At 50.0% G+C, this 57,671-nt stretch carries 46 protein-coding genes and 2 pseudogenes; 18 read left to right on the forward strand and 30 right to left on the reverse strand.

Going from position 1 to position 57,671, the window contains the following annotated elements:
* The 5 genes and pseudogenes from DW096_RS17120 to DW096_RS17140 form a co-directional block, all read left to right on the forward strand.
* Positions 1-322 (forward strand): annotated as a pseudogene (locus DW096_RS17120) (TonB-dependent receptor); the annotation flags it as partial.
* A 24-nt stretch (positions 323-346) separates the two neighbouring features.
* On the forward strand, positions 347-2,026 hold the full coding sequence (locus tag DW096_RS17125; protein WP_008662437.1) for a RagB/SusD family nutrient uptake outer membrane protein: 1,680 nt from the start codon (positions 347-349) through the stop codon (positions 2,024-2,026).
* A gap of 202 nt (positions 2,027-2,228) precedes the next feature.
* The gene (locus tag DW096_RS17130; protein WP_005830990.1) at positions 2,229-3,473 is read left to right on the forward strand and encodes an AGE family epimerase/isomerase; all 1,245 of its coding nucleotides are present in this window, start codon (positions 2,229-2,231) and stop codon (positions 3,471-3,473) included.
* A 5-nt stretch (positions 3,474-3,478) separates the two neighbouring features.
* Positions 3,479-6,007: a glycoside hydrolase family 9 protein gene (locus DW096_RS17135; protein ID WP_120028799.1), complete on the forward strand. Its 2,529-nt coding sequence runs from the start codon at positions 3,479-3,481 to the stop codon at positions 6,005-6,007.
* On the forward strand, positions 5,997-7,886 hold the full coding sequence (locus DW096_RS17140; RefSeq protein ID WP_172679951.1) for a hypothetical protein: 1,890 nt from the start codon (positions 5,997-5,999) through the stop codon (positions 7,884-7,886). Before DW096_RS17135 ends, DW096_RS17140 begins: the two co-directional genes overlap by 11 nt.
* Before the next feature lie 82 nt (positions 7,887-7,968).
* On the opposite strand, the gene DW096_RS17145 is transcribed toward DW096_RS17140, so the two are convergent.
* From DW096_RS17145 to epsC, 9 genes are all read right to left on the reverse strand, one after another.
* Entirely contained in the window at positions 7,969-8,778 is an 810-nt protein-coding gene (locus DW096_RS17145) for a metal ABC transporter ATP-binding protein (RefSeq protein ID WP_005830985.1), read from the reverse strand.
* A gap of 34 nt (positions 8,779-8,812) precedes the next feature.
* Entirely contained in the window at positions 8,813-9,715 is a 903-nt protein-coding gene (locus DW096_RS17150; protein ID WP_117991571.1) for a metal ABC transporter solute-binding protein, Zn/Mn family, read from the reverse strand.
* A 70-nt stretch (positions 9,716-9,785) separates the two neighbouring features.
* Positions 9,786-10,472: a tRNA (5-methylaminomethyl-2-thiouridine)(34)-methyltransferase MnmD gene (gene mnmD / locus DW096_RS17155; protein WP_118931119.1), complete on the reverse strand. Its 687-nt coding sequence runs from the start codon at positions 10,470-10,472 to the stop codon at positions 9,786-9,788.
* A gap of 162 nt (positions 10,473-10,634) precedes the next feature.
* Complete coding sequence (locus DW096_RS17160; RefSeq protein ID WP_005830979.1) at positions 10,635-11,114, reverse strand: YqaA family protein; 480 nt, start codon at positions 11,112-11,114, stop codon at positions 10,635-10,637.
* The gene (locus DW096_RS17165) at positions 11,099-12,094 is read right to left on the reverse strand and encodes a hypothetical protein (protein ID WP_005830973.1); all 996 of its coding nucleotides are present in this window, start codon (positions 12,092-12,094) and stop codon (positions 11,099-11,101) included. The genes DW096_RS17160 and DW096_RS17165 overlap by 16 nt, the downstream gene beginning before the upstream one ends.
* Positions 12,095-13,369, reverse strand: a complete 1,275-nt coding sequence (gene purD / locus DW096_RS17170; protein ID WP_005830971.1) for a phosphoribosylamine--glycine ligase — start codon at positions 13,367-13,369, stop codon at positions 12,095-12,097. It abuts the gene before it with no gap.
* A gap of 174 nt (positions 13,370-13,543) precedes the next feature.
* A complete protein-coding gene (locus tag DW096_RS17175) occupies positions 13,544-15,769 on the reverse strand; it encodes a DPP IV N-terminal domain-containing protein (protein ID WP_005830969.1) in 2,226 nt (741 codons plus the stop codon).
* A 20-nt stretch (positions 15,770-15,789) separates the two neighbouring features.
* Positions 15,790-17,289, reverse strand: a complete 1,500-nt coding sequence (locus DW096_RS17180; RefSeq protein ID WP_005830967.1) for a THUMP domain-containing protein — start codon at positions 17,287-17,289, stop codon at positions 15,790-15,792.
* 139 nt (positions 17,290-17,428) lie between these two features.
* A complete protein-coding gene (gene epsC, locus DW096_RS17185; protein WP_005830965.1) occupies positions 17,429-18,328 on the reverse strand; it encodes a serine O-acetyltransferase EpsC in 900 nt (299 codons plus the stop codon).
* A 219-nt stretch (positions 18,329-18,547) separates the two neighbouring features.
* Between epsC and cysK the strand changes: the two genes are divergently transcribed.
* Complete coding sequence (cysK, locus tag DW096_RS17190) at positions 18,548-19,495, forward strand: cysteine synthase A (protein ID WP_005830963.1); 948 nt, start codon at positions 18,548-18,550, stop codon at positions 19,493-19,495.
* 63 nt (positions 19,496-19,558) lie between these two features.
* Here the strand turns inward: cysK and DW096_RS17195 are convergent, their stop codons facing one another.
* A complete protein-coding gene (locus tag DW096_RS17195; RefSeq protein WP_005830961.1) occupies positions 19,559-20,035 on the reverse strand; it encodes a pyridoxamine 5'-phosphate oxidase family protein in 477 nt (158 codons plus the stop codon).
* A gap of 165 nt (positions 20,036-20,200) precedes the next feature.
* Positions 20,201-22,345 (reverse strand): ribonuclease R, encoded by a 2,145-nt coding sequence (rnr, locus tag DW096_RS17200; protein WP_005830959.1) that lies wholly within the window; start codon positions 22,343-22,345, stop codon positions 20,201-20,203.
* A 226-nt stretch (positions 22,346-22,571) separates the two neighbouring features.
* On the opposite strand from rnr, the gene DW096_RS17205 reads away from it, so the two are divergent.
* The 3 genes from DW096_RS17205 to DW096_RS17215 all read left to right on the forward strand — a co-directional run bounded on the left by DW096_RS17205 (position 22,572) and on the right by DW096_RS17215 (position 25,535).
* Positions 22,572-23,510, forward strand: a complete 939-nt coding sequence (locus DW096_RS17205; protein ID WP_009037571.1) for a cation diffusion facilitator family transporter — start codon at positions 22,572-22,574, stop codon at positions 23,508-23,510.
* Positions 23,511-23,571: 61 nt separating this feature from the next.
* Positions 23,572-24,579, forward strand: coding sequence for an NAD(P)-dependent oxidoreductase (locus DW096_RS17210; protein WP_009037572.1), 1,008 nt, complete (start codon positions 23,572-23,574; stop codon positions 24,577-24,579).
* Complete coding sequence (locus tag DW096_RS17215) at positions 24,570-25,535, forward strand: phosphatase PAP2 family protein (RefSeq protein WP_005830954.1); 966 nt, start codon at positions 24,570-24,572, stop codon at positions 25,533-25,535. Before DW096_RS17210 ends, DW096_RS17215 begins: the two co-directional genes overlap by 10 nt.
* Here DW096_RS17215 and DW096_RS19675 read toward each other — a convergent pair.
* The 3 genes from DW096_RS19675 to dusB form a co-directional block, all read right to left on the reverse strand.
* Positions 25,532-25,657: a hypothetical protein gene (locus tag DW096_RS19675; RefSeq protein ID WP_005834280.1), complete on the reverse strand. Its 126-nt coding sequence runs from the start codon at positions 25,655-25,657 to the stop codon at positions 25,532-25,534. The two genes, DW096_RS17215 and DW096_RS19675, sit on opposite strands and share 4 nt — an antisense overlap.
* Before the next feature lie 10 nt (positions 25,658-25,667).
* Positions 25,668-25,913, reverse strand: a complete 246-nt coding sequence (locus tag DW096_RS17220) for a hypothetical protein (RefSeq protein WP_153880885.1) — start codon at positions 25,911-25,913, stop codon at positions 25,668-25,670.
* 102 nt (positions 25,914-26,015) lie between these two features.
* Positions 26,016-26,996, reverse strand: a complete 981-nt coding sequence (gene dusB, locus DW096_RS17225) for a tRNA dihydrouridine synthase DusB (RefSeq protein ID WP_005830947.1) — start codon at positions 26,994-26,996, stop codon at positions 26,016-26,018.
* A 69-nt stretch (positions 26,997-27,065) separates the two neighbouring features.
* Here dusB and DW096_RS17230 point away from each other — a divergent pair, with 69 nt between their 5' ends.
* From DW096_RS17230 to dprA, 3 genes are read left to right on the forward strand one after another with little or no spacing between them, the layout of a single operon-like run.
* Complete coding sequence (locus tag DW096_RS17230; protein ID WP_005830944.1) at positions 27,066-28,358, forward strand: peptidase U32 family protein; 1,293 nt, start codon at positions 27,066-27,068, stop codon at positions 28,356-28,358.
* Between the two features lie 31 nt (positions 28,359-28,389).
* Complete coding sequence (locus DW096_RS17235) at positions 28,390-28,806, forward strand: thioesterase family protein (protein WP_005834284.1); 417 nt, start codon at positions 28,390-28,392, stop codon at positions 28,804-28,806.
* Between the two features lie 11 nt (positions 28,807-28,817).
* Positions 28,818-29,936 carry a DNA-processing protein DprA gene (gene dprA / locus DW096_RS17240; protein WP_005834286.1) on the forward strand — a complete coding sequence of 373 codons (1,119 nt, stop codon included), beginning with the start codon at positions 28,818-28,820 and terminating at the stop codon, positions 29,934-29,936.
* 19 nt (positions 29,937-29,955) lie between these two features.
* Here dprA and DW096_RS17245 read toward each other — a convergent pair whose 3' ends face one another.
* Positions 29,956-30,756, reverse strand: coding sequence for a glycerophosphodiester phosphodiesterase family protein (locus DW096_RS17245; protein ID WP_005834289.1), 801 nt, complete (start codon positions 30,754-30,756; stop codon positions 29,956-29,958).
* A 512-nt stretch (positions 30,757-31,268) separates the two neighbouring features.
* Here DW096_RS17245 and DW096_RS17250 point away from each other — a divergent pair.
* The 4 genes and pseudogenes from DW096_RS17250 to DW096_RS17265 all read left to right on the forward strand — a co-directional run.
* Positions 31,269-31,808: pseudogene (locus tag DW096_RS17250) on the forward strand (DUF3575 domain-containing protein); the annotation flags it as partial.
* Entirely contained in the window at positions 31,784-32,788 is a 1,005-nt protein-coding gene (locus tag DW096_RS17255) for a DUF5119 domain-containing protein (protein WP_016272286.1), read from the forward strand. The pseudogene DW096_RS17250 and the gene DW096_RS17255, both read left to right, overlap by 25 nt.
* 45 nt (positions 32,789-32,833) lie before the next feature.
* On the forward strand, positions 32,834-33,802 hold the full coding sequence (locus DW096_RS17260) for a fimbrillin family protein (protein WP_022400961.1): 969 nt from the start codon (positions 32,834-32,836) through the stop codon (positions 33,800-33,802).
* Between the two features lie 144 nt (positions 33,803-33,946).
* Positions 33,947-34,810, forward strand: coding sequence for an AraC family transcriptional regulator (locus DW096_RS17265; protein WP_117703902.1), 864 nt, complete (start codon positions 33,947-33,949; stop codon positions 34,808-34,810).
* Positions 34,811-34,948: 138 nt separating this feature from the next.
* On the opposite strand, the gene DW096_RS17270 is transcribed toward DW096_RS17265, so the two are convergent.
* The 4 genes from DW096_RS17270 to DW096_RS17285 all read right to left on the reverse strand — a co-directional run bounded on the left by DW096_RS17270 (position 34,949) and on the right by DW096_RS17285 (position 39,484).
* Entirely contained in the window at positions 34,949-35,704 is a 756-nt protein-coding gene (locus tag DW096_RS17270; protein ID WP_005830925.1) for a succinate dehydrogenase/fumarate reductase iron-sulfur subunit, read from the reverse strand.
* A 33-nt stretch (positions 35,705-35,737) separates the two neighbouring features.
* Entirely contained in the window at positions 35,738-37,684 is a 1,947-nt protein-coding gene (locus DW096_RS17275) for a fumarate reductase/succinate dehydrogenase flavoprotein subunit (protein WP_005830924.1), read from the reverse strand.
* Positions 37,685-37,720: 36 nt separating this feature from the next.
* Entirely contained in the window at positions 37,721-38,419 is a 699-nt protein-coding gene (locus DW096_RS17280) for a succinate dehydrogenase/fumarate reductase cytochrome b subunit (protein WP_005830923.1), read from the reverse strand.
* A gap of 162 nt (positions 38,420-38,581) precedes the next feature.
* The gene (locus DW096_RS17285; protein WP_022400963.1) at positions 38,582-39,484 is read right to left on the reverse strand and encodes an AraC family transcriptional regulator; all 903 of its coding nucleotides are present in this window, start codon (positions 39,482-39,484) and stop codon (positions 38,582-38,584) included.
* 105 nt (positions 39,485-39,589) lie between these two features.
* On the opposite strand from DW096_RS17285, the gene DW096_RS17290 reads away from it, so the two are divergent.
* Positions 39,590-40,192 carry a phosphatase PAP2 family protein gene (locus tag DW096_RS17290; protein WP_118274672.1) on the forward strand — a complete coding sequence of 201 codons (603 nt, stop codon included), beginning with the start codon at positions 39,590-39,592 and terminating at the stop codon, positions 40,190-40,192.
* Between the two features lie 82 nt (positions 40,193-40,274).
* On the opposite strand, the gene DW096_RS17295 is transcribed toward DW096_RS17290, so the two are convergent.
* From DW096_RS17295 to DW096_RS17315, 5 genes are all read right to left on the reverse strand, one after another.
* Entirely contained in the window at positions 40,275-41,888 is a 1,614-nt protein-coding gene (locus DW096_RS17295) for a S41 family peptidase (protein ID WP_034529349.1), read from the reverse strand.
* A gap of 31 nt (positions 41,889-41,919) precedes the next feature.
* Positions 41,920-42,378, reverse strand: coding sequence for a pantetheine-phosphate adenylyltransferase (gene coaD, locus DW096_RS17300; protein WP_005830918.1), 459 nt, complete (start codon positions 42,376-42,378; stop codon positions 41,920-41,922).
* Positions 42,375-44,309, reverse strand: a complete 1,935-nt coding sequence (locus tag DW096_RS17305; RefSeq protein WP_005830915.1) for a DNA topoisomerase IV subunit B — start codon at positions 44,307-44,309, stop codon at positions 42,375-42,377. Before DW096_RS17305 ends, coaD begins: the two co-directional genes overlap by 4 nt.
* A gap of 117 nt (positions 44,310-44,426) precedes the next feature.
* Complete coding sequence (locus DW096_RS17310) at positions 44,427-45,563, reverse strand: hypothetical protein (protein ID WP_005830912.1); 1,137 nt, start codon at positions 45,561-45,563, stop codon at positions 44,427-44,429.
* Positions 45,564-45,713: 150 nt separating this feature from the next.
* The gene (locus DW096_RS17315) at positions 45,714-46,694 is read right to left on the reverse strand and encodes a calcium/sodium antiporter (protein WP_117887742.1); all 981 of its coding nucleotides are present in this window, start codon (positions 46,692-46,694) and stop codon (positions 45,714-45,716) included.
* A gap of 168 nt (positions 46,695-46,862) precedes the next feature.
* Here DW096_RS17315 and DW096_RS17320 point away from each other — a divergent pair, with 168 nt between their 5' ends.
* On the forward strand, positions 46,863-48,668 hold the full coding sequence (locus tag DW096_RS17320) for a mechanosensitive ion channel family protein (protein WP_005830910.1): 1,806 nt from the start codon (positions 46,863-46,865) through the stop codon (positions 48,666-48,668).
* Positions 48,669-48,677: 9 nt separating this feature from the next.
* Here the strand turns inward: DW096_RS17320 and DW096_RS17325 are convergent, their stop codons facing one another.
* The 6 genes from DW096_RS17325 to DW096_RS17355 all read right to left on the reverse strand — a co-directional run bounded on the left by DW096_RS17325 (position 48,678) and on the right by DW096_RS17355 (position 57,545).
* On the reverse strand, positions 48,678-49,970 hold the full coding sequence (locus DW096_RS17325; RefSeq protein WP_005830909.1) for a WD40-like domain containing protein: 1,293 nt from the start codon (positions 49,968-49,970) through the stop codon (positions 48,678-48,680).
* Positions 49,971-50,149: 179 nt separating this feature from the next.
* Positions 50,150-51,082 carry a metallophosphoesterase gene (locus DW096_RS17330; RefSeq protein ID WP_165853729.1) on the reverse strand — a complete coding sequence of 311 codons (933 nt, stop codon included), beginning with the start codon at positions 51,080-51,082 and terminating at the stop codon, positions 50,150-50,152.
* Between the two features lie 60 nt (positions 51,083-51,142).
* Positions 51,143-53,911, reverse strand: a complete 2,769-nt coding sequence (locus DW096_RS17335; protein ID WP_005834321.1) for a TonB-dependent receptor — start codon at positions 53,909-53,911, stop codon at positions 51,143-51,145.
* Between the two features lie 273 nt (positions 53,912-54,184).
* Entirely contained in the window at positions 54,185-55,432 is a 1,248-nt protein-coding gene (locus DW096_RS17340) for an SAM-dependent methyltransferase (RefSeq protein WP_022400967.1), read from the reverse strand.
* A gap of 192 nt (positions 55,433-55,624) precedes the next feature.
* Positions 55,625-56,392: a M15 family metallopeptidase gene (locus DW096_RS17350; RefSeq protein WP_022400968.1), complete on the reverse strand. Its 768-nt coding sequence runs from the start codon at positions 56,390-56,392 to the stop codon at positions 55,625-55,627.
* Position 56,393: 1 nt separating this feature from the next.
* On the reverse strand, positions 56,394-57,545 hold the full coding sequence (locus DW096_RS17355; protein ID WP_034526008.1) for a hypothetical protein: 1,152 nt from the start codon (positions 57,543-57,545) through the stop codon (positions 56,394-56,396).
* Positions 57,546-57,671: the final 126 nt, after the last annotated feature.

Consider the following 57,671-nt stretch of genomic DNA (forward strand, 5'->3'; position numbering starts at 1 on the left):
AAGAAGGACGCTGAAGAGCTTAGTTGCGGATTTGAGGTATAATAAGAACATGCGTGTGTCCGACGCCTACATCCAGAAGGGGGATTATCTGAAGATTTCAAATATTCAGATAGGATATACATTCCCGAAGAATGTGCTGAAACCGGTGAAAATGGAAAATGCACGCGTATTTGCCAGTGTCGACAATGTATGTACCATCTCTTCGTACAATAAGTTCGGCGATCCGGAAGTTGGTGACTCCAATGTATTGTATTCGGGATTTGACGGAGGACGTTATCCGTTCCCGATGTCGGTTACTTTCGGTCTGAGTGTACAGTTCTAATACTAACGGATAAAAAATATGATTATGAAAAACTTATATAAACTGTTGATCGGTGTGCTGGCCTTAAGCACCGTAACGTCTTGTGACGATTATTTGGAAGTGGATCATTACGATATTCTTCCGGCAGATTTCATGTTTAAAACGGAGGAGAATGTCCTTTCCGGATTGAACGGACTTTATGATACCTTTTATACGGACCAGCACGGTTCCGGTGATGACGAAACATGGGGATTCAAGCCTCAGGTATTTGCTGCCAACCATTCTACGATGGACTGTCAGGCTTCCGGTTGGGATGCGGAATGGCAGCGTCATGCCTGGAAACCCGATAAGGGTTCCCTGGAGACTGCATGGCGGATGAGTTATCGTGCAGTGGACCGTGCAAACCGTTTCCTGGCTGGCCTGGAGACGGCGGATGCCTCTATATTTGCGGACAGCAATTCCAAGACCGTTTATGAAGCGCAAGCACGTGCCATCCGCGGTTATAACTACCTTTACCTGACGAAACTTTTCGGAAGGGTACCGATGTTGCTTACCGGTGAAACCTATACTACTTCGGTAGGAAAGGCACGTCCGGAATCCGTGGATGAGACTTATGCGGCTATCGAGGAAGATTTGTCTTTTGGACGCGACCATCTGGACTGGTTACCCATGAATGGTGAATACGGACGTATAACCAAGGGGTTCTGCAAAGCTTATTTGGCCGAGCTGTATATGTTGAAGAAAGACTTTACGAAAGCCAAGACGGAACTAAAGGATATAGTGGACAGTGGAACCTATTCATTGGAGCCCTGCTTCGGTAACCTGCATGCCTGGGATACACATTGGACCAAAGAATCTGTATTTGAGGTGATGTATCATGAACAAGGATATATGGGCTGGGGAGCCGATTCGTCTTCAGATGCCATGATGTGGTACGGATATATGTGTGCGGCACCCGAATGGGGAGGCTGGGGGTCTCTCTGTCTTTCTTGGGAGTTTGTACGTTCCTTTGAACCGGGTGACAAACGCCGCCAATACTCTGCTGTTGCCAAAGGGGATACGCATCCCATTACCGGGCAGACTGTAGGGGTGACAAGTGGTTTTGACGGTCTTTTCCAAGGTTCCGAAAATATGCCTACTGTTTATTCCTTGAAATACTGGAGATGCAAGCCAGGTGAGAACAACAAAGTATTCAATCCTATTTCGTTGACTTTGAAGCGTTATGCAGGCATCATGCTCGACTATGCAGAATGTTGTTTCGAGACAGGTGACAACGCTACCGGATGGAACATGATACGTCAGATACGTAACCGTGCTTGGGGTAATTTGGAGATGGGAGCGACGATGATTGACCTACCCGCCGACATGTTGAATACCCAGACGGTGGAAGTGCCGGATGCAGAGACCTATTATACAAGCTATAAAGCAGCCAAAGGCTATACTTCTCCGGTATGGAAGGTGGCGCTGATTATAGAGCGTCGCCATGAATTCAATGCCGAGTTCTCGCTTTACCATGATTTGTGCCGTATGGGTATGTGCAAAGAATGGTTTGCCGCCGAATATCCGAAGACAGCAGCCAACTCTTCACAAGAGGCTTGTCTGCAGACTGGTGACTCATTCCGTTTCTTTGAGCACGAGGCTTATCAGGAAATCTTCCCGATTCCGACGAATGAGATTCTGACCAACCCGCTCATCAATCAGGCTGACCAGAATCCGGGATATTGATAAATTATAAATAAACACTTAATAATAAAATATTTGTGAGTGAAATGTCAGGCACCAGTAGTTGTTGTGATAGACGTCAGCGTCTGTCGTGATGAAAGCCGGTGTCTGACATGACAAACACCAGTACTTGAGACGACGAACACCAGTCTCTGATAAACGGGGAATTAAACAAGGAAAAGTTTGATGGTTTTAGAGAATAATTATGGAAAGGAAGATGTTTTATTGGATAGCACTGCTGGTTGCGTCTTGTCTGGCAGGCTGCCGGTCGCATTCAGGGGAGACAGATATGCAGACACGCATGCGTACAGAGATTGTCACGAATGTCAGGGACAGCGTGTTGCCGTTTTGGATGGATTATGCAGTGGCTCCCGACAGCGGTTTTTATGGAACTGTATTGCGGAATGGTACTCCGGTAGTGGATGCTCCGAGAGGAGGGGTTCTGAATGCCCGGATTCTGTGGAGTTTTTCTGCCGCATACCGTACGTTTAAGGATGAGGCTTATCTGAAGCTTGCGGATAAATCGCAACGCTACTTCATTGATACATTTATAGACAAGGAACATGGTGGGGTATATTGGCTGGTCAATCCTGACGGTGAGGTGCTGAATGCTTCCAAATATACGTATGCCATGACCTACGCCATCTATGGGCTGGCTGAACACTATCTGGCAACAGGTAACAGCGAGAGTCTGGATATGGCTGTCGGTTTATATCATACCTTGGAGGAGAAAGGCCGCGAACCGCAATATGACGGTTATGTGGAATCTTTTACTGAAGATTGGAAACAACTGGATAATTATGATAACAATGCATCCAAGACTATGAATGCGCATTTGCACGTGCTGGAAGCTTATACCCTTTTATATCAATGCTGGAAAGACGACGGACTGAGGAAAAGACTCAAGTTCTGCGCCGAGTTGTTTATGGACCGTATTTATGACTCTTCAAGGAGGCATTTTAATTTGTTCTTTGATAATGCATGGAACAGTCTGGTTGAGATGGACTCTTATGGACATGATGTAGAGGCGGGATGGCTGCTTTGTGAGGCTGCCCGTGTGTTAGAAGACCGTCAACTGATGGATAGGGCGAATCGGCTTGCGCTGGATGTGACGGATGCTTGCTTGGTGGAAGGACTGAGTGACAAAGGGTATATGATGTATGAAAAGAAGGGCGGAAGAACAACCGGGCATGCCTCATGGTGGGGCCAGATTGAAACGATGATAGCTTGTGTCAATGCCTGGCAAATCAGCGGGAATGACGTTTATCTGCAATCGGCCGATACGGTTTGGACTTTCGTAAAGGACTGTATGATAGACCGGGAATACGGTGAATGGTACAGTGATTGTTTTGATGGAGAACCCAAGAAGGATACTCCCAAAGTGAGTATGTGGCGTTGCCCGTATCATACGGTACGCTTGGGAGTAGAAATACATAATCGTTTAAAATAGTATTTATGAAGAAATTTATAGCAGGTGCAGCATCACTGATGCTTTGTATGGGGCTGCACGCCCAGGATTTCAGAATCAATCCATCGGGATATTTTGAGAATGGCGGGGCCAATGTGATGGTGTTCAGTGACGTCTACCCTGAAGGACACCAGGGAGGACTGACCCTTGTTTTGAATGGAGACCGCAGGGCTGCCAATGGAGATGTGCGCTTTGAAATCTCGCAAGGGCAGTGGCAGGGATTGCCCAAGATGAGAAGCAGGGTGGTGGATGAGGCTGACAATGAAATCCGTGTCACATTGAGTTATCCGGATTCGGCCAAACATATGGCAGGCTTTAATCCGATGATTTATCCGGATTTTGTTTTTGGCTATACCATTAAGGTCAAAGGCGAGAAGGATTATCTGGTATTGACCGTTGATTTGGACCAACCGGTGCCCGAGCGGTTTGCCGGCAAGTTGGGCTTTAATCTGGAATTGGTACCTTCCACTTTGCTGGGCAAGCCGTGGATTATGGACAACCGGACGGGAGTCTTTCCCCACCAGGCGATGGGGCCCACCATGAAACAGTCTTCCAACATGGAGCATATCGGAGATTTCAACCCTGGCGGGAAAGCTGATTTGGACCAGTTGCTGTTGGATAGAAAGACTTATAACCCGATGATTGCCGATGATATCGTCTCTGCTCCTTTGGCCGCAGGGAAAAAGTTTGTACTCAATCCTCAGGATGATTTGGCAAAGATTACGATTGAAAGTGAGAAAGGAGACTTGTTGCTGTATGATGGAAGGATAAATCATAACAACGGTTGGTTTGTGCTCCGTTCGGAGTTCCCGGCAGGTACAAAGGAAGGTGCGGTGAAATGGATAATCCGTCCGACAGTCACTAAAGACTGGCGTTATGCACCGGTGGTGCAAGCCTCTCAAGTAGGTTACCATCCTGGACAGAAGAAAGTGGCTGTCATAGAGTTGGATAAACGGGATACAGACTTCAAGCAACCTGCCCTTTATCGCATTGCTGCCGATGGCAGGAAACTGGTAAAGCAGCAGGCTGCCAAGGATTGGGGAGATTTCCAACGCTACCACTATCTGCAGTTCGATTTCACGGAAGTGACGGAAGAAGGGCTCTATCAGGTAATGTACGGCGATGCTGCTTCTCCGGTGTTCCGCATTGCCAAAGATGTGTGGGACAAGGGTATCTGGCAGGCAGAGGTGGAATACTTCTTGCCGGTACAGATGTGCCACATGCGTGTGAACGAAAAATACCGTGTATGGCATGACTTCTGTCATCATGACGATGCACGTATGGCCAAAACCGATATCAACCATATAGACGGATATACTCAGGGAACCTCTACTCTTTGTAAGTACCAGCCGGGTGATTTGGTTCCAGGGCTGAATGTGGGTGGATGGCACGATGCGGGGGACTATGACCTGCGTGTGGAATCCCAGGCAGGCGAGGCCTATATACTTGCCATGGCTTGTGAGAACTTTGGTGCCTATTGGGACGAGACTTCCATAGATTTTGAAAAGAAGATAGTCGAGATTCACCAGCCGGATGGAAAGAATGACTTGTTGCAGCAGGTGGAAAACGGTGCTTTGACGATAGTGGCGGGTTGGAAGGCTCTGGGGCGTCTCTACAGAGGGATTCTGTGTCCTACCGTACGCCAGTATGCACACTTGGGTGATGCGTCGGCCCATACAGACCATGTCAGTGGGACTGCCGACGACCGCTGGGTGTTTACGGAGGACAACCCTGGTAGGGAACTTCAGGTGGCTGCCTGGCTGGCAGGTATTTCACGTGTCTTGAAGGGACATAACGATGCATTGGGAGCGGATTGTCTGGAGATAGCCCGTGAATTGTTCAGGATTACCCGCTGCGACAACAACTGGGTGCTGACAGCCAAGGTACATGCTGCCGTAGAACTTTATCTGGCGACAAAGGAAGTGGAGTACCGTGATTTCGTTTTGCAGCAGCAGGATTTCATCTGCAAGAATATCCGTCAGACGGGTTGGTTCATCGGACGTTTCGACAAAGCTGTGAGAAATGCACGTTTCAGCAAGGCTGTTCGCAAAGCACTGCCGGAGTTGCAGGCTATGTATCAGGAGTATAGCAGTAAAACTCCGTATGGAGTGCCGCATGACAGAGGTAACCGTTCTTCCGGTTCATGGGAACCCCAGCATCTGGGCTACAATTACTGTTACCTGCATGCTGCCTATCCTGTCTTGTTTGCACCGGACTATATTTTCAATGCTGTCCAATACCTGCTCGGTATGCATCCGGGACGTAATCAGGCAGCGTTTGTAACGGGAGTCGGTGCCGAAACGATGAAAGCCGCCTATGGTGTCAACCGTGCCGACTGGTCTTATATTCCGGGTGGAGTGTCTCCGGGTACAAATCTGATTCGTCCCGACTTGCCCGAATTACTTCATTTCCCGTTCTTATGGCAGGAAGGTGAGTACTGTTTGGGCGGACATGCTACGTGGTTTATGTATATGGTATTGGCATCTCAGAAAATATTGAATGGTAATGAACAGTAAAATAAAGGTAGATAAGTTTGTAATTGTAGCTTTTCTGCTCTGCATGGTCTGCACTATGGCCATGCAGGCAAAAGCTTATGACAATTTTAAGGTATCGGTCTATGTACGTGCCTACGAGGTAGACAAGATGAAGGACATCCATTGGCTGGATTCGACTTGGAATGTGATTTCACAACAGTTGGAAGTGGACAAGATTTATTTGGAAACACATCGTGATTTACTGATTGTGGATGACGCCACCCTGGAGCAAGCTAAGAAATTTTTCCATGACCGGGGAATAGAGACTGCCGGAGGAATTACCTACACCATCAACGAGGCGAACAGTTTCGAGACGTTCTGCTATTCCAATCCCGAGCATCGTGAGATGGTGCGAAAGATTGCAGAACATACGGCAAAGCACTTTGACGAGTTTATTCTGGATGACTTTTTCTTCACCAGTTGCAAGTCGGACATAGAGATAAAAGCCAAAGGTACGCAGAGCTGGACGGAATACCGTTTGAAGCTGATGACTGAAGCCGGGCGCGACCTTGTGCTGAAACCTGCCAAGAAGGTGAATCCTCGTGTAAAGGTAATCATCAAGTATCCCAACTGGTACGACCATTTCCAAGGTTTGGGCTTTAATCTGGAGGAAGGTCCCCAACTCTTTGACGGTGTCTGGACGGGTACCGAAACAAGGGACCCTGCCGGCAACCAGCATCTGCAGAATTATCTAAGCTATAATATTATCCGTTATTTTGATAATCTGCGTCCGGGCTACAATGGTGGAGGATGGGTGGACTCCGGTGGACTGAATCTGGGTATGGACCGCTATGCTGAGCAGCTGCATCTGACCATGCTTGCCAAGGCTCCCGAAATCATTCTCTTTGCCTATAACCAGCTTCTGGGCGTGAAGTTGTCTCCCAGGTTCCGTACCCCTTGGCAGGGCATGGGCACCAGCTTTAATTATGATGAGATGACTGCCCCTATCCGGCAGAAGAACGGAACTTCCATAGAGCCTACCACCATGGCACGCATTGCGGATGTTGTATTGAAACAGACTGATAAACTGGTAGGTAAGTTGGGTAACCCCATTGGCATCAAGTCCTACAAGCCTTTTCATGTGGCGGGTGATGATTTCTTGCAGAATTATCTGGGCATGATAGGTTTGCCGATGGATATACGTCCCGTTTTTCCGAAAGACCAACAAGTGGTGCTGCTGACTGCCCAGGCGGCTCAAGCTCCGGAGCTCATGACCGACATTAGGAAGCAATTGCAAAGCGGACGGGATGTGGTGATTACAAGCGGCTTGCTGAAAGCCATTCCTGAAAAAATTGCCGAAATAGTAGAGTTGCGTTGTACCGATTTGAAAGCTCTTGTCAATGATTTTGGCCGATATGGACAAGCCGGACGCGATTTATTGATACCGCAGGTTCAGTATTATACGAATGATGCTTGGGAAGTAGTCAGTGCGGGCCGTCCGTTGACGGGAGGAGTATCGGGGTATCCTATTTTGTTGAGAGCTCCCTATGCCGCCGGCAATCTATATGTATTGACCATTCCCGATGATATGGGAAATTTATATGATTTTCCGGCAAAAGCCTTGAATGAGATTCGCCGCATTATGAGTAGGGATATGGATATCTATCTGGAGGCTCCCTCCAAAGTCGGATTGTTTGTGTATGACAATAAAACACTGGTGGTGGAGAACTTCAATGATGAACCGGTGGAAGTGCGTATTGTTACCGATGATGAGGTGACGAGGTTGGAAAATCTGGAGAATGGAGATATTCTGGCTCCCCTTCCTGCCGAACCCGTACAGAGCAGGCGTCCGGTGACACCAAAGAACTCTTTCCGTTTGTCATTACTACCCCATTCGTATAAGGCTTTCCAATATAAATGACGGGTAAGAAGATTGTCGGATAGTTATTCGGAAGGGTAACGGGAGGTCGGTTCTACAATGGGTCGGCCTCCTTTGCTTCCAGTCATCCGTGAGAATGCTTGTGTTCTTTCAATATCCTGTGCGGCAGTGTCCCGTGCCCCAGCAACTCTATCGGGCAGTTGAAGTTGCGTTCCAGCCATTCTTCCGTAACGCCGGTATCGGGATGGTAGTCCAGGGTTTCGTTGACGCAGGCAATGGACTTGACTTGCTGCAACACCGTGCCGATGTCGTGGCTGACGAGAATAATGGCGCAATCCTTGTTTATCTCTGCCAGCAGTTCGTAGAGGCGGGCTTCGAAACGCTTGTCGATGTATGTGCTGGGTTCGTCGAGAATCACCACCTGCGGGTCGGAGATGATGGCACGGCCCAGGAGGGCACGTTGCAACTGTCCGCCGCTCAAAGCGCCGATGGCACGCTGCTCCATGCCTTCCAGCCCCATGCGGGCTATCACGGCAGAGGCTTTCTCGCGGTGTCGGGCGGTGAAGCGTGAAGCCAGCGGCTTCTTGCTGCTGAGTCCTGAAAGGATGACCTCCTCTACGGTGATGGGAAATTTCCGGTCGATGCTGCTGTACTGGGGCAAGTAACCCATGGATAATTGACAATTGACAGTTGATAATTGACAATTGGCAATTTCGGAGGGGGATGGAGGGCAGGAGTGATATAGAATCTCCCCGGTAGTGGGTTTCAGCAGTCCCAGTATACATTTGATAAGGGTAGTCTTTCCACCACCGTTGGGACCGATGATACCCAGAAAATCACGTTCGTAGATAGTCAGGTTTATATCATGCAGTACGGTCCGGTTATCGTATCCGGCGCTGAGGTTCTTTATCTCTATAATGGGGGATGCAGGCATAGCTTCTTCTTCGTTAAATGGACAGAATCATCGTTTACTCTTTTACAAGCGCTCTGGCCGTATTCATCATCTCCTCCTCCCAGTCGTATGAGAGGGGATTGATAGCCACCACCCGGGTTCCGGTCTGCTGGGCGATAAGGTCGGCATTGCGGCGGTCGAATTCCGGCTGTACAAAGATGATGCGTACCTTCTCCTTCTTGCAGGAGTTTATCAGGCTCTTCAGATGGGCGGGGGAGGGCTCCTTTCCACCTGCCTCGATAGGAATCTGGTGCAGGTTGTAGTCGCGGGCAAAGTAGGAAAGTGCCGGATGATAAATCATGAAGGCACGGTCGGCATTCGGGCTGGAAAGCATCTGGCAGATGAGGCTGTCTGTATGCTCTATCTGCCGGATGAGTACGTTGTAACGTTCCATGTAGACGCTTTCATTGGCTTTGTCTATGGCGCAGAGTGCATTCAGAATGTTTCCGGCAATGATTTGGGCGTTGATGGTGGAATTCCAGATGTGGGGTTCCACACCACCGGCGTGCGTATGGCCTTCGTGTACATGCCCGTCTTTATGATGATGTGCATGGGTATCGTCCAGAATGAGTTCCACATTCTCGGACATATCGAAGAATTGCAGGTGGGGAGCATTGTCCGTCAGTTTTTCCGTCCATGTCTGCTCGAAACCGATGTAGCCGATGCGGAAATAGGCCTTGCTTTGGGCAAGGTCGACAAGCTGCTGGGGCGTGGGGTCGTAGGTTTCCGGACTTGAACCTTTGGGCACCATGCTGACGACGGTGAATTCATCGCCGGCAATGGCTTCGGTGAAATACCGCAGCGGCTCGATGGTGACGGTAATCACGGGTTTATCGTCATTCTTCTTGTTCTGTTGGCCTCCTTGCTTGCACGAGAAGAGCAAGGTGGCTATGAGGAGTAAAAAACAAAACTTTTTCATTTACAATTTACTATTTACAATTTACAATTTGGCTGCGCTGTGGCAGGGGGCATCAACTATCCATTATCAACTATTCCTTATCCATTATCACTTCCTCTTTCCTTCCCCTCAGTATCTCCCGTTTCCCTCCGGGGGGACCTGGGAGACGCTCTACCTTGAATCCTACGGCTTGCAGCATGCGGCGTATTACTCCTTTGGCGCAGTAGGTGGTCAGCACGCCATCGGTGCTCATGGCGGCATGGATATTCCGGAAGACTTTTTCCTCCCACATTCCCGGTTGCTTTTCGGGTGCAAAGGCATCGAAGTAGACAACATCGAACGGAGATTTATTAATCATTAACAAACTGTCAATGCTTATTGTTTCGACATCTGCCCGCACTTTTCTCAGTGTGAAATAAGGAGTTATGGCAACTTCTTCTTCCCACGCAGCCCGATGCAGTTCCTCGAACAGAGGATTGTCGCTATATTTTAGCGCATCCACCTCCGGCCATGCAAGCGGATAGAGTTCGATACCGGTATAGTGCACTGGTCTCTTTTCCTTTTCGGCAGTTTCCAGTGTAAGCAGGGCATTCAGCCCGGTGCCGAAACCGATTTCAAGGATATGCGGGCGGGCAGTAGCGGATACTTTCAGTCCCATGTCGATGAAGATGTGCTGTGATTCTGTACGTGCCCCCTTTACCGAATGATAATGTTCATTCAGTTCCGGTACAAACAGTGTCGCACTTCCGTCTTCCGTCTTCTCTATGATTCGTTGCATCACTTCTGCTTTTGTTGAATGTTTTTATTTAGTTTAATTCTCTGTGATTCAGCGTGTTGTTGCGCCTATATATCCAGCGTGCTGCATCTATACATCCAGCACGTTGCATCTATACATCCAACGCGTTGTATCTATACATCTATTGCTCAAACTCACTACATGTCAATAATTCATCATCGAAATGGCTCCTTGCAGTGCCCACAGCATAGCTATGTAGCGCACCAGTTTCCCTGCAAACATGGACGTGGTGGTCAGCATCAGATTACTGCGCATGAAGCCCAGTGCAATGGCTATGGCTTCTCCCACAAAAGGCAGAAAGGCGAAGAAAGCCATCAGTGCCCCTTTCCCTTGGAGGAAATGCTGCATCCGTTCTATCTTTTCCCTTTTTACCTTGAAATATTTCTCAATCCAGTCTATACGTCCCAGACGTCCCATGTAGTAGCACGTCATGCCTCCCAGCGTATTTCCCAAGGTGGCGGAGAGTACGCACAGTGCCGGGCTCAGACCGACCTTGACCAGTGCTACCATCACTATCTCGGAACTGAACGGAATGATGCTTCCTGCCAATAGGGCAGAGATGAACAGACCGACATATCCCCAGTCAATTAGCAGCTGTACGAGTGTATCTACAAAAGCGTCCATATGTTGAATCCTAATAGAATGAATAATCCGATAAATGCACAAATGAAGAATATATTGGAACTGCGGCTATTTGTCAGTACAAACAAGTGTCCCGCCAGGATGCTGACACCGATGAGCAGGAAGGACATCAGGTGGACACTCAATACCGGTTGCAGTCCGATATAGACAAAGATGCAGAAATTCAGCAGGATGAGGAAGTGTAGATAGCTTCGGGTGCGTATCTTGTCTTCATAGCCGGCAATGAGACAGTGTGCCGCGCTGACGATGAACAGAACAAGGAGATACCCGAGGGTGGCGAGTTCCCACGGCTGATAGTCGAACCGGGTGGGAGCGAAGGTCACCAGCTCGCGGAAGGGCTGGCAGAAGAGTTCCATTTGCCCGTAGTAGAGGGCGTGTCCCAGCAACAGCCAGTAGGGTACGCTCCATCCTACCAAGGAAGCGAAGAAACTTTTGGGTTGGAGAGACTGGAAGTTGTAGGCACCTATCCAGAAGATGGGGGCAAACAGCATGAGCTGCGGAAAAAGCAGGCTGCCCAGTCCGATGAAGACAAAGGCGTGGAAGAGACTGCCTGTGGGCCGTGCCTGCTGGTAGCTCTTGAAGAGGAAAAACAGTGCCACCAGGAAGGAGGCGGCTGCCAAGTCTCCCGCATACAGCATGTGCAGGCTGGGGCAGACGGATATCAGCAGGAAGTAGACAGAAGTCTGTACCGATGCCCGCATCCGGATGATGGCGAACGTATTGTTGAGCTGTATTAGGAAGTACCCGATGACGGCATACAGAATAAAGCTGAAGAGACGGTTTGCCCAGGTGGGGATGCAGAAGTCGCAGAATGTTTCCCAAAGGGAATATCCGCTTTGCTGTGTCTCCGTCTCGGGCAACAGAACAGCGGTCAGTATCCAGCAGGATACTGAAATCAGGATAGCGGTGGGTAGTGTGAACCGCCCTGCCGTTATCCGGTTCTGGAATCTCTTCGTTCTCATTTATAAGTCAAATCCGATGTCGCGACGGAAATATTTCTTCTCGAAGTTTATCATGTCGGCCACGCGGTAGCTCTTCTGCAAGGCTTCTTCCTTTGTTTCACCATAGGAGCAGACGGCGATGACACGGCCACCGGCAGTTACGGTCTGTCCGTCTTTGGTGGCTGTTCCGGCATGGAAGAGGATGCTGTCCGTTTCGGCAGCCTTCTCGAATCCGGTCATCACCTTGCCCTTTTCGTAGGCTTCCGGATATCCTCCGCTTACCAGCATGACGCAAGCGGCTGTGCGTGAGTCGAATTCCAGTGTACGCTGGTCGAGGTCGCCCTGGGCAACGCCTTCGAGTAGGTCTACCAGGTCGCTCTTGATACGCAGCATTACACTTTCGGTTTCGGGGTCGCCCATGCGGACGTTGTATTCAATTACCATCGGTTCGCCCTTCACGTTGATAAGTCCCAGGAAGATGAAGCCTTGGTAGCCGATTTCTTCTTCCAGCAGACCGTTTACGGTAGGTTCGATGATGCGGGTGCGTACTTTTTCCATAAATGTTTCGTCGGCAAAAGGTACGGGAGTAACGCTGCCCATACCGCCGGTGTTGAGGCCTTTGTCGCCTTCGCCGATACGCTTGTAATCTTTGGCTACGGGCAATACCTTATAGTGGCGGCCGTCTGTCATCACGAATACGGAACATTCGATGCCGCTGAGGAACTCTTCAATGACTACCGTGGCGCTGGCATCGCCGAACATGCCGTCCAGCATTTCCTTCAGCTCTTTCTGAGCTTCTTCCAGTGTGGGGAGAATCAGCACGCCCTTGCCTGCACACAGTCCGTCGGCCTTCAGTACGTAAGGCGCTTCGAGGGAAGCGAGGAAGTCGAGTCCCTCCTGCAAGTTGTCGGCGGTGATGCTCTTGTAGCGGGCAGTGGGGATGTTGTGGCGCATCATGAAGCCTTTGGCAAATTCCTTGCTACCTTCCAGTGTGGCACCTTTGGCGGTGGGGCCGATGATGTCGATATGGCAGGTGGCAGGGTCTTCCTTGAAGCTGTCGAAGATGCCTTGTACCAACGGGTCTTCGGGACCCACAACAATCATGTCGATTTCTTTCTCAAGGGCAAAGGCCTTGAGTGCGGGAAAGTCTGTCGCCTTCAGGTTCACATTCTCGCCTGCTTCGCTTGTACCTGCATTGCCGGGCGCAATATATAGTTTCTCTACTTTCGGGCTTTGGGCAATCTTCCATGCCAGAGCGTGTTCACGGCCACCGGAGCCTAATAATAATACTTTCATGGGTTCATTTACAATTTACAATGTACAATTTGTCTGTGCTGTGGGGCATCAGGTAAGTTGTACAGATTGTTATACTTAATGATTTATTCTCTCTTTTATTCTCTTCTTTCTTCTACCATCTACTCCCTATTTGCACGCCCGCACTGCATAGCAAATTGTACGGTACATTGTACATTAAAGATATTCTTCAAAATATCTTGTTATCTTCTCGTGCAGATGCACACGGTCGCGTCCCAGGACGTTGTGCTTGTGCGTGGGATAGATAAACAAATCGGGATAGGTACGGGCATCCACGCACGCCTTCATGAATGAAAGGGTGTGCTGCGGCACGCAGGTGTCGTCGTGGTCGTCGTGTATGATGAGCAGATGTCCTTTCAAGTTACCGGCAAGGTTTTTCAGATTTGTCTGCTTGTAGCCTTCCGGGTTCGCTTGCGGAGTGTCCATATAGCGCTCACCGTACATTATCTCGTAGTATCCCCAGTCGATAACCGGTCCGCCGGCAACGCCTACCTTGAAAATTTCGGGATAGCGCAGCATCAGCGCCGTAGTCATGTGTCCTCCGAAGCTCCAGCCGTGCACGCCGATACGCTCTCCGTCCACATAAGGCTGGCTTTTCAGGAATTCTACGCCCTTCACCTGGTCTTTGCCCTCTTCGATGCCCAGCTGGCGGAAGGTGGCGTTTTCAAACTCCAGTCCACGGTTGCTGCTGCCACGGTTGTCGAGGCTGAACATGATGTAGCCTTTGTTTGCCATGTAGATGTCCCAGCCGCGGGCATCGTTCATCCAGCCGTTCGTTATCATCTGGGCGTGCGGGCCGCCGTATACGTAGACGATGGCGGGATACTTCTTTGCCGGGTCGAAGTCGGTAGGCTTTATCAGGCGGTAGTATAAGTCTGTCTTGCCGTCGGCGGCTTTGATGGTGCCTACTTCTATGCTGGGCATTTCAAAGCCTTCGTAGGGGTTCTTGGCTGTCAGCAGTGTGTGTTCCCGTTGTTTTTTCGGGTTGGTGGACATCAGTTTTATGATACGGGGGCAAGTGGGCGAAGAGGCATTGTCGATGAGGTAAGTTCCCATGAAACCGGAGATTTGTGCCGAGTGCATGCCGGTTGGGTCTCCTATCAAGCTGCGTTTGCCATTCTTCAGGTTGACAGCGTAAAGGTTGCTCTGCAAAGGAGAGATTTCCGTACTCTTGATGATGAGCTCTTTCGTGTTCCGGTTAAAACCTACGATGTCTTGTACAAGCCAGGGGCCGGAGGTGAGTTGCTTCAGCAGTTCCCCTTCCGTATTGTATAGGTATAGATGGTTGAAGCCGTCACGCTGGCTTTGATAGATGAACTTGTGGCTGTCCCATGGCAGGAATAGAATGGGAGATTGCGGCTCCACATATTTGGGATGTCTCTCTTCGATGAGCACTTGTTGCAGCTTTCCGCTTTCCGCATCGTACCGGCACAGTTTGGAGTGGTTTTGGTCTCGGTTTAGCTCTATCAGATAGAGGCTTTTACCATCCGGTGCCCAGGTGATGTTGGTGAAGTAGCGGTCTTTTGGGTCGCCCATGTCCAGGTAGATGGTCTTTTGAGTAGCCGGATTGTAGATACCTACCTTTACCTGATGGCTGAGCATGCCGGCCATGGGGTAGCGTATTTTATCCACCAGTGCTATTCTTGTCGTGATGTCAACCAATGGATAGGGGGTGACCATGCTTTCGTTCATTCGATAAAAGGCCAGCAGGTCCCCGGCAGGATTCCAGAAAGTGCCTTTTGAAATGCCGAATTCATTGCGGTGCACACTTTGTCCGCAGACGATACCTTCCGGTTCGTTGGTGACTTTCAGGGTTTGCCCGTCACCGGTCATCACATAGAGATTATTGCCGATAGTATAAGCCAAATGGCGGCTTACCTCGTTCCAATCCTCATTTGCGGCTTGGGCGGGGCAAGGCTGGCTCCAGATGACTTTTTTCTTCTTCCAGTCGACGAGGGCACGGTACTTGCCGGTGTTCAGCAGCAGGAGTGGGTCTATTTGGACTTGAATACCCAGATTGACGCCTCGGGGTACGTTGACAGCCTTTGCAGCATGAAAGTGACGCAGTTTTCCAAGTCCTTTTTCTTCCAGCAGCGCGTTGGCTTCTTCCAATGTGATGGCAGTGAATTTCTCTCCGGGCTTGGCACCTAATCCTTTGACAGCCCATGTACCTTCTATATTGTCGATGCCAAGTTCCAGACAAGCGGCATCGCCCCACCACTGGTACGATTTGTTTTCCGGTTTGTGGTAGGTCTCACCTCCGGGAATCAGATCTTCCAGGGTCGGCTTTTTTAGTTCTTGTGCCATAGCGTTTGTTGCAAGCAGAGCAGGTACTGTTATCAGCAGTGCAAGAATGCTCTTACTTATTTTCTTTGCATTCATTCTCCTTGTCATTGTTCGTGTTATTCTTCTTCCTTCTTTCCCGCCTCTCTTCTTTTGCTTTCCGGGTAAGACTCACCCGACCTTGTTCTGCGTTCTCCACCGAATTCACGTCTTTCCCTCGGTCTGAACTCCCGTTTTTCCCCGTCTTTGAACTCTCTTCTTTCACGCGGACGGAATTCGCGCTTTTCGCTGTCCTTGAATTCTCTTGGTCTGCGTTCACCGTTGAATTCGCGTCTTTCGCCACCGAATTCACGTCTCTCTCCGCTGAATCGGGGACGGAATTCGCGTCTTTCTCCGGGTTTGAACTCTTTCCGTTCCCCAGAAGCCGGACGAAATTCTTTGCGCTCCTTGCTCAACTCCTCGCCTTCGGCACGAAATTCCTTGTACTTTCCATCGAAGATTTCGTACTGGCGGAATTCGCATTCCAGCGCACCATTGAATAAAGGTATCTTGGAGGTGGCTTTTAGCCCGATTTGGTCGAAGCACTCTTCCCGGTAAGAAAGAATCCATGCGGTGTTGCCCGTAAAGGCATGTTTCAGACGCTCGCCAATCATGGAGTAAAGGCCCAGCAGGTCGTTGGTAGAGATACGCTCACCGTAGGGAGGATTGGTGATGATGATGGATTTCTCCGCAGGTTGCTCGAATTGCTGGAAAGGTTGCAGCTTCAATACCACGTCCTTGCTTACGCCGGCAGCCTTTATATTGTGTGTGGCAATTTCGTTTGCCTTCGGGCTGTTGTCGTAACCGTATATCTTATGCGTAAATTCACGTTCCTGGCTGTCGTCATTGTATATCGTGTCGAACAGCTCCTGGTCAAAATCCACCCACTTCTCGAAAGCGAACTCCTTGCGGAATACGCCCGGAGCGATGTTGCGTGCAATCAGCGCCGCTTCGATGGGAATGGTTCCCGAACCACACATCGGGTCTATCAGGTCGCATTCGCCACGCCAGCCGGTCATCAATATCATGCCGGCGGCCAGCACCTCATTCAGCGGGGCCTCTACTGCTTCCTGGCGATAACCGCGGCGGTGCAGCGATTCGCCGCTGGAGTCGAGAGACAGCGTACATTTGGTTTCGGCAATGTGTATGTTCAGCAGCACGTCCGGTTTGTTGACACGCACGCCGGGACGTTCGCCGGTCTTCTCGCGGAAATAGTCCACGATGGCATCCTTCACCTTGTAGGAAACGAACTTGGAATGACGGAACTCTTCACTGAATACAACCGCGTCCACGGCAAAGGTCTTGTCCGTATCCAGATAGTCTTCCCATCGGATGGCTTTAATCTGTTCGTAAACCTCGTCGGCATCCTTGGCTGTGAAGTGTTTGATGGGTTTCAGTATCCGGATGGCTGTACGCAGGCAGAAGTTTGCCTTGTACATCATTTCCTTATCACCACTGAAAGATACCATGCGGCGGCCTATTTCTATTTCGTTGGCGCCCAGTGCAGTCAGCTCTTGTGCCAGTACCTCTTCCAGTCCTTGGAAGGTTTTGGCAATCATTTCAAAAGATTGTTCGCTCATCTATGCATTTACTTTATGTGAATCGGCAATCTGGGTAGTTGTCACTCGTTTCTCTCATTAGTGGCTGATAACCATTTAACTACTTGAACTGCTGATTTGAGTTATTTACGATTTTAATTGTTTATTGGTTGTTTGTGACTTACTTCTTGGCCTTTGTCTGTACAATCCTTGCTCCTGCGGGAACATCTTCTGTCACCCAGATATTGCCGCCTACGGTGGCTCCTTGTCCGATGGTGATGCGTCCCAATATGGTGGCGTTGGAATAGACTATCACATTGTCTTCCAGAATGGGATGGCGGGGAATACCCTTGATGGGCTTGCCGTCTTCGTCTAGCGGGAAGCTCTTGGCACCGAGGGTCACACCCTGGTACAGCTTCACGTTGTTGCCGATGATGCAGGTCTCGCCGATTACCACACCCGTACCGTGGTCGATGGTAAAATAACCACCTATTTCCGCTCCTGGATGGATATCGATTCCCGTTTCACTGTGCGCCATCTCGGTGATGATGCGGGGAATGAGGGGAACACCCAACTTGAGCAACTCGTGTGCGATGCGGTAGTTGCTGATGGCGCGGATGGCCGGATAGCAGCTGATGACTTCGCCGAACGACTGTGCGGCGGGGTCACCGTTGTAGGCGGCTTCCACATCTGTGGCGAGTGTACGTCTCATTGCCGGCAGGTTGCTGATGAACTTGGCAGCCAATAAGGCGGCTTCTTCCCGTTGGAGCTCGGTACAACAGTTGCATTCGCCGTCGCCTGCAAAGCAGAGGCCGGCAAGGATTTGCTCGGTCAGCAGGTCGAACAAGCGTTCGACATTGACACCGATATGGTAAGTCACCGTACGGCTGTTGACCGTAGAATTTCCGAAATATCCGGGGAAGATGATGGCTCGCGCCAGTTCGATGATGTCGCGCAGCACTTTTGCCGAAGGCAGCGGGTTGCCGTCCGTATGCTGGTGAAACAGTCCTTTGTATGATTCGCTTTCCGATAGCTCATCGACTGCTTGTGTCAAAATGTGGGTAAAGTTGAGTGGACTCATTATGATATCCTTAAGTTTAAAAGTGGCAACAAAGATAGGAAATACTCGTCAAATATCCTACATATCCCTCATTTATAGTACGTATTTACCATATTTGTGGTATTTTCTACGAACCAATTTTGCGCTACTTTTGTCTTGTAAGAAATAACATACCTCGTTCCACTCCGGATTGTTAGTCTTTTCCCTTAGGGGAATGAGGAATTTAAAAACAGTTGGATTATGAAGAAGATAGCAGAACGCCTTACCGACCTGGTAGGCAACACTCCCTTGCTGGAGTTGAATAATTATAACAAGAATAAGGGTCTGAAAGCCCGTGTTATTGCCAAATTGGAATATTTTAACCCTGCCGGCAGTGTGAAGGACCGCGTGGCGCTTGCCATGATAGAAGATGCCGAGGCAAAAGGGCTGTTGAAGCCTGGTGCCACCATCATCGAACCTACCAGTGGGAATACGGGCGTAGGGCTGGCTTTTGTGGCCGCCGCCAAAGGTTACAAGCTGATACTGACGATGCCCGACACGATGAGTTTGGAACGCCGCAACCTCTTGAAAGCCCTTGGTGCGGAACTGGTACTGACTTCGGGTGCCGACGGTATGAAAGGCGCAATAGCCCGTGCCGAAGAACTGAAAGCCGCCAACCCCGGCTCGCTGATTCTACAGCAATTTGACAATCCTGCCAATCCGGCAATGCACGAGCGTACTACCGGACAAGAAATCTGGCGTGATACAGACGGCCGGGTGGATATTTTCGTGGCCGGTGTAGGGACGGGAGGCACAGTGAGTGGTGTGGGTGCAGCCTTGAAAGCCAATAACCCGAAGGTAAAGATTGTGGCTGTGGAGCCCGAAGATTCTCCCGTACTTTCCGGTGGGAAGCCCGGTCCCCATAAAATACAAGGTATCGGTGCCGGATTTGTGCCAAAGAACTATAACAGTGCCGTAATAGACGAAGTTCTGCAGGTATCCAATGATGACGCCATACGTACGGGCCGCGAACTGGCGAAGTATGAGGGATTGTTGGTCGGCATCTCTTCGGGAGCTGCCGTTGCTGCAGCTACCCGCTTGGCACGGTTGCCCGAGAATGAAGGAAAGACGATTGTAGCGCTGCTGCCCGATACGGGAGAACGGTATCTTTCGACGCTGTTGTATGCATTTGAGGAATATCCGTTGTAAAAGTAAATATTTCTGCCGGTTATCCGCTCCATCAATGTGGAGCAGGTGACCGGCAGATGGTATTTATAGTTCGCTTGGTCTTAACCCGAATGACCGGCAGCTTATTTTCTCTACTTTCACTTCCCATATCTTGACATTGCGTACGGCGGGTTCGGCATATTTGCATTCATTTTCCGTATATTGCTTCATCAGCATGTCGAGTACGCGTCGCTTCTCTTCCATGTCTTCCACGAAGTGTACTTTCCCACGACAGATAACACTGCGCGACTTCATGCTGTAGCTGCATGCCACTTGCCGGTGCATATAAACCAGCTCGTGTCCTTCGCAGAAGGTGATGCAAACTTGCGGGTGCTTTGTTACCATCTCCACTTTACTGCCTTCCGGGCCGGAATGCAAGTATATTACCCCGTCTTGATAGGCAAAGTTCATGGGAACCGCATATGGGTTTCCTTCAAGGTCTGTGATGCCCACTATGCAGTATGGGCATTTACGGATAATTTCCTCAATCTGTGTAGGGTCTGTAATAGTAATTGTCTTCATGTGCAAAGCCTCACCCCCGGCCCCTCTCCGAAAGAGAGGGGAGTGGGGAAGTGGGGATATTTAATATTGTAGGGTTATTCTTTATTTCACTTCACTCAAGTTTCGCAAGTTTTCAATTCATTGCTCTCCTCTCCCCTCTCTTTCGGAGAGGGGTCGGGGGTGAGGTTACACCAGTGCAAAGTCCAGCTGCTTCTTTTCCAAGTTAGCGCGTGCCACCTTAATGGTAATGGCATCTCCCAGACTATAAATTTTATTTTTGCGGCGTCCGCGCAGGCAGTAGTTCTTTTCATCGAATTCGTAATAGTCATCGTCGAGGTCGCGGATGGGAATCATGCCTTCGCACTTGTTCTCATTCAGCTCCACGTAGAGTCCCCATTCCGTTACGCCGGAGATGACGCCGTCGAAGGTCTGTCCCAGGCGTTCGGTCATGAATTCTACTTGCTTGTACTTGATGGAGGCGCGTTCCGCGTTGGAGGCTATCTGCTCCATGCTGCTGCTGTGTTCGCAGAGGGCTTCGTATTTCTGTTCGGACACGGTGCGGCCTCCCTGGTCCAAGTACTTGGTGAGCAGACGGTGTACCATCATATCCGGATAGCGGCGGATGGGCGAGGTGAAATGGGTATAGTAATCGAAAGCCAAACCATAGTGCCCCACGTTATGCACGGAGTAGCGTGCCTTCTGCATGGCGCGGATGGAGACGGTTTCAATCAAGTTCTCCTCCTTCTTGCCCTGGATGTCGTCCAGCAGGTGGTTGATGGACTTGGAGATGTCGGTCTTTGTACCGCTGGTACGCAGCTTGTAGCCGAAACGGGCGATGAACTGTGCCAGGTTGTCCAGCTTCTCCGGGTCGGGGAGGTCGTGAATACGGTATGGCAACACTTTGGCTTTCTTGCCTTTGGGCACGCGGCCTATCTTTTCGGCTACGGTGCGGTTGGCAAGCAGCATGAACTCCTCTATCAGCTTGTTGGCATCTTTCGACTCCTTGAAGTAGACGCTGACGGGTTTGCCCTTCTCGTCAATTTCGAACTTCACTTCGTAGCGGTCGAAGTTGATGGCTCCTGCCTTAAAGCGGTTCTCACGCAGTATTTTGGCAAGCTTATCCAGTTGGAGCACCTCTTCCTGGAAGTCTCCTTTGCCGGTTTCTATAATCTCCTGGGCTTCTTCGTAGGTGAAGCGGCGGTCGCTCTTGATGACGGTATGTACCACGCGTGAGTTCTTCACTTCGCCTTTTTCCGTCATTTCAAAGATGACGGAGTAGGCAAGCTTCTCTTCGTCGGGGCGGAGTGAACAGATGAAATTACACAACCGTTCGGGGAGCATTGGGATGGTGCGGTCTACGAGGTAGACGGATGTGGCACGCTTCTCGGCTTCCTTGTCTATGATGCCGCCCTCTTTCACGTAGTGGGTCACGTCGGCAATGTGTACGCCTACTTCCCAAAGTCCCCCTTTCAGTTTGCGGATGGAGAGGGCGTCGTCGAAGTCCTTGGCATCCTTGGGGTCGATGGTGAAGGTGGTCACACCCCGGAAGTCCTCACGTCGGGCTATTTCCTCGGCGGAGATTTCGGCGGGTATCTTGTCGGCAGCTTTCTCTACGGCAGCGGGGTAGACATAGGGCAGGCCGAATTCCGCCAGGATGGCGTGCATCTCGGTGGTATTGTCTCCTGCGCGCCCCAGGATGTCGATTACCTGGCCGATGGGGTTCTTGGCTTTGTCGGGCCATTCCACCACCTTTACGATGGCTTTGTCGCCCGTCTTGCCGCCTTTCAACTTTTCTTTGGGGATGAAGATGTCGTTGGCAAGCGTACGGTTTTCCGTTACAAGGAAAGCGTATGACTTGGCAACTTCCAGGGTACCCACGAAGGTGTCGTTGGCACGTTCCAGTATCTCGATGACTTCTCCTTCGGCTTCGCGTCCGCGACGCTTGGCATAGAAGGCGATACGCACTTTATCATTGTTCATGGCGTGTGCCGAGTTGCGTTCGGCCACGAATATCGGTTCGCCTCCACCTTCCGGTATAAAGGAATTCTTGCCGTTGCTCTTGCGCTGGAAGGTTCCGGTCATTTCCACGCCGTGGTTGTTCAGCTTGTATTTGTGCTTGTCCACTTCTGTGATGTAGTCGTCCATCGACAGTTCGGACAAGATGTCCATGCACAGCATCTTCAGCGGATGTGTGGTGAGGTGGAGTTGTTCAAAGATGTATTTCAGGGATAATACTTCGTCTTGCTTTGTGTGGAAGAATTCCAGCAGTACTTTGACGAGCTCTTTCTTCTTCATGCGTTTGCCGGCTTTCTTTTCTTTCTTTTTGGCCATAATGTTATGATGTATTTTATGTATAAATAGAGATTCTGTGTCAATCTGTGTAATCTGTGGTGATTACCTCTTGCAAAGTAAACAAATAAATACGTTCCTTCGTTCACTCAGACTTCAAAATATTATCATTCTATTGAAAATAATGAAGGAACGACAGATTGTAATGGATTTATGTACTATATTTGCACACAAAGTGAAGATAGGCTGTACCTTAGACGAAAAGCAGATGGAAATGCAAACTCTGAACAAAAAAGCAGATGCCACACGGGAAAAAGACATTTACCGGGTGACGGTTGTGGGAAGTGTGGTAAACTTTCTCTTGCTTGTCTTCAAATTCTTTGCAGGTATTGTAGGTCACAGTGCCGCCATGCTGGCGGATGCGGTACATTCTTTGTCGGATTTCATTACAGATATTATTGTCATTGTTTTTGTGCGCATTTCGGCAAAGCCCGAAGATGAAGGACACGATTACGGTCATGGCAAGTACGAGACGCTGGCAACTGCCATTATCGGTATTTTTCTGTTGTTTGTGGGATTCGGCATTTTCTGGAACGGGGCTTCCTCCATTTACCGCTTCCTGCAAGGCGGCTCTCTGCAGGAACCCGGTATACTGGCACTGGTGGCTGCATTGGTATCCATCGTTTTCAAGGAAGTGCTTTATCAATATACCGTATTCAAGGGCAGGAAGTTGAATTCGCAGGCGGTTGTTGCCAATGCCTGGCATCACCGGAGTGACGCGTTTTCGTCCATAGGCACGGCAGCGGGTATAGGTGGCGCCATTCTTTTGGGTGACCATTGGCGGGTGCTGGACCCGGTGGCAGCGGTTATTGTCAGCTTTTTCATTATGAAGGTGGCTGTGCAGTTGTTGATACCGTGTGTGGACGAACTGTTGGAGAAATCATTGCCCGTCGAGGTGGAGGATGAGATACTGAAGACGATTCTTTCTTTTCCCGGTATCAGCTCGCCGCATCACCTTCGTACGCGCCGCATCGGCAGTTATTGTGCCATCGAGGTGCATGTGCGTATGGATGGTAGCATCTCGCTGGAGGAAGCTCACGAGACGGCAACGGCGGTGGAGAACAAGTTGAAAAGGCAGTTCGGCAAAGGAACACTGGTCAGCATCCATGTGGAGCCGGTGAAGAAGAGTAACGAGGCGACAGAGTAACACAAGGAGCGTCAAGGTGACGGACCGGATGAAAAGTAATTAGTAATTTGTAACAGAAGAAGTGGAATCGATTTTAATTACAGGAGCAAGCGGATTTATCGGAAGTTTCATCGTGGAGGAGGCGTTGAAGCGCAAGTTCGGTGTGTGGGCGGGTGTACGTTCGTCCAGCAGCCGCGAGTATCTGCGTGACCGCAAGATACATTTCCTCGAACTGGACTTTGCGCACCCCAATGAACTGAGGGCACAACTCTCGGGACATAAAGGGACCTACAATAAGTTTGATTATATTGTCCATTGTGCCGGTGTGACGAAGTGTGTGGACAAGAACGAATTCGATTTGGTGAATTATCTGCAGACCAAATACTTCATCGATACGCTGAGGGAGCTGAACATGATTCCCAAGCAGTTTATCTTCATCAGTACGCTGAGTGTGTTCGGCCCGGTACGCGAGAGGACCTACGACCCGATTATGGAGAGTGACCCCCCTTCACCCAATACCGCCTACGGACTCAGTAAACTGAAAACAGAACTTTATTTGCAGAGTATTCCGGGTTTCCCCTACGTCATCTACCGGCCGACGGGTGTATACGGGCCGCGTGAGAAGGATTATTATCTTATGGCAAAGTCCATCCGGCAGCATACGGACTTTTCTGTAGGCTTCTGCCGCCAGGACTTGACGTTTGTATATGTAAAGGATATCGTGCAGGCCATCTTCCTCGGGATAGAGAAGCAGGTGTCCCGCCGCGCCTATTTCCTGGCTGACGGGAAGGTGTATAGCAGCCGTGCTTTTTCCGATTTGATAAGGAAAGAATTGGGCAATCCGTTTGTTATTCGCCTGAGATGTCCGTTAATTGTATTGAAAGTCGTATCTTTGCTCGCTGAATTTTGGGCGAAGCGGCAGAACAAGACCAGTACGCTCAATTCGGACAAGTATAGAATAATGAAACAACGCAACTGGCAGTGTGACATCACACCGGCCGTCGAGGAACTGGGCTTCAGTCCTGAGTACGACCTGGAACGGGGTGTAAAGGAAACCATTGCCTGGTATAAGGATAAGGGATGGCTTTAGATTTATTTAAAAGGGTAGAAACCCGTAAGGGGCTTTTTGCGGTAGAGAAGATTACGCTGATATACAATTTGCTGACTTCCATTCTCATTCTGTTTCTTTTTCAGGAAATGGATCATCCGGTGCAGATGCTTGCAGACCGTGTTGTCATTGCGGGTATGACGTTCCTGCTGATGTATCTTTACCGGCTGGCACCCTGCAAGTTCTCTGCCTTTGTGCGCATAGCCATCCAGATGTCACTGCTTTCCTATTGGTATCCCGACACCTTTGAGTTCAACCGGATATTCCCCAATCTCGACCACGTGTTCGCGTCGGTGGAGCAGTGGATGTTTGGCGGACAGCCTGCTGTGTGGTTCTGTGAAAGGTTTCCGCAGATGTGGGTGAGCGAGCCGTTCAATATGGGGTACTTCTTCTATTATCCGATGATTCTGCTGGTGGTGGTGTGGTATTTCCTTTATCGTTTCGACCTTTTCGAGAAGGTTTCGTTCGTCATCGTCACCGCTTTCTTCATCTATTACCTTATTTATATTTTCGTCCCCGTTGCCGGGCCGCAGTTCTACTTCCCCGCCATTGGAAGCGACCATGTGGCGCAAGGTATCTTTCCGTCCATCGGTGACTATTTCCATCACCATCAGGAACTTCTTCCCGGTCCGGGCTATGAGCACGGCTTCTTCTACAACCTGGTGGAGAGTTCCCAGCAGGTGGGTGAGCGCCCCACGGCTGCTTTTCCCAGTTCGCACGTCGGAATGTCTACGGTACTGATGATTATGGCATGGCGTGGCAGCAAGCGTCTGTTTGCCTGCTTGTTTCCTTTCTATCTGCTGTTGTGCGGGGCTACGGTCTATATCCAGGCACATTACCTGATAGACTCTATCGTGGGTTTCGTATCGGCTTTCGGCATTTATATCCTGGCCACGTGGATGTTCAAGCGATGGTTTGCGCAGCCGATGTTCCGCTAGTCGGGCACGGTGATTATCTTTCCACTGTCTGTGGGCAATACCAATGTACGCGGATAAACTTCTGCCGGAAGTGAATGCTGGAAGTTTACGATGAGCTGTTTGAGCAGTTTTTTCTTTTTCATAAAGACATATTTATGGGATTCTTTCTTTCTTGGGAAGACGAATATAGGGACTTGTTTCTTTCTGCCAAAGAAACAATGTTTTTTTTCTTGCCTCCTTGTTGGTAAGGTTTTGCCTTCCCATTGGCAAGGCTTTGCCACCGCGTTGGCAAAACTTTGCCATAGGCATGGCAAAAGTTTGCCAAGGGCAAGGCAAGTGGTTGGCAAAATTTCTTGCTGACAGACAGTGAGTTATGCGGATGGCAACAAAGCGTGTCATCTGCGTCTGAATAGCCCCCCTCTCAGAAGCTATTCAAGAAGGAGCGTGAGGATGATTGCTCAAGTATCGGACTCGATGGTAAAAATCGTATGCGGTTTTCTCCTATGGCAGCAACGGTTCTATCTCTTCGAAGATGCGGTACAGTTCCTCCTTCGTCTCTGCCCGCAGCATGGCTATCCGGGTGTCGCGGAAATTGGGAATCCCTTTGAAGAGCGGGCTTGCTGCCAGGTGGCGGCGCACGTGCAGTATGCCCCGTCGTTCATCCAGCAGGTTGACGCTGTCTTCCACTTCCTGGCGGAGTACGTTCAGCCGCCATTCGGAACTCGGCGGAGGGAGTTCTTCGCCCGTCTCCAAATAATGCTTCACTTCCTTAAAGAACCACGGGCGGCCGAAGCTGGCACGGCCTATCATGATGGCGTCCACACCGTAGAGGTCGAAGCATTCTTTGGCCCGTTGGGGAGTGGTGATATCACCGTTGCCGATGATGGGAATGTGCATGCGTGGGTTCTTTTTCACCTCGCCGATAAGTGTCCAGTCCGCCTCGCCGGTATACATCTGGGCGCGGGTACGGCCGTGGATGGTGAGGGCGGCAATGCCGCAGTCCTGCAACTGCTCGGCAAGGTCTACGATGATTTTACTGTTGGCATCCCAGCCCAGGCGGGTCTTCACGGTGACGGGAATCTTCACGGCATCTACCACGGCACGAGTGATTTCCAGCATCAGCGGAATGTTCTGTAGCATACCGGCACCGGCACCCTTGCCGGCAACGCGCTTCACGGGGCAGCCGAAGTTGATGTCCAGCGTGTCCGGATGTGCCTGCTCCACAATGCGGGCGGCTTCTACCATGGTGGCGGTGTCCCGTCCGTATATCTGTATGGCTACGGGCCGCTCTTCATCGCTGATGTTCAGTTTCTGCTGGGTCTTGCCTACGGAGCGTATCAAGGCATCGGCAGAAACGAACTCGGTATATACCATGTCTGCTCCGAAGTGCTTGCACATCAGGCGGAAAGCAGGGTCGGTGACGTCCTCCATCGGGGCGAGGAATACGGGGCGTGGGCCCAGGTCTATATCTTTAATCTTCATAATCTAAGCGGATTTGTCCGCAAAAGTACAGAAAAAAGCCTACCTTTGCATACTCTAATTCAAAAAGAAATGATGAAACACTCAATCAGTGACTTCGAAATCATGGCACCGGTAGGCTCGCGCGAATCTCTCGCAGCAGCCATACAAGCAGGTGCCGACTCCATCTATTTCGGTATCGAGAACCTGAACATGCGTGCCCGTTCGGCAAATACCTTCACTATCGACGATTTGCGGGAAATAGCCCGGACGTGCGACGAACATGGCATGAAGAGCTACCTCACCGTCAATACCATTATATACGACCATGACATTCCGCTGATGCGTACCATTGTAGATGCGGCAAAGGCGGCAGGCATCTCGGCAGTCATTGCCGCTGATGTGGCAGTGATGAGCTATGCCCGGCAGATAGGGCAGGAGGTACACCTCAGCACACAGCTCAACATCAGCAACGTGGAAGCCCTGCGCTTCTATGCGCAGTTTGCCGATGTGGTGGTGCTGGCGCGTGAGTTGAATCTGGAGCAAGTGGCAGAAATCTACCGCCATATCCGTGAGGAGAATATCTGTGGACCCAGCGGAGAGCAGATACGTATAGAGATGTTCTGCCACGGTGCCCTTTGCATGGCAGTCAGCGGAAAGTGTTATCTCTCATTGCATGAGATGAACCACTCCGCCAACCGCGGTGCCTGCATGCAGGTATGCCGCCGTAGTTATACGGTGCGCGACAAGGAGACGGATGTGGAATTGGAGGTGGACAACCAATACATCATGTCCCCCAAAGACTTAAAAACTATCCACTTCATGAACAAGATGCTGGATGCAGGTGTTCGTGTTTTCAAAATAGAAGGACGTGCCCGCGGACCCGAGTACGTGCGCACGGTAGTGGAGTGTTACAAAGAAGCCATCCGTTCCTATCTGGACGATACATTCACCGATGAGAAAATTGCTCGGTGGGACGAACGCTTGAAGACGGTCTTCAATCGTGGTTTCTGGGACGGCTACTACCTGGGACAACGCTTGGGCGAATGGACCAAGAACTACGGCTCTGCCGCTACGGAACGTAAAATCTATGTGGGTAAGGGTATCCGCTACTTCTCAAACATCGGTGTGGCGGAGTTCCTGGTAGAAGCAGCCGAAGTGAGCGTAGGCGACAAGTTGCTGATTACGGGTCCCACAACGGGTGCCGAATTCGTCACTTTGGACGAGGCACGCGTCGATTTGAAACCCGTGCAGACTGTAAAGAAAGGCCAGCATTTCTCGATGAAATCGGTGAAAATACGTCCCAGTGACAAACTCTACAAGCTGGTCAGCGTAGAGGAACTGAAGAAGTTCAAAGGCTTGGATGTGGAGAAACAACGTGGCTAAGTATCAAATAGTAAATAGTCCAATAGTAAATATGAATTATATCTATGAACTTCCCATGAAGGTGCGCGACTATGAATGCGACCTGCAAGGCATCGTCAATAATGCCAATTATCAGCATTATCTGGAGCATACGCGCCATGAGTTTCTGTTGAGTGCCGGCGTCAGCTTTGCCGGACTGCACGAGCAGGGGGTAGACCCGGTAGTGGCACGTATCAATATGGCTTTCAAGACTCCCCTGAGGAGTGGTGACGAGTTTGTCTCCAAACTCTACATGAAGAAGGAGGGTATCAAGTACGTCTTTTACCAAGATATCTTCCGTGCTTCCGACGGCAAAGTCTGTCTCAAAGGCATAGTTGAAACCGTATGTGTGGTGAACGGACGGTTAAGCGATAGCGAACTGTTCGACCGTCTCTTTGCCCCTTATCTCAATCCGTGTGAATCTGTGTAATCTGTGGTGGAATGAACAGTGACGAACGGATTTGCAGCATAGCTCTCACACTTTGCCCCGGTATAGGACATATCGGGGCAAAGCGTTTAATAGAGGGTATGGGCAGTGCTGCCGAAGTATTCAGTCGGCGGAAGGAGCTCCCCGAAATCATGCCCGGTGTGAATCCGGGGGTAGTGACGGCTCTTGATTGTCCCGCTGCCTTTCTGCGTGCCGAGCAGGAGATGGAGTTTGTAGAGAAGAATCGTCTTTCCTGCCTGACGTTGAAGGATGAGGCTTACCCTTCGCGCTTGCGTGAATGTGAAGATGCGCCGATTGTACTTTTCTTTAAAGGAAACACCGATTTCAACCGCCTGCATGTCATCGATATGGTAGGTACACGCCGTGCCACCGATTACGGCAAGCAATTCTGTGCCGACTTCCTGCGCGATTTGGCCGTTCTTTGTCCCGATGTGCTGGTAGTAAGCGGACTGGCTTACGGGATAGATATCCATGCCCATCGGGCCGCTTTGGCAAATCATCTCCCTACCGTTGCTGTCCTTGCTCACGGACTGGACCGCATCTATCCGTATGTCCACCGGAAAACAGCCATCGACATGCTGGCACAAGGCGGACTGCTGACCGAATTCCTTACCGGGACGAATCCGGACAAGCATAATTTCGTCAGCCGCAACCGTATTGTGGCGGGTATGAGTGATGCTACCATTGTGGTGGAGTCTGCCGCAAAGGGAGGTTCCCTTATCACTGCAGAGTTGGCGGAGGGATACCATCGTGACTGTTTTGCCGTTCCGGGACGTGTTACGGACGAATCTTCCATCGGTTGCAACCGGTTGATACGCGACAACAAGGCCGCCCTTATCCAGAGTGCGGAAGAGTTTGTGCAGATTATGGGCTGGGCCGTAGCGGAGCAGCCTGCCCGGACAGAAGGTATCCAGCGTAATCTCTTCCCGGAACTGACGGAAGAGGAGGAGCTCGTTGTGCGTATTCTTATGCGGCAGGGAGACCTCCATATCAATGCGATGGTGGTGGAAGCGGACATACCCGTCAACCGGATGAGTGCCTTGCTTTTTGAATTGGAGATGAAGGGAGTGGTCAAGGCAATGGTGGGTGGTGTCTATCACTTGCTGACTTGAGCGCGGCAGGTCTCTTGCCTTATATGGACGGTTTCCCGTATTTCATGATGAACTTTTCCGGGTGGTCTGTCGCTATGATGTCTACCCCCAGGTCGACTGCCTTCTGGTTCTCTTCCGTCTTGTCGTCCAGCCCCAGGACAAGTGCCAGTACCTGCAGGTTGTGCTCACGGCATTTCTTTACGAATTGCGGGGTAAGGGAGTCAATCCAGACGACAGCGATGTCGGGATGCAGTTCCTTTACGACATGCTCTATGTCCTTTTCACTTTTGATGTAGGCTTGCAGGGTTCTTACCTCGGGTGCCATCTTTCTGAAGCATTTGGCATGATACTCCTTGCTGAAGGTGAAGTTGCAGTTTTCCAGCATGCCTTCGTCCTTTATCAAGTTCAGTAATTGGTGCAGACCGCCGTTGCGGTAGTCGATGGTGATTCTTAAACCGTGCTCTTTGGCCTTGCGTAGCAGGTCGGTAAGGCGTAGTACCCGTTGTCCGGCAAATCGGGGCGCAAACCAAGAGCCGGCATCCAGTGTGTCGATGTCGGTGGACAGCCATTGGGAGATGGCGCCGGTACCGTTGGTGGTACGGTCGAGGGTGGAATCGTGCAGTACGTAGAAGACACTGTCCTTACTGATGCAGACATCGCATTCTATATTGCCTACACCGTATTTGATGCACGAATCTACGGATGCCATTGTGTTTTCGGGAGCGATGGTGGCCGCACCACGGTGTGCGCTGGTTAGGGGTATCTTGGTGGTGGCAGGCCGTTGGGAACATCCTGCGGTAAGTAGGATTATGGAAAGCAATGTGAGTACCGGTTTTTTCATAATGGGCTCAAGTAGTGATGTTTTCTTCTTTAACAGTTATAAAAGCCATCGAAGATAGCTATTTTTTGTCATTCGGAGAAACGTATGGGCATAAAAAAAGGAGTACCGCTGTACTCCAACCTTTGTTAACCTTAAATCTAATACTATGAAAAAAATCACATTACAAATGTAAGGTTCCCGTTGTTATCTTCCAAATTTCAGAATGTTCCTGCTACTTCTTTTGTATTTCTTTCACTGAATTTTACTGTTTTCGCACACGGATTGACTTTTTGAGAGAGAAGAATCTATTCACAGCGTCCCGGATAAGGCAGAAGTTGCAAATCTGTTTCAATCGTTTCACAGAACCTTTCAGCCTTTGAAAAGAGTGATGGAAAGTGATTTTTATTCGGTAATTATCTTCTACTTTTGTTTGTATACAACGCGAAATTATGGGAAAACGCATTTTTATATATGTCTTTTGGCTACTCCTTTTTTGCATGATGTCGGGGCAGGTAATAGGGCAGAATAAGTCGGTAGAATCCCATAGCCATACTTGTAAAACGGTGCTGGCGTTAAAAAATAATTTGCTTTACGACCTGGCCTTGGCTCCGAACATAGAAGTGGAGCTGCCATTGGGAAAGAGGTGGTCTTTGAATGTTGAGTACAAATGCCCTTGGTGGTCTGACAGCGGATGTAATTTCTGCTATCAGCTCCTTTCGGGAGGGACAGAGGCGCGTTACTGGTTGGGAAACCGCCATACGCGCGGAAGATTGTCCGGACACTTCCTGGGAGCATATGCCGAAGGAGGTACCTATGATTTTCAGTTGAAAAAGGAGAAGGGATACCGGGGGAAGTATTACGCAGCTGCAGGAATAACTTATGGATACGTGCGTCCACTGGCTCGGCATCTGGCGATTGAATTCAGTGTGGGCATTGGATACTTGGATACGGAGTACAGGAAATATACTTCTTATGGAAATGACTTGGTTTGGGTCAGCAGTGGAAAGTATCACTTTATCGGGCCGACAAAAGCAAAAATTTCTTTGGTGTGGCTTCTAACGTCGGGGAGATGAGTGGTATGAAAGATGCACGGCATATGATTCTCTGGCTGTTCTTCGGGCTGTTGCCAATGCTGGGAAGCTGTGACTTCCGCGATATGCTGGATGATTATCCCGTTAGCGGAGTACAGATTAAACTGGATTGGAAAGGGGTGACGGATAAGCTGCCGCAGACCATGCGGATTATCTTCTATCCGAAAGATACTCAAGGGAGAAAGGTTGAAAGTTATCTGCCTGCCGGAGGGGGTGAGGTGAAGGTACCGCCGGGGAAGTATGCGGTGGTGGCCTATAACTTCAATACGGAGAGTATACAGATACGGGGCGACGAGAGTTATGAGACGATTGAGGCTTTTACGGGACACTGTACGGGGCTGGATGTACACGAAGATATGGTTTGGTCGCCCGACCCTTTGTATGTGGTGGCTTTGGACGAGGTGGAAATAAGGCAGAGTGATGTGGCGCTTCCGTTGGACTGGAAGCCGGAAGCGGTAGTGGACCATTATTCCTTTGATATAAAGGTGGAAGGATGGGATAGAATATCGAGCATCATCTGCCATGTGGACGGCTTGAACGGAAGTTACTTTATAGGCAACCGTGCTTGCCATTTGAGCGAGGTACCTATATGTGTGGATACAAAGCGTGAAAACGGGCTTTTATGGGGGTATTTCTCCAGTTTTGTATTACTGAAAGATACCAAGACCCGTGCGGATAGTCCTATGTTGCTGACACTGAAGATTGTGAAACGAGATAAAACGGTTCAAGAGGTGAAGGTGGATATCACGGAAGTGATTGAAACAGCTCCTCCCTCGGGAGGAGGCGAAGAAGAACCTGATGTGGGCGTTCCTGGGTCGGAAATCCATATCGAGGTTCCCGTACCGGAGGACAAGGTTGTGGTGGATGATTTGGAACCGGGAACCGATGAAGGAGATGGAGGGATTGGTGGCGATGTGGATGATTGGGATGATGAGACGGATGTGGAGCTACCGGTGAATTGATAGCAAACAGACAAATAAATATATTAACTTTAATAACAGACAATTATGAAGAAGGTTTTATTTTTGGCTTTGGCTGCAGCAGCAGTAATGAGTTGCTCGGAAAGTGAGGAGATAGAGAATGCCGGACAAAAGGCGGAGATTAAATTGGGAACAGTAGTGGGTAACACTACGAGAGCCACAGTGACTGATTTGCCGGAATTGCAGAAGGTAGGGTTCACTGTGTATGCTTATAATACGGGAGCAACAACAATGGCCTCCGTTGCGACTTTTGATGCAATGAAGGAATTCATGGCAGCTGTTAAGGTAACTTATAGTGCTCCCGACTGGAGTTTGACTGGGGGAACATATTATTGGCCAATGACGGATAACTTGCAGTTCTTTGCTTACGGGAATCCGGGTACCGGGGCCTTGACGTACAATCAACCGGCTGCTGGTGCTATATATCCTTCCATTACTTATACGGTAGCGGATGTAGCTGCCCAAACGGACTTGGTAGCCGCGAAAGCGACGGATGCAACCAAGGCATCAAATGCCAGTGGGGTATCTTTGAAATTCGGCCATATACTGACCCAAATAAATTTCACTGTCAAGGCAGCCGACGCTTTGACTTATAAACTGAAAACACTTACAATATCCGGTGTGCACAATAAAGGAACTTATGGTTTTGATGATTCAACATGGAAGTCACAGGAAGGAACAGCCACTTATGCACATACGATTGACGATGGTGCATTGGAAGTGAATACAACGGGTGTGGAAGTGAATACAGCCTGGATGTTGATGCCCCAGACGTTGGATACGAACGCCAAAATCAATGTTGTCTATGACATCTATGAGAAAGACGTTCTTCTTGATACTGTAACTTCCGCCATTGACTTGAATGATACACAAGCCTGGGGTGAAGGCAAAAAGATACGTTATACGCTGACGCTGGCCAATAAGGCGGCAAAAGTAACCTTTGTACCTGAAGTTGGTCCATGGAGTACGGCTGATGATACGAACGTGGAAAAATAAAACGGCACTGTCCGCAATAAAAAACTGAATTACTTCTATTTTATTCATTCCCCGAAACTTCTTTATGAAAGTTTTCGGGGAATGTTTCTTTTATGAGTATTATTTATCTATTTTTGTCACTGCAACAAACAAATCTACTTGCCGATGCCCAACTCTTCTGCTTGCAGAGGTAAAAAACAATGCGCTCAATGTCCCAAGGCTGTGGACAATGCAATAATATATGCTTCCCACCTCAGAGGATTCCATCTGCCGGCGCGAAAGTGTGAGGAAAATATTATAATTTTCCTGCTGAAAGGAGAAGTGCTTGTCAACAGTAAGGAGTATGCGGGAACTGTGTTGCATGCAGGTGAGTTCATCCTTCAAGCTATTGGTTCCAAGTACGAAATACTTGCCATGACGGATGTGGAATGCGTTTGTTACCGGTTCAGTAAGCCTGAATTCTTCTGTGAGGACCGGTATAACCATATTATGAAAGAGGTTACCCCTCCATTGATATTCTATCCTTTGACCATTACTCCCGAGTTGCAGCTCTTTCTGGAAAGTTCCAAGGCCTATTTGTCCGAGGAGAAGATTTGCCGGGAAATGCTTTGTTTCAAACGGAAAGAACTTGCTTTCATTCTTGGAAATTACTACTCCGACTATGAGCTTTCCATGCTGATACATTCTCTTGCCCAGTATACTAATTCCTTCCACTACTTTGTCTTGCAGAATCATGCCAAAGTCAAGACGGTAGAGGAACTTGCCCAGTTGGGAGGATATACAGTAGCTACTTTCCGGCGTATATTCAATTCTGTTTTTCATCAACCGGTGTACGAGTGGATGATGGAACGGAGGAAGGAAAGCGTGGTTTATGAACTTCGTTATACGGATGCTTCTATATCAGAGATTTGCTATAAATATGGCTTTGAATCGCTGCCTCATTTTTCCAATTTCTGCAAAAAGAATTTCGGGGCTTCTCCCCGTAGCTTGCGTGCCGGCAATTTATCTGAAGTAAACGGCATGTCATAAAAAAACTCCTCCGGCGGTTTCCCGGCAGAGGAGTCTCTTGTGATATTAATCAAATATAGTGAAAGCTGAGTGATAAATCTGAGCTTGCTCAAAAGGTTTATCCGAAGCGCATCCTATATTATTTGCAGAAAGACCGGATTAGTCTTTCAGTTTCGCAATGATAAAGTCGCGGTTCAGGCGAGCAATGTTGCTGATGGAAACATTCTTCGGGCATTCAGCTTCGCACGCACGAGTGTTTGTACAGTTACCGAAACCGAGTTCGTCCATCTTGCTCAACATAGCCTTGGCACGGCGCAATGCTTCCGGTTTGCCTTGGGGCAACAGGTTCAGCTGGCTCACCTTGGCAGAAACGAACAGCATAGCAGAACCATTCTTACAAGCAGCCACACAAGCACCACAACCGATACAGCTGGCAGCATCCATAGCCTCGTCAGCGATGGGCTTCGGAATCAGGATAGCGTTGGCATCCTGGGGAGCACCGGTACGTACGCTGACGTAGCCGCCTGCCTGCATAATCTTGTCGTAGGCCGTACGGTCGACCATCAAGTCCTTGATAACCGGGAAACCGGCAGAGCGCCACGGTTCAACAGTGATGGTATCGCCGTCGTTGAAACGACGCATATAAATCTGGCAAGTCGTAGCGCCGGTTGCAGGACCGTGGGGATGTCCGTTGATGTAGAGCGAACACATACCGCAGATACCTTCGCGGCAGTCGTGGTCGAATACAACCGGTTCTTTACCTTCAGAAATCAGCTGTTCGTTCAAGATATCCAGCATTTCGAGGAATGAAGTATCGCCCGGGATATCTTTCATTTGGTATGTTTCAAAAGCGCCTTTTGCTTTCGGACCCTTCTGGCGCCATACCTTGAGCGTAAATGATATATTTTTATCCATTTTCTTTAATTCTTTAAATGTTCAACTTCCCGATTAGCTCTTGTAGTTACGAGTCTGTACCTTGATTGCTTCGTAAACCAGCGGCTCTTTCAGCAATACCGGTTCCTTTTCGTCAGAACCCTGATATTCCCAGCAAGCCACGTAGAAGTAGTTTTCATCGTCACGCTTGGCTTCGCCTTCTTCAGTCTGATATTCTTCACGGAAGTGACCGCCGCAGCTTTCGTTACGGTTCAGTGCATCGTAAGCAACCAGCTCGCCCATAGTGATGAAGTCGTACAGACGGATAGCCTTGTCGAGTTCTACATTCATACCTTCCTTGTCGCCCGGGATGAACAGTTCTTTCTCGAACTCCTTGCGGACTTCTTTCAGCTTCTTCAGACCTTCCTTCAAGCCTTCGGCCGTACGTCCCATACCTACATATTCCCACATAATGTGGCCCAGTTCCTTGTGGATAGAGTCTACAGACTTCTTACCCTTGATGTTCATCATCCAGTCAATCTTCTCCTGAACGGCCTTTTCTGCAGCTGCAAATTCGGGCAGGTCGGTAGAGAAACGGGGAACTGTAATCTGGTCGGCCAGATAGTTCTGGATAGTGTAAGGCAATACGAAGTAACCATCGGCCAGACCTTGCATCAGGGCGGAAGCACCGAGGCGGTTTGCACCGTGGTCGGAGAAGTTACATTCACCGATGGCGAACAGTCCCTTGATGGAGGTCATCAGTTCGTAGTCAACCCAGATACCACCCATGGTATAGTGGATAGCCGGATAAATCATCATCGGGTTTTCGTATGGGCTGACATCAGTGATTTCTTCATACATATCGAAGAGGTTGCCGTAACGTTGTGCAACGACATCTTTACCCAGACGGTTGATAGCTTCGGAGAAGTCAAGGAATACGGCAAGACCGGTGTTGTTCACGCCGAAGCCCTTGTCGCAGCGTTCTTTGGCAGCGCGGCTGGCAACGTCACGCGGAACGAGGTTACCGAATGCCGGATAACGGCGTTCCAGGTAGTAGTCGCGGTCTTCCTCGGGAATATCTTTTCCTTGCAGTGTACCTTCCTGCAGTTTCTTGGCATCTTCCAGCTTCTTCGGAACCCAGATACGACCATCGTTACGCAGAGATTCGGACATCAAAGTCAGCTTAGACTGCTTGTCACCGTGAACCGGGATACAAGTGGGGTGAATCTGTACGTAAGCAGGGTTGGCAAACCAGGCACCTTTACGGTAGCAAGCCATTGCTGCAGAGCAGTTACATGCCATTGCATTGGTAGAAAGGAAGTAGGCATTGCCGTAACCACCGGTAGCGATTACCACAGCGTGGGCGGCAAAACGTTCCAATTTACCGGTAACGAGGTTCTTTGCAATGATACCGCGGGCACGTCCGTCAATGAGGACAACGTCTTCCATTTCGTAGCGGGTATACAGTTTCACAGTGCCTACGTTCACCTGGCGGCTCAATGCAGAGTATGCACCCAGCAACAGCTGCTGTCCGGTCTGACCCTTGGCATAGAAAGTACGGGATACCTGAGCACCACCGAAAGAACGGTTGTCCAGTGTACCGCCGTATTCGCGGGCGAAAGGAACACCTTGTGCAACGCATTGGTCGATAATATTGTTGGATACTTCAGCCAGACGGTAAACGTTGGCTTCGCGGGCACGGTAGTCGCCACCCTTTACTGTATCGTAGAACAGACGGTATACAGAGTCACCGTCGTTTTGGTAATTCTTAGCAGCATTGATACCACCTTGTGCAGCGATGGAGTGTGCACGGCGCGGAGAGTCCTGGATGCAGAAGTTGAATACTCTGAAACCCATTTCGCCCAGAGAGGCGGCAGCACTGGCACCGGCAAGTCCGGTTCCTACTACGATGATGTCCAGACGACGTTTGTTGGCAGGGTTTACTAATTTTTGGTGAGCCTTATAATTGGTCCATTTCTCAGCCACCGGTCCTTCCGGTATTTTAGAATCTATCTTAGTCATAATGCAATTTACAATTTAGTCATTTACAATTTGAATTTAGCAAGCGCCGCACAATGATTTTGCAAAGAATACGACAACTACCAGAGCGAAGCAGAGGACAACGATAGTAGAATAGATGTTGGAGATACATTTCCAACGGTTAATCCATACTTTGTTGTTCCAGCCCAAAGACTGCATGGAGCTCCAGAAACCGTGAGTGAGGTGGAACCACAATGCGCCCAGCCAAACAAGGTAAAGCACTACGAATACCGGATTGCTGAAGGTGTTCTGAATGTGATAGACACCGTTGGCTGCATATGCCAGCGTGAGGGTGTCAGCATGCATGCCCATGTTGTGCATCAACTCGGGAAGCTGCATTTTAGCCCAGAAGTTTACCAGGTGCAGGCCCAAACCCACGATTACGATGATACCCAGTACGAGCATGTTTTGAGAAGCCCATTCCACAGTCTTGGGCTTTTCCGTAACGGCATAGCGTTCGCTACCACGTGCCTTACGGTTCTGCATAGTCAGCCAGAAAGCGTAGATGATGTGGATGATGAATAAGGCAGCCAGACCTACCGTAGCCACCAATGCGTACCAGTTTGCTCCCAGGAACTCACAAACCATGTTGTAGCCATTAGCCGAGACTAATGCAACCAGGTTCATCGCCATGTGAAATGTCAGAAACAGGACAAGGGCGATACCGGTAACGCTCATCACCACTTTCCTTCCTACAGATGAATTACTTAACCACATAAATGATTGAATTTAAGTTATTTAATAGTTTGAAAATTTGTTCTATCAGGATACTTCTGTAAATGTTTCGCAAAAATAGGAGAAATCCAGCGATAAAGCAAGCGATTAAAGAAATAATTCCGTAATCCGGCAGAATGCGAAGTTTACGGACAAGTAAAAGGTTTACTCGTCCTCCTGGTCTTTGCCTTGCTCTTTGCAGATAATGGAAATCTTTTCTCCGTTTGCTGAACGTTTTCTCAGGGCGCGGGGCGTGTCTCCGAAAGAGTCTTTGCAGAAGTGGGCAAAGTGGGATAGGGAATCAAAGCCATAGCGGGCGCTGATGACTGAAATGCGTTGTTTGGTGTATTGCAGGTCGTTCAGAATTCCTTCACGTTTCTTGTCCAGAATCCATTCATAGACCGGGACCCCATACATATTTTTAAACAGACGGCGGAATGTGGTGGTGGTATATCCACCGAGGTGGGCAAACTCTTCCACATTCTTCACCTTGTCGTAGTTCTGCATGACGAAATATTGGAAGCTTTCCGTATAAGTGCTGATGGGATAGAAGAATGTACTGATTTGGTGTAGCGGATAGTAGCATGTCAATATGTATACCAATTCCTGGCATTTCATTTCAATGTATTTGCTGCACGCATAGGGTTGCTCGTTGAGGTAGCAGGCAAGGCTTTTCAGGAGCCCTTCGAGCATGGAAATCGCGGTAAGCGGGGTATAAGTCAAGGGGGCTTCCGAGCGTTTCAGTATCTCCTTGTAGCGCTCTTCGCAAATCAGAGGAAGCTCGGTGAACCAATACACAATATATTCCACTTCGGTCAAAGCCAGGAGTTCTACTTTGGAGCCGATGGCTTGCAAGATGAGCTGGCGGCTTTGGAGAGTGGTGCCCGGATATTCGTCACTGTTTACAAGTAATTCACCTTTCAGCATAAATATCATGCTGTTCTGTGTGCACTTTTCAGCAGAGAAATGTTGTCCCTTGGGGTAGTGGCGGTAAACCAATACTCCTTCTGATTTTTGGGGACATACCATACAATCAATCTGTCGGTTGCAGCAAGTTTCCAGTCTCATGAAATGATTAGCGAATTATTATAAATGTGGCAACAAAGATAGAATTTTTTTGTGAAAACTCTATCTATTTGTCCTATCTTTGCGTCAAACTAATATAAAGGACTTATGAAAAAGGCTATTTTTTTTGTATATTTTATCTACCTTGTTGTATCCGGTCTTTCGGCACAGAATTGGGATATTAACACTTTGCACCGGGTTAACAGTTGGGATGGCAAGTTTGTCCGTAACTATAATAAGATAATTTCACGTTCGGAGCCCTATGTTGCTGTCGGTGTTCCGGTGGCGATGGCGGTTGCCGCTTGGATAAAACATGATAAGGGTTTGCTGAAAGATGCGGTCTACGTAGGTACAAGTGTAGCGGGGGCTTTTGTTGTGACTTATGGAATGAAATATCTGGTGGACCGTGAGCGTCCTTATGATAAATATCCCGACAGAGTGCATGCATATAGCCATGAAGGCAGCCCGTCTTTTCCTTCCGGACATACGGCGACGGCTTTTGCCCTTGCCACCTCGCTCAGTGTAAAGTATCCTAAATGGTATGTGATAGCTCCGTCTGCCCTGTGGGCTTGTTCCGTGGGAGTTTCCCGTATGAACGAGGGAGTGCATTATCCGTCAGATGTGTTGGCGGGGGCTGCAATCGGTGCTGGATGTGCTGTGGTCAACATCTACGTCAACAAGTGGCTGAATAAGTGGCTGTTCGGAGAATGATTTTAGGCGCGAATTACGCGGAATACGCGGAGTTAGATAAACTAAATCCGCATAATCCGCGCCTAAGTTTGTTTCAAGTCGGCTATTGGATAATAGTGCTGTAGATGCCTTCGTTCAGCACTTTTAGAGCTTGCTGCACGCTCTGGTTCGTGCTGTTCATCACCTGGAAGTATTCGTTCATGTCCCATAGGTCACGGGCTATCAAGGCTTTAAGTTGTGTCTTGATGAGCGGTAGGGATTGGTTGTACTGTTTCTCGTCAAACTTGATTTTCTCTTTGTCGGCAAGCGTACGTATTTCGGCAAGGAAGTTATCGTCTATCTCGAACTTCTCGTTGAAGGCTTCGAATTTCTTGTATTTGTTCTGCAACTCCTTCCGGTGCTTCTCGATGTAGCCGGTAGTGGCTTTGATAACCACGCCTTTGGCTACGAGGTTGCGGTGATAGTCTGTGTACTGGGTAGTGTCGATGGGGACGAAGAAGTCGGGCATGATACCTCCACCTCCGTAAACGGTACGTCCCATACGCTTGGTCTGTGCTTTCAGGGAGTCGGCAAAATGGATACTGTCCGCATGAATCATTTCTCCATGATTGAAGCGGTCTATCAGTTCCTGGTTATACTTATCCTGACTGTTCTCGCCGGTTAGGCGGCCGTCGAGGTTGGCGGTGCTGTCGTAAGGCTTCTGGATACAACGGCCCGAAGGAGTATAGTAGCGGGCGATAGTGAGGCGAATCATGGAACCGTCCGGCAGGTCGATAGGACGCTGTACTAATCCCTTGCCGAAGGTGCGGCGTCCTACTACCACGCCTCTGTCCCAGTCCTGGATGGCTCCGGTCACGATTTCACTGGCAGAAGCGGAGTACTCGTCCACCAATATGATGAGACGGCCGTTCTTGAAGTTGCCCGTACCTTTGGCAAAGAAATCACTGCGGCGTGCGGCTCTTCCTTCGGTGTAGACGATGAGTTCTTTTTGCTTCAGAAATTCGTTGGCAAGGTCGATGGCGGCATTCAGATACCCTCCTCCATTTCCTTGCAGGTCGAGGATGAGGTCTTTCATTCCTTTCTTTTGCAGGCTTTTCAGGGCTTCTGCAAACTCTTCGGCGGTGGTTGCCCCGAAGCGGTTGATACGGATATAGCCGGTTTTGGGTTGTATCATGTAAGATGCGTCCAGGCTGAGGATGGGAATTTTGTCACGCTTCACGGTGAAGTACAGCTGGTCGTCCACGCCACGGCGCACGATGGTGAGTTTCACTTCCGAGTCTTTCGGTCCGCGCAGGCGGCTCATAATATCTTCCGTGCTCATTTTTACTCCGGCAATGGCGCTGTCATTGACGGCTACGATACGGTCGCCGGCAAGGATGCCCACCTTCTCGGAAGGTCCGTTGCTCACGGGTTGTATCACAAGCAGGGTATCTTCTATCATCTGAAACTGTACGCCGATGCCCTCGAAATTGCCTTGCAACGGCTCGTTCATCTTCTTCACTTCTTCGGCGTTGTTGTAGGTGGAGTGCGGGTCGAGTTGTGCCAGCATCTTGATGATGGCTTCTTCCACCAGCTTGTCTTCATCCACCTTGTCCACATAAAGGTTGGTGATGGCAAACTCTGCCATTTGCAGTTTGCGCAGGGCTTCATTGTTCGGCTTTTGCGCTTGCGCCGTCACCGCGCATATACATATTATAATAGTAAATAGTTTTTTCATCATTTCCATTTTAATCCCTAATCCTTTATCCTTAATCCCTAATCTCCATTCCCTCCGGTATGAACATGCTTATGTCCTTGCCGTATTGCAGCAGTTCGCGCACGGTGGTGGAACTGACGCAGGTAAGTTCCGGCTCGGTGAAGAGCAGGATGGTTTCTATGCCGGTCAGTTTGCGGTTGATGTCGGCAATGGTTTCCTCGTATTCGAAATCCTTCACGGTGCGTATGCCGCGTATTATCAGACTGGCATCTACCTGCCGGGCAAAGTCGATAGTCAGGCAGTCATAGGACTGCACAATGATGCGCGGCTCGTTCCGGTAGTAGTCTCGTATCATTTGTTCGCGCTTTTCCAAGGGGAAATACGTATTCTTATTTTCATTGATGCCGATGCCTATGACGATTTCGTCTATAAAAGTCAGTGCACGGCTCACTACCGAAGAGTGTCCGATAGTAAACGGGTCGAATGTTCCCGGAAAGATAGCTCTTCTCATGATGCCAAATCTTCTTCTATAACCAAGTTGTTGATAATAAAGTTTTGTCGTTCCATGGTATTCTTACCCATGTAGAATTCCAGCAGCTCTTTTACGAGGTCTGTCTTGCGCAGGGACACTTGTTCCAGACGCATATCCTTGCCGATAAAATGCTTGAACTCGTCGGGCGAGATTTCTCCCAGACCTTTGAATCGGGTGATTTCGGGGTTGGGACCCAGTTCTTCAATGGCTTTCACACGTTCCTCCTCTGTATAGCAATAACTTGTCTTCTTTTTGTTGCGCACGCGGAAGAGAGGGGTTTGCAGGATATATACATGCCCTTTCTTTATCAGGTCGGGGAAGAACTGCAGGAAGAAGGTGATGATGAGCAGGCGGATGTGCATGCCGTCCACATCGGCATCGGTAGCTACGATGACTTTGTTGTAGCGCAGTGTCTCTATGCCGTCTTCTATATTCAAGGCTGCTTGAAGCAAGTTGAATTCTTCGTTTTCATAAACTACTTTCTTGGTGAGTCCGTAGGAATTTAGCGGTTTACCACGCAGGCTGAATACTGCTTGGGTATTCACGTCGCGGCTCTTGGTGATGGAACCGCTGGCGGAGTCTCCCTCGGTAATGAAGATGCAGGATTCGGTTTCCTGGTCTTTGCCTTTACCGTCACTCAAGTGGTAGCGGCAGTCGCGCAGCTTGCGGTTGTGCAGGTTGGCTTTCTTGGCGCGTTCGCGTGCCAGCTTGGTGACGCCGGCAATGGCTTTGCGCTCTTTCTCGGAGTCTTGTATCTTTTGCAGCATCACTTCGGCCACAAGCGGGTTCTTGTGGAGGTAGTTGTCCACTTCCGTCTTGATGAAGTCTCCTACGTATTTGTTCACCGTGGGGCCGGCGGGCTTGTGTTCCTGCGGCGCGGCAGGCCACATGTTGTTGCTGCCCAGTTTCGTTTTGGTCTGGCTCTCGAACATGGGTTCCTCCACGTCGATGGCAATGGCGGCTACCAGTCCGTTGCGGATGTCGGCATATTCCTGGTTCTTGTTGTAGAACTCCTTGATGGTACGGGCAATGTGTTCCTTCAAGGCAGTCTGGTGTGTGCCGCCTTGGGTGGTGTGTTGCCCGTTGACAAAGGAGTAGTACTCTTCGCCGTATTGGTTGGTGTGTGTGAAGGCAATCTCGATGTCCTCTCCTTTCAGGTGGATGATGTCGTAAAGGCCTTCGCTGGTCATGTTGTCTTTCAGCAAGTCCTCCAGCCCGTGGCGGGAAACGATGCGCTGGCCGTTGTAAATGAAGGTGAGGCCCGTATTCAGGTAGGTGTAGTTGCGCAGCAGGGTTTCTACGAACTGGTTCTGGAAGGAATAGTTCAGGAAGAGTGTGGCGTCCGGTTCGAAGAAGATATAGGTTCCGCTTTCTTCTGTCGAGTCTTCGGTCACATCACTCAACAGCGTTCCTTTCTCGAAGATGGCGGTACGTACTTTGCCGTCGCGGTAACTGCGTACCTCGAAACGGCTACTCAGCGCATTGACCGCCTTGATGCCCACGCCGTTCAGTCCGACACTTTTCTTGAAAGCCTTCGAGTCATATTTACCCCCGGTATTCAGTTTGCTGACCGCCTCTACCAGTTTGCCTTGCGGAATGCCTCGTCCATAGTCGCGTACGCTGACACGCAGACTGTCTTCTATAGTCACTTCTATACGCTTTCCGGCACCCATCTTGAACTCGTCGATGCTGTTGTCCATCACTTCTTTCAGCAACACATAGATGCCGTCATCGTTCTGTGAGCCGTCGCCCAGACGGCCTATGTACATACCGGAACGGACACGGATATGCTCCATGTCGTCCAGGTGGCGGATGTTGTCGTCGGTATATTCCACGCTGGAAACGGGGCTCTCTGTGATATTGTTGTCTGCTTCTTCCAGCGGCAGGGTCATATTGTTGTTATCTTCCATAAGTACGTTATTCCTTCATATTGCGCATTGCGACAAAGGTAATGAGAAATTCGGGGGTTCGCAAAAAAATAATGTCTTTTATGGACTTCTGACAAGCTTATATTCTGGATTTAGAACTTATTTTATTCCTTTCACAAAGCATCTTCTCCGTTTATGCTGTTCCGTCTTGAAGTACTCCCACTGCGCTTGCACCTTGCCGTTCAGCTCCAGCTCCGGATTACTCTCGGCATACTCGAAACCAAGTTGCTGATAGACGGGGATAAGGTCGGAGAACAACAATGCATTTACCCCCTTGTTCTGATACTCCGGTTTCACGGCAACCAGCAGCAAATCGAGCATCTTGGGATATTTCTTCAAGAAGATGGTCTTGGCCAGGTGATACCAACCCATAGGAAGCAGGCGCCCGTGGGCTTTTTGCAACGCTTCGGCGAGTGACGGCATGGAAATGCCTACGGCAAGCAGCTGGTCATCGGCATCGGTAATCAATGTCACCATGCGTAGGTCGAGGATGGGCAGGTACATCTTGACGTATTGGTCAATCTGCCGTTGGCTCAGTGCAGAATAGCCATAGAGTGGCTGATAGGCTTCGTTCATCAGTTCGAAGATGGCCTGACCGTAGTCTTGGGCAATCTTCTTGGCAGATGTGTATTTCTTTACCTTGAGGTTATACTTGCGCTGGATGAGGTCGGAGATGCGCTTGTGCTTGTCGGGTATGGCGTCGGGAATGTAGATTTTGTACTCCACCCAATCGGCATCCTTCTCAAAGCCCATGCGTTCCAGATGTTGCGGATAGTAGGGATAGTTATAAATGGTGGCCATGGTGCTGAGCTGGTCGAATCCTTCGATGAGCATACCTTCGGCATCGAAATCTGTGAATCCCAGCGGGCCTTGTATATGTGTCATTCCCCGTTCTTTTCCCCATTCTTCCACGGTGCGAATCAGGGCATCGGAGACTTCCGCATCATCGATGAAGTCTATCCAGCCGAAGCGGACTTCCTTTTTGTTCCAGGTTTGGTTTGCCTTGTGGTTGATGATGGCAGCTACACGTCCTACGATTTTACCTTCCCGATAAGCCAGGAAATAGTCGGCTTCACAAAATTCGAATGCAGCGTTTTTCTTCTTGTTGAAGGTGTTGAGCATGTCATCGAAAAGGTCGGGGACGGAATAAGGGTTGTTTTTGTATAGCAGGTAGTTGAAACGGATAAAGCGCTCCAGTTCCCGTCTTGTGGTTACTTTCTTGATTGTAATTGCCATAGTTGTTCAATATTGAGACCACAAAGGTAATGCAAACTGAGAGCAGAACAAAATAAGCTTGCTTATTTTTTATGCCGAGGTACAGCTTGCCTTATTTAAAAATACGTGATAATCTTTAAAATACCGCGTAGGGTGTTTGTAAATTTGCTGTTAGAGGTTGTATATCAGTACCGCTGTGTAGGCAATGTAGCAGAGAATCAGAATGCTTCCTTCCACCCGGGTGATGATGCGTTTCCCGAAAAAGATACCGAACAGCCAAAGCAGGATGCTGGACCCTACGAGTACCCACAAATCGAAATTGGTGATGCCCGTCAGACGCAGTGGAGTGATGGAGGCCGAACAACCCAGTACGAAGAATATATTGAAGAGATTACTTCCGATGACGTTTCCGATGGCTATTTCGGGGTTTTTCTTCAAGGCGGCTACGATGGAGGTGGCGAGTTCGGGCAGTGAAGTGCCGCCTGCTACGAGCGTCAGCCCGATGATGGATTCGCTGACACCCAATCCGCGGGCTATGCCGCTGGCACCGTCTACAAAGAAATTACCTCCGATGATGAGGCCGGCAAGTCCGCCGAGAATGTATAGGGCGGACTTCCACGCGGGTAACAGCCTGATTTCGTCTTCTTCCTGTAAGTACTCCTTTTCCGGTTCCTTCATACTTCCATCCCTTTTTGCAATGGCAAAAGTATAACTCAGAAAAATGGTAAAGAAGCATAGCAGCAATAGGCCGTCGGTGATGCTGAGTATGTTCTCCCCACTGCTGTCCAGTAAGACGTCGTTGGCACAAATCAGCAGGGCGAAGGATGAAAGGATGCAAAGGGGTATTTCGCGTTTCAGTGTGTTACGGGTAATGGCTATCGGGGCAAAAAGGGCCGTACAACCCACAATCATCAGGGTATTGAACGTATTGCTTCCCACCACATTGCCAATGGCAATGTCTGCACTGCCTTTTAGGGCAGAGGATATGCTGACGGTGAGTTCCGGTGCGGAAGTGCCGAAGGCAACAATGGTGAGCCCGATGACGATGGACGGTATGTGGAAACGTTTGGCAACGGATGCGGCACCGTCTGTCAAGCCATTGGCACCCAGAAGAATGAGGAGCAGTCCTCCGACAAGAAACAATATATCCATAGGTATGTCAATTTTGAGTACAAAGATAATGCAAACCGGATACAGAACTTTCATGTTTGCATGAAAAAGTTATGTTGATTAGGATAGGAAGTTAAAAACATTCCGTATGTTTGAAGCATTTATTGGGTATATTTGCATAATTAAAGAATCAAATCAAGAAGTTTATATATGAAGGTTATCCGTGCTTTCTGTCTTTGTTGGCTGTTGATGCTGGCAGACGGAGTGTCAGCTCAGTTGGTAGATAAAGTGCTCAGTGTTTTAGGTGAGGATAGTGTGGGGAGTGTCACAGTGGCAAGGACTGACTCCGATTCGATTCAGTTGTCGCTTGTCCGGCAGGAGTTGGAAACAGCCCGGCTGAATGAGGCGAACCTGCGGATGGAAATGGAGCAGATGAAGTTGGCGGGCTATGCGGCCGATTCGGTGAAGCTGGCATTGCAGAAACAACGCATTGATTCGTTGCGGACGGTGACACCGGGTATTCCGGTGGTGGTGGAGAAGGACACTTTGTTCTATCTGTATGCCAAGCGTGGAGGGCATACGCCCCAACAGCGAGCCAAAGATGTAAGCAACGTCATCGAAGCATTGGGCACGCGTTTCAATCTGCGTCCGGACTCTGTTTATTTAGAGAGTACGGATATTGTTACAGACTTGATGTATGGCGAAAAGGTCATCATTTCCTTTACCGATCAGGATGCTTTGTGGGAAAACTGTACCCGCGACCAGCTGGCCGCCAGCAAGAGGCATGTCGTGGTGGACAAACTGAAAGCCATGCAGAAGGAGCATAGCTTGTGGCAGTTGGGTAAGCGTATCTTGTACTTTATCCTGGTGCTTGTGGGACAGTTCTTCTTGTTCAAGTTTACCAACTGGCTGTTCAGAAAACTCAAACTACGCATTCAGAAGCTGAAGGATACCAAGCTGAAACCGATCTCTATTCAGGATTATGAATTGCTGGATACGCAGAAGCAGGTCAACCTGCTGGTGTTTGTTGCCAACCTGGTGCGTTATGTAGTCATGCTGTTGCAGTTGCTGCTGACGGTTCCGTTATTATTCTCCATTTTCCCTCAGACCAAGAGCTTGGCTTATACATTATTCTCCTACATCTGGAATCCTATAAAGGTCATCTTGAATGGAATAGCCGACTATATACCCAATCTGTTCACTATCTTTGTGATATGCTATGCGGTGAAGTATCTGGTCAGACTGGTGCGTTATCTTGCCAATGAGGTGCAGGCTGAACGGCTGAAGATAAACGGCTTCTATCCGGATTGGGCCATTCCTACCTATCATATTGTGCGCTTCTTGCTTTATGCGTTTATGATTGCCATGATTTACCCTTATCTGCCGGGTTCCAAGTCGGGAGTCTTCCAGGGAATCTCCGTGTTTGTCGGCTTGATTGTTTCGCTCGGTTCCAGTACGGTTATCGGCAATATCATTGCAGGACTGGTCATAACCTACATGCGGCCTTTCAAGCTGGGTGACCGCATCAAGCTGAACGATACTACGGGCAACATCATTGAGAAAACACCGCTCGTCACCCGCATCCGTACTCCGAAGAATGAGGTGGTGACCATTCCGAACTCTTTCATCATGTCTTCCCATACGGTCAATTACAGCCAGTCTGCCCGTGAGTATGGATTGATTATCCATTCGGAGGTCAGTATTGGCTACGATGTTCCGTGGCGGAAGACACATCAGCTGTTGATAGAGGCTGCATTGAATACTCCTGGAGTGATAGATGATCCCCGTCCGTTTGTATTGGAGACTTCCCTTCAGGATTATTATCCGGTTTATCAAGTGAATGCCTATATCAGGGATGCCAACAGCCTTAGCCAGATTTACTCTGATTTGCATCAGAATATCCAGGATGCCTTCAACGAAGCAGGCATCGAAATCATGTCTCCTCACTACATAGCTACGCGTGACGGCAGTGAGACGACCATACCCAAGGATGACTTACGGGAGAAAAAGCAGTAAGGGGGCCGGTTATCGTGCCAGTAAAATCTCTGCAAACGGTACGTAGAACATAAACATCCTCCATTCCTTTGTCTGGAAATCATAAGTTTCGATGAAGTCGCCTTCACGATAGCCTGCAAACTGCACGTAGAGTTTCCTTGTCTGCCCGTCCTTGGAGTAGTACATGGCAGCGGAGCGTACGGCGTTGGGGTAGGTGGCGAAAGGCTCTTTCAAGTTTCCGGCAGTAGTATCCCATAAGCAGAATTGCGTATCTCCACCATTGGCACGGGAAACGATATAGCCTCCTTTGCATTGCAGGCTGTTTGGGTTTTCGGGGGATGGTTCCATAATCCGGAAAGGTATCAAGGCTTCGGCTTTGATGGGGTCGTAGCAGTGCATCTTTTCTTTGGCGATGTCTATCACGACGGGCGAGAAGGTGTCGTCGCCGTTGTTGGCCGAGAGCAGCATGTGGACGTCGGCTATCACGCCCGGATAGCGTGAGAGGGATTCGGGCTTCAGTCCATCCGGTAATGGTATTTCGGGAGTATGTATCGGTGGCATATTCAACCGGGTATATACCGGATAAGAGATGCTACAGTAGGTGAGGAGCTTATCTCCGGCCATTTCCAGGGAAACAGTGTTGTTGAAGTCCGAGCAGATGGTAATTGCGTTACGTTCTACCGGGTTACACCAATAGTGCATGCAGAGGTCGTATCCATCGATGAAACTACTGCCGTCTTTCTCCCGTATCCCGCAGAGGATGTTGGTGCCGGGGATGTTGGCGGCAAGGTGGAAATCTTCGTCGTCATGGAACTGGATTACTTCCGATATTTCTTGTGTTACCAGGTCGATACGGGTGATGCCGCGGGGAACGGTCGGTGTGTAAATGGCGTGGGAGTTGGTGATACCGTAGAGATATGGTTCTTCGGGGGATTGTCCGTCGGCTACCGAAATCTGGCCGAGAGGCTGAAGCTGTCCTGCCCGTTCCAGGAACATTTCTACCCGTGAGGCGGGCCAGTGTCCGGGGGCAAGGAAAGTAATGCTGTTGGTGGTTTGCTCCGTGGTAACGGCGCGTGTGTAGCGTGAATACCCTTCGGGAAAGAGAGGATTGTCGGCTATCGGCCAGTAGATGTCCAATATGATTTGGTCGCCGCTCTGCAAGCCGTCGGCTTTGACGGTCACGGCATCACCGGGATTGAAGGTCTTTCCGGCATCGGATATGGTGATATTGGTCACAAAAGCGGGTTGTTTCTCTTTGTCGTCATCACTGCAAGCGGCAAGTAGCAGGCTGATTAGTAGCAGGAAGTGTATCTTCTTCATCATAGTTATGTATTGACAAATGCAAATATAGGGCTTTTTCTTGTATTCCTGCGGATAGGCTTTGTTTTTGTCGTATGAGATGGAAAAATCCTCCTACGAAACATGGTCTTTTGCTTCGTGGGAGGAAAGTGGTTGTTCGGCAGGGCTTCGGGGGAATGCGCCTGCTTGCGTGCCGGCTTGGATTATTTGCTGCGCGTCACCGTGTGCAATACATTCCCTTTCTTGTCAATCATGCGCAGTTCCAGTGTCTTTTTGCTGGCCGATACAATGGAGAAACCCGGTTCGGGGCTGCAGAATACGGTCCCTTCGATGGGCTTCACCTTGCGGGCGAGCGAACCGGCAGAATTGGTGATATAGTCGATGTCGCTGCCTGCCACGCGTACGTGCTGGAAGTTGTGGATGTGCCCGCAGATGTACATATCCACCTTGTGCTTGCGCAGGATGGGATCGAGACGTGCCTGCATATCCGCGCGTTCGCTCTCGTCCTTCGGGGTTTCGGCATAGATGGGATGGTGTCCGGCAACGATAACCCAGTCCTCTTTGGCGGCAGTCAGTACGGAATCTATCCAGGAAAGTTGTTGCTGGTAATCCTGCTTGCAGGCATCGGGATAGGTCTCGCTGTCGTTGCGGTATTTGTCAATCATCGGGGCGGTGTCTACCCAAAGGATGCGGATGGTAGCGCCGTTGTCCTCGAACGTCTTGGTGTAATAACGGGCGGGCATGGTCCAGCGGCGGCTGATATTACTATAGTCGAGCACAGCCTGCGTATTACCGCGGTATTCGTGGTTGCCCAGCAGGGGAAACCAGTCTATCATCAGCTCCGGGTGGCTGTAAATAAGTTCGTAGTTGGTCATCCAAAGCGGGTCGTTCACGCTACGTACGCCTTCAAAGTGGTGTACATCGCCGGTGGCAAGTACGAATTCGGGGTCTGCGCCGTTCTCTGCCATCTGTCCCATCAGTTCGGCGATGGGCTTTTGGTCGTAGTAGCCGTTACGGCCGAGGTCGTTGGCTACGTAGAAGTTGAACTTCTTGTCGAAGATGGAGTAATCGGTGATTTGGGCAATGGCTGCGTTGCCGAGTAGGGCAATAAACAGTAAAAGGAATATTTTCTTCATTGTCATTATTAAATTGTTGAGTAGTTAATGTTGATAACTTGTTGAGATAGAATTCGCTGTTTAAAAATTAATCTTCACTCCCGCATTCACTTTCACGCCGTAGTATTCTGCCTGCATGGTACGGTCTTTTGTGCCCTGGTAGTAGCGTAGCGGCTGGTTCAGCAGGTTGTTGGCTTCGGCGTAGAAGGTAGTCTTGAACTTCTTTCCGAAGGTATAGCTGGCGTTTACGTCCATATAGTTCACCTTGTCGTAATAGCGGTCGTAGAAGGTGCTTTCTCCCATTTCGTCGATGAAATCGGAAGCGAAGTTATAGCTCAGGCGCAGATTCAGACCGCCTTTCTCAAAGTATAGGGAAGCATTTGCGGTATGCTCCGGAGAGCCTGGCATGCTCAAGTCTTTCTCATTCTCGCGACCTTCGAAGTTGAAGTCTTCCACACGGGAGTGGGTGTAGGTGTACGTTCCGTAGAAACCTACACATTTCAGAGCGGGAGCAATGAAGCTGAAGTCGCGCTGGTAGGATAACTCTACCCCTACCAGGTTGGCGTTGCCCGCATTCTTGGGTTGGGTGAAGCGGGTGTAGGTGTTACCCTGGTATTCGTAGTTGGTGCTCACCTGGTCTACGATGAAGTCGTCTATCTTCTTGTAGAAGATGCCGGCGCTTATCAGACCGATGCTGCGGAAGTAGTAGTCGGCACTCAAGTCGAAGTTGTAGGAGACGGTAGGTTTCAGCTCCGGGTTTCCGATGGTGATTTCGTTGTCGGAACGCTTGATGTTCACACTGGGCACGAGGGCCGAGTATTTGGGGCGTGACAAGGTTTGGGTAAACGAACCGCGCACTTTGAAGTCATCGTTTACATTCCACTTTACGAGCAGCGACGGCAGGAAGTTGATGTAGCTGTTGCGCTGACGGTCGGTCTTGCTGGTGAGGTCTTCGTCGGCATCGTAGGTGCGTCCCGTATAGGCAAGGTTGGTGTTCTCTATGCGAAGTCCGGTCATCAGTTCCACGTCTTTTGTCAGTTTTTGGTCGAAGCGGAGGTAGCCGGAAGTCACGGTTTCGCGGGCGTTGAAGTTTCCGGCAAGTTCTTCCTGCACCTGCTCTTTCTCGAAGAGGGAAGCGTTGTTCAAGTCTAAAGAGCCGGTGTATTCCTTGCTGGCGTAGATGCCTGCCTGGTATTTGTTGTTGGGCATGAAGTTCTTGTTGGTCTGGTCCACTGTATTTGCTAGGCTGTTCGTCATGAAGGCATCCTCGTCCAGAGGAGAGTATTCGTAGAAGTCCACTTCTTTATCCTTGGTCTTGCGCACTACCTTTGCGCCGAACTTCAGCTTGTTGCCGTTCTTGAAGGGAAGTTTGAAGTTGGCGGAGAACTTCAGGTCCTGCTCCTTGATGTCTTCCTGCTGTTCCGTCAGCTCTTTCAGGCTGAATTCATCGTTCAATGTCATGGTAGAGCCTGTTTTGGGGCTGGCAAAGGGTTGGCGTTCGTCGCTCAGGTCCATGTCGAACTTCTGTTTCTTCAGTTGGAAGTCGATGTAGCGTTCGTTGGGACGTTCTTCGCTGGCTTTGGCATAGCTGGCGTGCCAGTCCATGGAGAGGGCGCCGAAGAGGTGTTCGCCGCCGAGGGCAAAGTCCATGGTGCGCTGGCGTTCCAGGCGGGCGTTACGGTTGTCCGGCGTACCGGCTTTGGTCTGTATGCGTACGGTGGCGTTACCGTCGGGGTCAAGGTCTTTCAGCGTGGTACGGTAGCGGTTCTCCCAGTCGTTGCGGTTGTTGAAGATGCCTTTGAAGGTCAGTTTGTGGTTGGCATTGATGTCCCAGTCCAGTGCGGCGGAGTAGCTTTGGCGTTCGCGGGTGACGTAGTATTGGCGGATTTGGTAGTCGTTGACGTACGTCTTGCCGTTGTCATCCTGCTCCCATACAAATTCGGTGTCGTAGGAACCGGAAGGTGAGTTCTGATAGGAGGCCGATACAATCAAGCCGAGTTTGTCGTTGAAGAAGCGGTCGCCGTAGGTGAAGCCAAGGTTCAGTTGCGCCTTTTCGCTCACCCAGTTGTAGCCGGTTCCGGCGGTGGCGGCAATGGTACGCTTGTAGGGGGAGTTCTTGGTGACGAGGTTGATGCTGCCGCCGATGGCGTCGCCGTCCATATCGGCGGTTACTACCTTGTTCACTTCGATGGTCTGAATCATGTCTGCCGGAATGAGGTCGAGCTGTACGTTGCGCGTATCGCCTTCGGCAGAGGGAACGCGGTTGCCGTTGATGGTGACGGAGCTGAGGTCGGCACTCGTGCCCCGCACTTGCCCGAAGCGTGCCTCGCCTTGGTCGTACTGCACGTTGATGCCGGAGATGCGTTTAAGGGCGTCACCGATGTTGGAGTCGGGGAACTTGCCTACCTGGTCGGCAGAGACTACATTCGTAATCCCCATGTTGTTTTTCTGTGAGTTGATGGCACGGCGCTGTCCCTGGAAGGCGCCGCCTACCACCACTTCCTGCAACTCCACGCCTTCGTTCAGTACGACGTCTTTTTCCAGTGTACGGCCTGCGGGGATGGTGATTTTCAGTTCTACGGGAGAGTAGCCCACGTAGCTCACCTTTACTGTATAGGTTCCCGGGTCAAGGTTAGAGAAAGTGTAGAAGCCGTTGACGTCGCTCGTCACGCCAGTGTGTAGTTTCTCGATGTAGATGGATGCGCCCGGGAGAGTTTGTTTAGTGGCGTCGATGATGCGTCCACGTACAGTTCCTTGTTTCGTGACATTTGCTTTTTCGTCGGCAATGGCCGTATTGACGGTGGCGGTGAATAGGAGTAAGAATAAGAATGCTCTCAAAATCTGTTTCATACTTGTTATTATCTGTTAATAATCTGCCGCAAAAGTAGAGGGTTGCCGTTACGTGGAGGTTGCGGAGCGTTGAAGAACAGATAACGATTCAGTTACAATGAGGTTACATAAATTCTTGGAGGTAGTACCTTTTCGGCGGTATCTCCCTTTGCCGTCATCTGGCAGACTGATGCTAAAGATGCACGAGATGTGCATCTCGGACTGTATGAGATGTACATCTCGAGCAACATGAGATGTACATCTCGTGCAGGGGAAGGTATAGGGGTTGGTGTCTTATCCCGTAGCCTGGCAGCGGATAAGTACCTTCTTCTCGTCTGCCAGAGTAGTGGCAAAGAGATAAGTGCCTCCCCCTTCGGCCAATTTCAGTCGTTTGCGCAGTTCGGCCACGGTGGCGGGGAAGTTGCGCACGGTGAGGTTCGCCTTTTTCTCGGCAGCCAGCATCTCTTTCACTTCTTTCTTGCCGAAGCCGCAGGAGGAGGTAATCCGGAACTTGCGGCCGGGGAAGTCCGGCAGGAAGTGGTCCGAGGTGTAGAGGTGGCTGTTGGGATGCAGTTTTTCCACCTTATACAATGAGGAGAGGCTGCGGAATGCACCGGCTTTCAGCACGGAGGCATTCGGTTCGTAGAGGTATGATTTCAGTTGAGGGGTGTAGGGGCATGCACGCTCCTTCTCCTGCCGGCGGGTGAAGACGAGGGCTTGGGGAGCCGGTACACCGGTGAAGTTGACGCAATGAATGGGGATGTCGTCTGCCGGCACTCCTTCGCCTTGTCCCAGCAAGAGCAGCAGTTCCTTGCATTCGTTGCCCACGGAGACGATGTGTGCCTGGTGGACATGCTTCAAATCGTTCAGGGCAAGGGTGAGGTCGAGCATGGGGGAGAGTTTTACCAGTACGTGTCTTGCCTTGCGCAGCAGCAGTTCTTCGAGGGCGGCTATATCGGGTTCGCAGTTGCCGATGGCTACGGTCTTTCCACCGTGTCCGTCGCGGCGGGCAGGGTCTATGAATATACAGTCCACGGGCTCCATCTCTTGCAGATGGCAGACGCTGTCTGCGTGGCAGACGGAGATGTGGTTCAGGCCGAGGACAAGGAAGTTGTGTGCGGCTATCTGGCAGAGGGTTTCCTGGCGCTCGACGTAAGTGGCATGCCCGAAGCGGGAGGAGAGATAGGCGCAGTCGATGCCGAAACCTCCGGTGAGGTCGGTAAAGGTGCCGGCTGATGCGGGGGTACTGTTCTGCGCGGGATGTTCTTGTTCTGTATGTAGCAGGTTAGTTATAATCTCCGCTTTATACTGTGCCGTTGTTTGGGAGGAGCATTGTTCCAGAGAAAGGTGGGCGGGGTAGAGTATATGCTCGTTCTCGGCCCATGCGGGTATCTTCTCTTTGGCAATCTGCCAGCCGGAAATCTGTGTGATGGCGGCGGGCATGTCTACCGAAGGGTAGCGGCGTGCCTGCAAGGCAAGGCTGCGCACGTCGTCGCGGCGATGCTCGCGGATGAAGCGGAGGGTGTCTTGGGATAAAGGCATGGCTTGGCTTATTTATTCTGATGCAAAGTTATCTCAAAAAGGACAAAGTGGGGCATAAATTCGCAGCTTTCTGTCTGATTATTTTTCAGACAAAGATGACGCTGATAATACAGATTAAGAATATTAAAAATCCGCGTCATCTGCGTCAAAGCGATAGCAAATTTAAGTTTCCGAACAAGCTGGGGGTGAGAGTTAAGGGATGACCCGGTATCGCTCCTTTGCCGTCTGCCTGCTGACGCGGTTGAAGTGCCACCATTCGCTGGGTAGCGGGTGGAATCCGGCTTCTTTCATTACCTGCCGGAGCAGCAGCCGGTTTTCACGTTCTTGTTCCGTCAGCTTGCCTTGTGCCACGAGCACGGCTTCTTCTGTGATGTGGGCTTCCCTGCCCAGATGGTCTACCGGGGTGCCCATGGGCAGAGGGGTTCCTTTATCGTCGAGTATGCTGATGTCCACTGCCAACCCGTAGTTGTGCAGGCCGCCGCCGCGTGAGGGGTTGGAGACATAGATGTATTTGGAGGTTCCTTTCACTACGTTCCACATCTTCTGCTGTACGGACAAGGGGCGCGCTGCGTCGTAGACGATAAGGCTGTAGCCGGGGTACTGTTCTTTCAGCAGGCGTTGTGCCCGCTTCAGGCTTTTCATGGCATCGGGGTGCAGGTAGGCTTCTTTCAGGTCTTCGTACAATAGGGTTCCGGTGAAATTGTCGGCACGGGTGTACATCAAGTCGATGGCGATGCTGCTGTCCGCTTCGGCGATGCTGACGAAACCGAGGGAGTCCAGGTAGCGGGCTGTTCGGCTTTTGGCCGGAGCCGGAGGGACGGGTGCCGCTATGGTGTCGGCGTACGGGATGGTGGTCTCCGTATCCGGGTCTTGTGTCTGCTTTGGCGCTTGTTTTCTGCTACAACCGCATAGTGAGCAGCCAAGCAGCAGATATAACAAGTAAAAGAAATATCGTTCCATCTTACAAGGCATTCTTGGCGGTAAGGATTGATTTCATCAAAGCTATGTCCGAACTGACTTCTCCCTGCATCAAGTATTTGTTTTTCCGTTGGCAGGTGGCTTCGTAAATCTCCTTTGCCTTTGCTGTGTCCTTGTCCCGGTAGAGTGCCAGGGCGCAGAGCAGCCGCTGTTTGGAAGACGTCACATCCTTATATTGCCGGATGTAGGTATCCAGCTCATCGGTATATAATTCTTCTGCCCGTGCGGTCCTCTTTGTCACCAGTGCGGTGAAGAGCAGCTCGCAAGCGTTTTCCTTTATCAAAAGTCCGATGACTTCGTGCCGGTGGCTCATTATTTTCTCAAATGCATTGTAGGCGGCTTCCCATTCTTCGCAGTCGAGCAGGCGCGAGGCGCTCATCAAGGCTATGGTGACCTGCAGGGCATCTTTGTAGTTGATGTCTTCCGTTTGGCTGAACCATTCGGCAGGCATGTCCTTAGGACGCATGCCCTCTTGCACCAGTGCGTTGATGCGCAGCTGGGTGACCAGTGCCTGCTTGCTCTTGCTGTCCTTGAGAAGCAGGCGCATGTTGTCGGCATCATTGCCGATGCCGCCCATCTTCATGGGGATGCCGTTCATCCCTGCAAGGAGAATGCCAATCAAAGAGAGCATCAGAAGGAAGAATTTCAGCAGGTAAGGCAGCCCGTCTACGGTCAGCAGGGGGAGGAAGGCAAGGATGGCGGTCAGCAGGTTGGCAAGCACTCCACCCAGGTTGTACAAGGTGGTTGGGATATCTTCAAGAGGCCTTTCGGGTGGGGTAAGCAGGCATTGGCCTCCCGTTCCGGCAAGGCTGAAACGCTTGATGCATAATTTCCCGTCTTTCCGTATGAAGGTAAGGTTGAAGATGCGGAAGGAGACGAAGCGGTAGCCGGTTGCCAGTCCGCAGACAAGATGCCCGCCTTCGTGCAGAAGCACTTGCAGGAAGATGGAGAACAGCAGAATCAGTATGGCTAACAAGGAAACTCCTACTGTCTCCAGCATGCCGGTTTCGGCAAACTTGCTGTGTAAACCGTCGAACGAGTCTCCCAAAACCAGGACTCTTACACCTATTATTCCTACAAAGCCGATGCATGCCCCGACCATGAATCCTCCGGCCAATTTAAATACTTTCTTCATCCTGATATCTTGATAAATGTGTTTGCCGGCAAAGGTAAAGGATTTTATCTGAAATGCAACAGCTTGCCCCATGTATCATAAAAAGAAAGAGATTGTGATTACCACAACCTCTTTCCGTCACCTAAA

Source organism: Bacteroides sp. AM07-18 (assembly GCF_003602695.1).
GTDB lineage: Bacteria > Bacteroidota > Bacteroidia > Bacteroidales > Bacteroidaceae > Bacteroides > Bacteroides uniformis.

Coding starts and splice junctions, on each gene's coding strand:
- DW096_RS17275 (WP_005830924.1), bottom strand. CDS start 37,684: ATGACTAAGATAGATTCTAAAATACCGGAAGGACCGGTGGCTGAGAAA.
- DW096_RS17310 (WP_005830912.1), bottom strand. CDS start 45,563: ATGGCAATTACAATCAAGAAAGTAACCACAAGACGGGAACTGGAGCGC.
- DW096_RS17245 (WP_005834289.1), bottom strand. CDS start 30,756: ATGAAAAAACCGGTACTCACATTGCTTTCCATAATCCTACTTACCGCA.
- mnmD (WP_118931119.1), bottom strand. CDS start 10,472: ATGCAACGAATCATAGAGAAGACGGAAGACGGAAGTGCGACACTGTTT.
- DW096_RS17125 (WP_008662437.1), top strand. CDS start 347: ATGAAAAACTTATATAAACTGTTGATCGGTGTGCTGGCCTTAAGCACC.
- rnr (WP_005830959.1), bottom strand. CDS start 22,345: ATGGCCAAAAAGAAAGAAAAGAAAGCCGGCAAACGCATGAAGAAGAAA.
- DW096_RS17270 (WP_005830925.1), bottom strand. CDS start 35,704: ATGGATAAAAATATATCATTTACGCTCAAGGTATGGCGCCAGAAGGGT.
- DW096_RS17285 (WP_022400963.1), bottom strand. CDS start 39,484: ATGAGACTGGAAACTTGCTGCAACCGACAGATTGATTGTATGGTATGT.
- dusB (WP_005830947.1), bottom strand. CDS start 26,996: ATGAAGATTAAAGATATAGACCTGGGCCCACGCCCCGTATTCCTCGCC.
- DW096_RS19675 (WP_005834280.1), bottom strand. CDS start 25,657: ATGAAAAAGAAAAAACTGCTCAAACAGCTCATCGTAAACTTCCAGCAT.
- DW096_RS17205 (WP_009037571.1), top strand. CDS start 22,572: ATGGAAATGCAAACTCTGAACAAAAAAGCAGATGCCACACGGGAAAAA.
- DW096_RS17280 (WP_005830923.1), bottom strand. CDS start 38,419: ATGTGGTTAAGTAATTCATCTGTAGGAAGGAAAGTGGTGATGAGCGTT.
- DW096_RS17180 (WP_005830967.1), bottom strand. CDS start 17,289: ATGAGCGAACAATCTTTTGAAATGATTGCCAAAACCTTCCAAGGACTG.
- DW096_RS17140 (WP_172679951.1), top strand. CDS start 5,997: ATGAACAGTAAAATAAAGGTAGATAAGTTTGTAATTGTAGCTTTTCTG.
- DW096_RS17355 (WP_034526008.1), bottom strand. CDS start 57,545: ATGAAGAAAGTATTTAAATTGGCCGGAGGATTCATGGTCGGGGCATGC.
- DW096_RS17220 (WP_153880885.1), bottom strand. CDS start 25,913: ATGACACGCTTTGTTGCCATCCGCATAACTCACTGTCTGTCAGCAAGA.
- DW096_RS17340 (WP_022400967.1), bottom strand. CDS start 55,432: ATGCCTTTATCCCAAGACACCCTCCGCTTCATCCGCGAGCATCGCCGC.
- purD (WP_005830971.1), bottom strand. CDS start 13,369: ATGAAAGTATTATTATTAGGCTCCGGTGGCCGTGAACACGCTCTGGCA.
- DW096_RS17330 (WP_165853729.1), bottom strand. CDS start 51,082: ATGAAGAAAATATTCCTTTTACTGTTTATTGCCCTACTCGGCAACGCA.
- DW096_RS17135 (WP_120028799.1), top strand. CDS start 3,479: ATGAAGAAATTTATAGCAGGTGCAGCATCACTGATGCTTTGTATGGGG.
- DW096_RS17320 (WP_005830910.1), top strand. CDS start 46,863: ATGAAGGTTATCCGTGCTTTCTGTCTTTGTTGGCTGTTGATGCTGGCA.
- dprA (WP_005834286.1), top strand. CDS start 28,818: ATGAACAGTGACGAACGGATTTGCAGCATAGCTCTCACACTTTGCCCC.
- DW096_RS17175 (WP_005830969.1), bottom strand. CDS start 15,769: ATGAATGCAAAGAAAATAAGTAAGAGCATTCTTGCACTGCTGATAACA.
- DW096_RS17295 (WP_034529349.1), bottom strand. CDS start 41,888: ATGAAAAAACTATTTACTATTATAATATGTATATGCGCGGTGACGGCG.
- DW096_RS17235 (WP_005834284.1), top strand. CDS start 28,390: ATGAATTATATCTATGAACTTCCCATGAAGGTGCGCGACTATGAATGC.
- DW096_RS17290 (WP_118274672.1), top strand. CDS start 39,590: ATGAAAAAGGCTATTTTTTTTGTATATTTTATCTACCTTGTTGTATCC.
- DW096_RS17350 (WP_022400968.1), bottom strand. CDS start 56,392: ATGGAACGATATTTCTTTTACTTGTTATATCTGCTGCTTGGCTGCTCA.
- DW096_RS17160 (WP_005830979.1), bottom strand. CDS start 11,114: ATGGACGCTTTTGTAGATACACTCGTACAGCTGCTAATTGACTGGGGA.
- coaD (WP_005830918.1), bottom strand. CDS start 42,378: ATGAGAAGAGCTATCTTTCCGGGAACATTCGACCCGTTTACTATCGGA.
- DW096_RS17260 (WP_022400961.1), top strand. CDS start 32,834: ATGAAGAAGGTTTTATTTTTGGCTTTGGCTGCAGCAGCAGTAATGAGT.
- DW096_RS17150 (WP_117991571.1), bottom strand. CDS start 9,715: ATGAAAAAGTTTTGTTTTTTACTCCTCATAGCCACCTTGCTCTTCTCG.
- DW096_RS17215 (WP_005830954.1), top strand. CDS start 24,570: ATGGCTTTAGATTTATTTAAAAGGGTAGAAACCCGTAAGGGGCTTTTT.
- epsC (WP_005830965.1), bottom strand. CDS start 18,328: ATGAGTCCACTCAACTTTACCCACATTTTGACACAAGCAGTCGATGAG.
- DW096_RS17165 (WP_005830973.1), bottom strand. CDS start 12,094: ATGAGAACGAAGAGATTCCAGAACCGGATAACGGCAGGGCGGTTCACA.
- DW096_RS17230 (WP_005830944.1), top strand. CDS start 27,066: ATGATGAAACACTCAATCAGTGACTTCGAAATCATGGCACCGGTAGGC.
- cysK (WP_005830963.1), top strand. CDS start 18,548: ATGAAGAAGATAGCAGAACGCCTTACCGACCTGGTAGGCAACACTCCC.
- DW096_RS17305 (WP_005830915.1), bottom strand. CDS start 44,309: ATGGAAGATAACAACAATATGACCCTGCCGCTGGAAGAAGCAGACAAC.
- DW096_RS17130 (WP_005830990.1), top strand. CDS start 2,229: ATGGAAAGGAAGATGTTTTATTGGATAGCACTGCTGGTTGCGTCTTGT.
- DW096_RS17265 (WP_117703902.1), top strand. CDS start 33,947: ATGCCCAACTCTTCTGCTTGCAGAGGTAAAAAACAATGCGCTCAATGT.
- DW096_RS17335 (WP_005834321.1), bottom strand. CDS start 53,911: ATGAAACAGATTTTGAGAGCATTCTTATTCTTACTCCTATTCACCGCC.
- DW096_RS17145 (WP_005830985.1), bottom strand. CDS start 8,778: ATGCCTGCATCCCCCATTATAGAGATAAAGAACCTCAGCGCCGGATAC.
- DW096_RS17315 (WP_117887742.1), bottom strand. CDS start 46,694: ATGGATATATTGTTTCTTGTCGGAGGACTGCTCCTCATTCTTCTGGGT.
- DW096_RS17195 (WP_005830961.1), bottom strand. CDS start 20,035: ATGAAGACAATTACTATTACAGACCCTACACAGATTGAGGAAATTATC.
- DW096_RS17325 (WP_005830909.1), bottom strand. CDS start 49,970: ATGATGAAGAAGATACACTTCCTGCTACTAATCAGCCTGCTACTTGCC.